55 protein-coding genes and 2 tRNA genes (1 of these 57 cut by a window edge) are annotated in these 56,650 nt (G+C 57.8%); 30 read left to right on the top strand and 27 right to left on the bottom strand.

Features of this window, described 5'->3' with window-relative positions; translation table 11 throughout:
- Positions 1–897: the 3' portion of a sigma-54-dependent transcriptional regulator gene (locus ACTG2W_RS08785; RefSeq protein WP_005348258.1), read on the top strand. Its footprint begins 510 nt before the window's first position; the window shows 897 of its 1,407 coding nt (coding positions 511–1,407); its start codon lies beyond the left edge, outside the window; it ends in the stop codon at positions 895–897.
- 54 nt (positions 898–951) lie between these two features.
- Here the strand turns inward: ACTG2W_RS08785 and ACTG2W_RS08780 are convergent, their stop codons facing one another.
- From ACTG2W_RS08780 to ACTG2W_RS08770, 3 genes are all read right to left on the bottom strand, one after another.
- A complete protein-coding gene (locus ACTG2W_RS08780; RefSeq protein WP_106842306.1) occupies positions 952–1,821 on the bottom strand; it encodes a tetratricopeptide repeat protein in 870 nt (289 codons plus the stop codon).
- Between the two features lie 112 nt (positions 1,822–1,933).
- Entirely contained in the window at positions 1,934–2,269 is a 336-nt protein-coding gene (locus ACTG2W_RS08775) for a hypothetical protein (RefSeq protein ID WP_005335280.1), read from the bottom strand.
- Between the two features lie 143 nt (positions 2,270–2,412).
- Entirely contained in the window at positions 2,413–2,757 is a 345-nt protein-coding gene (locus ACTG2W_RS08770) for a DUF2956 domain-containing protein (RefSeq protein WP_106842307.1), read from the bottom strand.
- Positions 2,758–3,024: 267 nt separating this feature from the next.
- On the opposite strand from ACTG2W_RS08770, the gene ushA reads away from it, so the two are divergent.
- Positions 3,025–4,761, top strand: coding sequence for a bifunctional UDP-sugar hydrolase/5'-nucleotidase UshA (gene ushA / locus ACTG2W_RS08765; RefSeq protein WP_106842308.1), 1,737 nt, complete (start codon positions 3,025–3,027; stop codon positions 4,759–4,761).
- A 283-nt stretch (positions 4,762–5,044) separates the two neighbouring features.
- Here the strand turns inward: ushA and dxs are convergent, their stop codons facing one another.
- From dxs to xseB, 3 genes are read right to left on the bottom strand one after another with little or no spacing between them, the layout of a single operon-like run.
- Positions 5,045–6,913: a 1-deoxy-D-xylulose-5-phosphate synthase gene (gene dxs, locus ACTG2W_RS08760; RefSeq protein WP_106842309.1), complete on the bottom strand. Its 1,869-nt coding sequence runs from the start codon at positions 6,911–6,913 to the stop codon at positions 5,045–5,047.
- A gap of 21 nt (positions 6,914–6,934) precedes the next feature.
- On the bottom strand, positions 6,935–7,825 hold the full coding sequence (gene ispA / locus ACTG2W_RS08755; protein ID WP_106842310.1) for a (2E,6E)-farnesyl diphosphate synthase: 891 nt from the start codon (positions 7,823–7,825) through the stop codon (positions 6,935–6,937).
- Positions 7,826–8,077: an exodeoxyribonuclease VII small subunit gene (gene xseB / locus ACTG2W_RS08750; protein ID WP_005338838.1), complete on the bottom strand. Its 252-nt coding sequence runs from the start codon at positions 8,075–8,077 to the stop codon at positions 7,826–7,828.
- Positions 8,078–8,288: 211 nt separating this feature from the next.
- Between xseB and pomA the strand changes: the two genes are divergently transcribed.
- From pomA to greA, 3 genes are all read left to right on the top strand, one after another.
- The gene (gene pomA / locus ACTG2W_RS08745) at positions 8,289–9,047 is read left to right on the top strand and encodes a flagellar motor protein PomA (protein ID WP_005349525.1); all 759 of its coding nucleotides are present in this window, start codon (positions 8,289–8,291) and stop codon (positions 9,045–9,047) included.
- Positions 9,048–9,055: 8 nt separating this feature from the next.
- The gene (locus tag ACTG2W_RS08740) at positions 9,056–9,949 is read left to right on the top strand and encodes a flagellar motor protein MotB (RefSeq protein WP_005349528.1); all 894 of its coding nucleotides are present in this window, start codon (positions 9,056–9,058) and stop codon (positions 9,947–9,949) included.
- 156 nt (positions 9,950–10,105) lie between these two features.
- The gene (greA, locus tag ACTG2W_RS08735; protein ID WP_005338833.1) at positions 10,106–10,582 is read left to right on the top strand and encodes a transcription elongation factor GreA; all 477 of its coding nucleotides are present in this window, start codon (positions 10,106–10,108) and stop codon (positions 10,580–10,582) included.
- Positions 10,583–10,658: 76 nt separating this feature from the next.
- Here the strand turns inward: greA and ACTG2W_RS08730 are convergent, their stop codons facing one another.
- The gene (locus ACTG2W_RS08730; RefSeq protein WP_106842311.1) at positions 10,659–11,240 is read right to left on the bottom strand and encodes a PilZ domain-containing protein; all 582 of its coding nucleotides are present in this window, start codon (positions 11,238–11,240) and stop codon (positions 10,659–10,661) included.
- Between the two features lie 103 nt (positions 11,241–11,343).
- Positions 11,344–11,640 (bottom strand): ribosome assembly RNA-binding protein YhbY, encoded by a 297-nt coding sequence (yhbY, locus tag ACTG2W_RS08725; protein ID WP_005338829.1) that lies wholly within the window; start codon positions 11,638–11,640, stop codon positions 11,344–11,346.
- Between the two features lie 97 nt (positions 11,641–11,737).
- Here yhbY and rlmE point away from each other — a divergent pair, with 97 nt between their 5' ends.
- The 15 genes from rlmE (at position 11,738) to pnp (ending at position 27,127) form a co-directional block, all read left to right on the top strand.
- Positions 11,738–12,367, top strand: a complete 630-nt coding sequence (rlmE, locus tag ACTG2W_RS08720) for a 23S rRNA (uridine(2552)-2'-O)-methyltransferase RlmE (protein ID WP_005338828.1) — start codon at positions 11,738–11,740, stop codon at positions 12,365–12,367.
- A gap of 45 nt (positions 12,368–12,412) precedes the next feature.
- Positions 12,413–14,359, top strand: coding sequence for an ATP-dependent zinc metalloprotease FtsH (gene ftsH / locus ACTG2W_RS08715; RefSeq protein ID WP_005343537.1), 1,947 nt, complete (start codon positions 12,413–12,415; stop codon positions 14,357–14,359).
- 59 nt (positions 14,360–14,418) lie between these two features.
- Positions 14,419–15,354, top strand: a complete 936-nt coding sequence (gene folP / locus ACTG2W_RS08710; protein ID WP_440016169.1) for a dihydropteroate synthase — start codon at positions 14,419–14,421, stop codon at positions 15,352–15,354.
- The gene (gene glmM, locus ACTG2W_RS08705; protein ID WP_005338823.1) at positions 15,279–16,613 is read left to right on the top strand and encodes a phosphoglucosamine mutase; all 1,335 of its coding nucleotides are present in this window, start codon (positions 15,279–15,281) and stop codon (positions 16,611–16,613) included. The genes folP and glmM overlap by 76 nt, the downstream gene beginning before the upstream one ends.
- A 131-nt stretch (positions 16,614–16,744) precedes the next feature.
- Complete coding sequence (tpiA, locus tag ACTG2W_RS08700) at positions 16,745–17,509, top strand: triose-phosphate isomerase (RefSeq protein WP_043822828.1); 765 nt, start codon at positions 16,745–16,747, stop codon at positions 17,507–17,509.
- The gene (gene secG / locus ACTG2W_RS08695) at positions 17,510–17,836 is read left to right on the top strand and encodes a preprotein translocase subunit SecG (protein ID WP_106842314.1); all 327 of its coding nucleotides are present in this window, start codon (positions 17,510–17,512) and stop codon (positions 17,834–17,836) included. It begins immediately after the preceding gene.
- A gap of 7 nt (positions 17,837–17,843) precedes the next feature.
- Positions 17,844–17,928, top strand: a tRNA-Leu gene (locus tag ACTG2W_RS08690).
- Positions 17,929–18,020: 92 nt separating this feature from the next.
- Positions 18,021–18,097 (top strand) — tRNA-Met (locus tag ACTG2W_RS08685).
- A 166-nt stretch (positions 18,098–18,263) separates the two neighbouring features.
- Positions 18,264–18,722: a ribosome maturation factor RimP gene (gene rimP / locus ACTG2W_RS08680; RefSeq protein ID WP_005338809.1), complete on the top strand. Its 459-nt coding sequence runs from the start codon at positions 18,264–18,266 to the stop codon at positions 18,720–18,722.
- 14 nt (positions 18,723–18,736) lie between these two features.
- Complete coding sequence (gene nusA / locus ACTG2W_RS08675) at positions 18,737–20,239, top strand: transcription termination factor NusA (protein ID WP_005338808.1); 1,503 nt, start codon at positions 18,737–18,739, stop codon at positions 20,237–20,239.
- A 20-nt stretch (positions 20,240–20,259) separates the two neighbouring features.
- On the top strand, positions 20,260–22,953 hold the full coding sequence (infB, locus tag ACTG2W_RS08670) for a translation initiation factor IF-2 (protein WP_005338806.1): 2,694 nt from the start codon (positions 20,260–20,262) through the stop codon (positions 22,951–22,953).
- A 55-nt stretch (positions 22,954–23,008) separates the two neighbouring features.
- Complete coding sequence (rbfA, locus tag ACTG2W_RS08665) at positions 23,009–23,446, top strand: 30S ribosome-binding factor RbfA (protein ID WP_042060105.1); 438 nt, start codon at positions 23,009–23,011, stop codon at positions 23,444–23,446.
- A gap of 1 nt (position 23,447) precedes the next feature.
- Complete coding sequence (gene truB / locus ACTG2W_RS08660; RefSeq protein ID WP_106842315.1) at positions 23,448–24,398, top strand: tRNA pseudouridine(55) synthase TruB; 951 nt, start codon at positions 23,448–23,450, stop codon at positions 24,396–24,398.
- A gap of 144 nt (positions 24,399–24,542) precedes the next feature.
- The gene (gene rpsO, locus ACTG2W_RS08655) at positions 24,543–24,812 is read left to right on the top strand and encodes a 30S ribosomal protein S15 (RefSeq protein ID WP_005338797.1); all 270 of its coding nucleotides are present in this window, start codon (positions 24,543–24,545) and stop codon (positions 24,810–24,812) included.
- A 167-nt stretch (positions 24,813–24,979) separates the two neighbouring features.
- Positions 24,980–27,127, top strand: coding sequence for a polyribonucleotide nucleotidyltransferase (pnp, locus tag ACTG2W_RS08650; RefSeq protein ID WP_042080647.1), 2,148 nt, complete (start codon positions 24,980–24,982; stop codon positions 27,125–27,127).
- A gap of 98 nt (positions 27,128–27,225) precedes the next feature.
- Here pnp and ACTG2W_RS08645 read toward each other — a convergent pair whose 3' ends face one another.
- The 11 genes from ACTG2W_RS08645 to ACTG2W_RS08595 all read right to left on the bottom strand — a co-directional run bounded on the left by ACTG2W_RS08645 (position 27,226) and on the right by ACTG2W_RS08595 (position 39,461).
- Positions 27,226–28,284, bottom strand: a complete 1,059-nt coding sequence (locus tag ACTG2W_RS08645; RefSeq protein ID WP_005338795.1) for a protein-glutamate methylesterase/protein-glutamine glutaminase — start codon at positions 28,282–28,284, stop codon at positions 27,226–27,228.
- Entirely contained in the window at positions 28,281–28,772 is a 492-nt protein-coding gene (gene cheD, locus ACTG2W_RS08640; RefSeq protein ID WP_005349556.1) for a chemoreceptor glutamine deamidase CheD, read from the bottom strand. Before cheD ends, ACTG2W_RS08645 begins: the two co-directional genes overlap by 4 nt.
- 3 nt (positions 28,773–28,775) lie before the next feature.
- Entirely contained in the window at positions 28,776–29,579 is an 804-nt protein-coding gene (locus ACTG2W_RS08635) for a CheR family methyltransferase (protein ID WP_005349557.1), read from the bottom strand.
- 57 nt (positions 29,580–29,636) lie between these two features.
- Entirely contained in the window at positions 29,637–31,391 is a 1,755-nt protein-coding gene (locus ACTG2W_RS08630; RefSeq protein ID WP_106842316.1) for a methyl-accepting chemotaxis protein, read from the bottom strand.
- Between the two features lie 43 nt (positions 31,392–31,434).
- Complete coding sequence (locus tag ACTG2W_RS08625; RefSeq protein ID WP_042080654.1) at positions 31,435–32,004, bottom strand: chemotaxis protein CheW; 570 nt, start codon at positions 32,002–32,004, stop codon at positions 31,435–31,437.
- A 12-nt stretch (positions 32,005–32,016) separates the two neighbouring features.
- Positions 32,017–33,942 carry a HAMP domain-containing methyl-accepting chemotaxis protein gene (locus ACTG2W_RS08620; protein WP_106842317.1) on the bottom strand — a complete coding sequence of 642 codons (1,926 nt, stop codon included), beginning with the start codon at positions 33,940–33,942 and terminating at the stop codon, positions 32,017–32,019.
- A gap of 10 nt (positions 33,943–33,952) precedes the next feature.
- On the bottom strand, positions 33,953–36,163 hold the full coding sequence (locus tag ACTG2W_RS08615) for a chemotaxis protein CheA (RefSeq protein WP_106842318.1): 2,211 nt from the start codon (positions 36,161–36,163) through the stop codon (positions 33,953–33,955).
- A 22-nt stretch (positions 36,164–36,185) separates the two neighbouring features.
- Complete coding sequence (locus tag ACTG2W_RS08610) at positions 36,186–36,512, bottom strand: STAS domain-containing protein (RefSeq protein WP_005358513.1); 327 nt, start codon at positions 36,510–36,512, stop codon at positions 36,186–36,188.
- A 13-nt stretch (positions 36,513–36,525) separates the two neighbouring features.
- The gene (locus tag ACTG2W_RS08605; RefSeq protein WP_005338778.1) at positions 36,526–36,894 is read right to left on the bottom strand and encodes a response regulator; all 369 of its coding nucleotides are present in this window, start codon (positions 36,892–36,894) and stop codon (positions 36,526–36,528) included.
- A 9-nt stretch (positions 36,895–36,903) separates the two neighbouring features.
- On the bottom strand, positions 36,904–38,118 hold the full coding sequence (locus ACTG2W_RS08600; RefSeq protein WP_106842319.1) for a methyl-accepting chemotaxis protein: 1,215 nt from the start codon (positions 38,116–38,118) through the stop codon (positions 36,904–36,906).
- Between the two features lie 254 nt (positions 38,119–38,372).
- A complete protein-coding gene (locus tag ACTG2W_RS08595; protein ID WP_021230362.1) occupies positions 38,373–39,461 on the bottom strand; it encodes a ketoacyl-ACP synthase III in 1,089 nt (362 codons plus the stop codon).
- A gap of 227 nt (positions 39,462–39,688) precedes the next feature.
- On the opposite strand from ACTG2W_RS08595, the gene ACTG2W_RS08590 reads away from it, so the two are divergent.
- From ACTG2W_RS08590 to ACTG2W_RS08580, 3 genes are all read left to right on the top strand, one after another.
- Entirely contained in the window at positions 39,689–40,630 is a 942-nt protein-coding gene (locus ACTG2W_RS08590) for a LysR family transcriptional regulator (protein WP_106842321.1), read from the top strand.
- A gap of 127 nt (positions 40,631–40,757) precedes the next feature.
- Positions 40,758–41,366 (top strand): LysE family translocator, encoded by a 609-nt coding sequence (locus tag ACTG2W_RS08585; protein WP_106842322.1) that lies wholly within the window; start codon positions 40,758–40,760, stop codon positions 41,364–41,366.
- A gap of 97 nt (positions 41,367–41,463) precedes the next feature.
- A complete protein-coding gene (locus ACTG2W_RS08580; protein ID WP_106842323.1) occupies positions 41,464–43,323 on the top strand; it encodes a peptidase U32 family protein in 1,860 nt (619 codons plus the stop codon).
- Positions 43,324–43,389: 66 nt separating this feature from the next.
- Here the strand turns inward: ACTG2W_RS08580 and ACTG2W_RS08575 are convergent, their stop codons facing one another.
- Entirely contained in the window at positions 43,390–43,863 is a 474-nt protein-coding gene (locus ACTG2W_RS08575; protein WP_106842324.1) for a methylated-DNA--[protein]-cysteine S-methyltransferase, read from the bottom strand.
- Positions 43,860–45,404, bottom strand: a complete 1,545-nt coding sequence (locus ACTG2W_RS08570) for an AlkA N-terminal domain-containing protein (protein ID WP_106842575.1) — start codon at positions 45,402–45,404, stop codon at positions 43,860–43,862. Before ACTG2W_RS08570 ends, ACTG2W_RS08575 begins: the two co-directional genes overlap by 4 nt.
- 401 nt (positions 45,405–45,805) lie before the next feature.
- On the opposite strand from ACTG2W_RS08570, the gene ACTG2W_RS08565 reads away from it, so the two are divergent.
- From ACTG2W_RS08565 to ACTG2W_RS08540, 6 genes are all read left to right on the top strand, one after another.
- Entirely contained in the window at positions 45,806–46,195 is a 390-nt protein-coding gene (locus ACTG2W_RS08565) for a type IV pilin protein (RefSeq protein WP_106842325.1), read from the top strand.
- A gap of 1 nt (position 46,196) precedes the next feature.
- On the top strand, positions 46,197–46,616 hold the full coding sequence (locus ACTG2W_RS08560; protein WP_106842326.1) for a GspH/FimT family pseudopilin: 420 nt from the start codon (positions 46,197–46,199) through the stop codon (positions 46,614–46,616).
- On the top strand, positions 46,613–47,005 hold the full coding sequence (locus ACTG2W_RS08555) for a type IV pilus modification PilV family protein (RefSeq protein WP_120414906.1): 393 nt from the start codon (positions 46,613–46,615) through the stop codon (positions 47,003–47,005). Before ACTG2W_RS08560 ends, ACTG2W_RS08555 begins: the two co-directional genes overlap by 4 nt.
- A complete protein-coding gene (locus ACTG2W_RS08550) occupies positions 46,999–47,472 on the top strand; it encodes a PilW family protein (protein WP_235656972.1) in 474 nt (157 codons plus the stop codon). Before ACTG2W_RS08555 ends, ACTG2W_RS08550 begins: the two co-directional genes overlap by 7 nt.
- An 82-nt stretch (positions 47,473–47,554) precedes the next feature.
- A complete protein-coding gene (locus ACTG2W_RS08545) occupies positions 47,555–49,186 on the top strand; it encodes a DUF7305 domain-containing protein (protein WP_106842328.1) in 1,632 nt (543 codons plus the stop codon).
- Positions 49,187–49,280: 94 nt separating this feature from the next.
- Complete coding sequence (locus ACTG2W_RS08540; protein WP_106842329.1) at positions 49,281–49,682, top strand: VOC family protein; 402 nt, start codon at positions 49,281–49,283, stop codon at positions 49,680–49,682.
- A 115-nt stretch (positions 49,683–49,797) separates the two neighbouring features.
- Here the strand turns inward: ACTG2W_RS08540 and ACTG2W_RS08535 are convergent, their stop codons facing one another.
- The 4 genes from ACTG2W_RS08535 to ACTG2W_RS08520 all read right to left on the bottom strand — a co-directional run bounded on the left by ACTG2W_RS08535 (position 49,798) and on the right by ACTG2W_RS08520 (position 53,388).
- Positions 49,798–51,276 carry a carboxypeptidase M32 gene (locus tag ACTG2W_RS08535; RefSeq protein WP_106842330.1) on the bottom strand — a complete coding sequence of 493 codons (1,479 nt, stop codon included), beginning with the start codon at positions 51,274–51,276 and terminating at the stop codon, positions 49,798–49,800.
- Between the two features lie 139 nt (positions 51,277–51,415).
- Positions 51,416–51,997 (bottom strand): DNA endonuclease SmrA, encoded by a 582-nt coding sequence (gene smrA, locus ACTG2W_RS08530; RefSeq protein WP_005338734.1) that lies wholly within the window; start codon positions 51,995–51,997, stop codon positions 51,416–51,418.
- 187 nt (positions 51,998–52,184) lie between these two features.
- Positions 52,185–52,364 carry a DUF3149 domain-containing protein gene (locus tag ACTG2W_RS08525; RefSeq protein WP_005338733.1) on the bottom strand — a complete coding sequence of 60 codons (180 nt, stop codon included), beginning with the start codon at positions 52,362–52,364 and terminating at the stop codon, positions 52,185–52,187.
- A gap of 136 nt (positions 52,365–52,500) precedes the next feature.
- The gene (locus ACTG2W_RS08520; RefSeq protein WP_106842331.1) at positions 52,501–53,388 is read right to left on the bottom strand and encodes a TraB/GumN family protein; all 888 of its coding nucleotides are present in this window, start codon (positions 53,386–53,388) and stop codon (positions 52,501–52,503) included.
- Between the two features lie 88 nt (positions 53,389–53,476).
- Here ACTG2W_RS08520 and ACTG2W_RS08515 point away from each other — a divergent pair, with 88 nt between their 5' ends.
- Positions 53,477–53,809, top strand: a complete 333-nt coding sequence (locus ACTG2W_RS08515) for a DUF1904 family protein (RefSeq protein ID WP_106842332.1) — start codon at positions 53,477–53,479, stop codon at positions 53,807–53,809.
- A gap of 91 nt (positions 53,810–53,900) precedes the next feature.
- On the opposite strand, the gene ACTG2W_RS08510 is transcribed toward ACTG2W_RS08515, so the two are convergent.
- Both ACTG2W_RS08510 and ACTG2W_RS08505 read right to left on the bottom strand, forming a co-directional pair.
- Positions 53,901–54,728: an SDR family oxidoreductase gene (locus tag ACTG2W_RS08510; RefSeq protein WP_005338730.1), complete on the bottom strand. Its 828-nt coding sequence runs from the start codon at positions 54,726–54,728 to the stop codon at positions 53,901–53,903.
- A gap of 141 nt (positions 54,729–54,869) precedes the next feature.
- The gene (locus ACTG2W_RS08505) at positions 54,870–56,276 is read right to left on the bottom strand and encodes an OprD family outer membrane porin (protein ID WP_040068554.1); all 1,407 of its coding nucleotides are present in this window, start codon (positions 56,274–56,276) and stop codon (positions 54,870–54,872) included.
- Positions 56,277–56,650 lie beyond the last annotated feature (374 nt).

Raw genomic sequence — 56,650 nt, 5'->3', positions numbered from 1 at the left:
ATCACTGGCGAGAGCGGCACCGGCAAAGAGGTGTGTGCCGAGGCGATTCACCAGTGCAGTCCCCGCAGCGAACAGCCCTTTATCGCCCTCAACTGCGCCGCCATTCCCCACGATTTGATGGAGAGCGAGATCTTCGGTCATGTGAAGGGCTCTTTTACCGGTGCGCAGGGGGATCGCAAGGGGGCGGCCAGTCTGGCTGATGGTGGCACCCTGTTTCTCGACGAGATCTGCGAGATGGACCTGGATCTGCAGAGCAAGTTGCTGCGCTTTATCCAGACCGGCACAGTGCAGCGAGTCGGCAGCGGCAAGCTCGAGACGGTGGATGTGCGCTTTATCTGCGCCACCAACCGGGATCCGCTGGTGGAGGTGAAAGCGGGCCGTTTTCGCGAGGATCTCTACTATCGGCTCCACGTCATTCCCCTCACCCTGCCGCCGCTGCGGGAGCGGGGCGAGGATATCCTGCTGCTGGCGCGTACCCTGTTGCAGAGCTACGCCAAGGAGGAGAACAAACGCTTCAAGGATTTTGATGTCGAGGCGGCGCGAGTGCTGCTCGACTACCCCTGGCCTGGCAACGTACGCGAGCTGCAAAACGTGGTGCGCAATATCGTGGTGCTCAACGACAAGGAGCTGGTGAGCCCGGATATTCTGCCGCCACCGCTCAATGGGGTTCGTCCCCAGCTGCCGGCTGCGATTGCGGCAGCGGTGGCATCGGCTCCGGCCGCCACCGGGGTGGCCAACGGGCCAATTCGTCCGCTCTGGCTGGTGGAGAAAGAGGTGATCGAACAGGCCATCGCCAGCTGTGATGGCAATATTCCCAAGGCGGCGGCCCTGCTCGAGATCAGCCCCTCCACCATTTACCGTAAAAAGCAGGGGTGGGAAGAGTCCAATCGGGCCTGAACCATTTTGCCAGCAGAAAGGGCGGCTAGTGTGCCGCCCTTGCTATTTTGGGGATCAGAGTTTGGCGAGGCGCTTGAGGCGGGCCAGTCGCTCCCCCTCGTTGGCGCTGAACCAGCGGTCCTGCGACAACAGAAACCAGGCGCGGGAGAAGTATTCCGCGGCCAGCGGATCGTCGAGTACCAAGGCATTCTCCCCCAGCTCCTCGAACAGATAACCATCCTCTGGTTCGCCAGCCTCGGCCATATCGGCCTTGAGCTGGTGCAGCTCTGCCAGCGCCTGCTGGTGCTGACCCTGGGCCCGGGTCAGGCGAGCCAGACTCCAGCGAGCGATAAACGCCTTGGCCGGCTGGTTATGTTGTAGATGCCAGGCCAGACACTTCTGCTGCTGGATTTTCGCCTCCTCAAAGCGGCCCAATTCGAACAGGGTCCAGCCCTGATTGTTGTAAAGGGGGGCCAGCCAGCCGCGCACCTTCTCGTCACTGCTGCGTTCCGCCAGCTCCATCGCCAGTTGATGCCAGCGGCTCTGCTCTTCCAGTTGTGCGGCGATGGCGATCATGTGAGCGGCGTCGATGGCGAGATAGGTCTCCTTCTCCTTGAGTCCCCACTGCCAGGCTTGTTCAAACAGCGGTTTGGCGCTGGCTTTGTCGCCCGCCGAGTTAAAGGTGCGGCCTCGTTCCAGCAGGGCCCGGATCCGTGCTCTGGGGGTTGTGTCGGTGAGGCGAGGCTCTATCTCGTCGAGCAGCTGATGGGCTTCGGCAAACTGGCGCTGCAGTGAATGGGTGCGGGCAATTTGGGCCAGCAACTCCAGTTCGAGTTGCAGGTCGGCTGCGGCACGCGCTTCGGGAAGAAGGGTGTGAAAACGCAGGGCGCTGGCGGCGGGATCCTGATAATCCCACAACGTCATGAAATCGGGCGGATTGTCCATTTGGCCTCCTTGCTGGTTATCCTGTCACCAAGATGCCTGCAGGCCATTGTTTGTACAAGGGGCGCCCATCACAGAGCGCCCCTTGAGCCATGCTAACGGTTGTGCCAGCCGATCAGTAGACCATGGCCAAGCTCATCAGCATCAGGCCGAGGGCGGCAAAGGCCCCCTCCTTGATGGCGAGCCTTGGCACCAGCGCCTTGGGCAGGGCTGGAAACAGGCTCAGGGCAAAGCCAAGGCCCGGCATCAACCAGTGGAATGCCGGATCGCGCAGGGTGGGATCGGCGGCTCCATTGATGATGATCAGCAAAATAAACAGGGTGAAGGCGGGGAGGATAAACCAGCGTACCCCACCGGCGGCGACCGCCCGCAGCGGCGAAATGCGATAGAGCAGCATGGTCACAAGGAACAGAACAAAAGGGGCCAGCAGATAGAGCGGAGCGGGGTTCATAACATCTTTCCTGAAAACTGAGCGTCAAAAAACAGGGAGTCCGGTGCAAGAGGCGCGGGATTTAATCACTCTTCGCAGGTAATCACCAGCAGCTCGGGTCCGGGCTGTGAAGAGGATCCCGGATAAAGGTTTGCTAGCACGTCTTAGTGCAACCAGAACCAGGCTGTAGCAAATCCTAGCCAGCTCAGCACCAGCAAGATCCAGGGCAGGGGATGCTGATGGCTTACTTCAACCAGCTCCAGCTGATCGTCTTGCTCTTCGGTTTGTGGCGCCGCCTGTGGCTGCCTGGCTTTGGCCTGCAATTTTTTCTGGCGGCTCGCTTCGCGGGCCCGCGCCTTCATCTGTTTCTTGTATTCGTCGATGCCTTTCTGGATCCCTTGCGCGATAAGCTGGGTCTGTTCCTTGGTCTGCCCCGGCTTCTGGTTGGCACGGGCAATTTTCATCGCCTCCTGCTGGGTCTCGGGGGAAATCTTGTCGTACTTGGCCATCAAATCATCTCCTCGGGCATGGCTGGCTGGGGAGTATGCCATAAAGGCGCGTCCGGGTGGCGCCTCCTTGGTGCGGGATGGGGCAAGTGAGTGACCACTCAACAAAAAACCTGATAAATCAGCAGGAAGCCGGATGTTGGGCCGAAGATCACAATTAGCAGAATTTGTGAGTCATCGATGAAAAATGGTCATCTGTTGTTTGTTATATTGGCGCCCGACCCGCTGGACAGGGTTGATAAATAACAAAACAATCAAGGTGATATGGAAATGAATAATAACTTTATCAAAGGCGGCGTGGCACTGGCCGTGCTTGCTGCACTGACTGGCTGTAATACCTCGAGCAATGACACCGTTGCACCCTGCACCGAAAATGTCTGCAAACTAACCATACTGCACACCAACGATACCCACGGCCGTTTCTGGCACAACGTCGATGGTGAATATGGCATGGCTGCCCAGAAGACCCTGGTCGAGCAGCTGCGTGCGGATGCCAAGGCGGCTGGCAGCGACGTACTGGTTCTCTCCGGTGGTGATGTGAATACCGGGGTGCCGGAGTCCGATCTGCAGGATGCCGAACCTGATTTCATCGGCATGAACAGCATTCGCTATGATGCCATGGCGGTGGGTAACCACGAATTCGACAACCCCCTCAGCGTGCTGGAGAAGCAGCGCAAGTGGGCCCAGTTCCCCATGCTCTCGGCCAACATCTATGACAAGGCGAGCGGAAAACACTACTTTGACCCCTACAAGGTGTTCAAGCTGGAGAGCGGTCTCAAGGTTGCCGTACTGGGCCTGACCACCGAGGATACCGCGCAGCTGGTTGATCCCAACAACGTGCAGACCCTGGAGTTCCGCGATCCGACCAGCGAGGCGGCCAAACTGGGGCAACAGATCCGCAGTAATAAGGAAGCGAACCTGGTCTTCGCCATCACCCACATGGGCCACTATGCCGATGGTCAGCATGGTAGCAATGCGCCGGGTGATGTAGAGATGGCTCGTGCACTGCCGGCGGGTACTCTGGATGCCATCATTGGTGGCCACTCCCAGAATCCGGTCTGTATGGAGCCGGGTACCGCCAACAAGTACGCCAATTTCAAACCGGGTGATAACTGCCTGCCAGATCAGCAAAACGGCACCTGGATCATGCAGGCCCACGAGTGGGGCAAGTATGTGGGTCGCGCCCAGTTTGACTACCAGAATGGCAAGTTGACCCTGACCAGCTATGAACTCATTCCGGTCAATCTGGCCAAGCGTGATGCGGCAAATAACAACAGCGCGATTAAAGATGCCAATGGTAACGTTCAGTTTATCCAAGATGAAATTATCAAAGACCCCGAACTTTATTCCACCTTACAAGTATTCCAGGAGAAGGGAGAGGCCGAGTTAGGTGTAAAAATTGCCTCCACCGATGGCCTCCTGCTGGGGGAGCGTAAAAATGTTCGCTATATGCAAACCAACTTGGGACGGCTTATTACGACAGCCACTGCCGAAAAACTGGGTGCCGATTTTGGCATCGTGAACTCGGGTGGTGTGCGTGCGTCCATACAGACAGGCGATATTACCTACCGCGATGTGCTCACCGTGCACCCCTTCGGCAACACGGTTAACAAGGCAACCATGAAAGGTGCCGAGCTGGTCGCTTACCTTGGTAAGGTCGCGACCTTGACCAGCGGCGGCTATCCCCAATTTGGCGGCATCAACATGGAAGTCAATTGTGGCGCCAAGAGCGTTACCATTGCCTCCATAGATGGCAAGGCCTTCGATGCTAATGCAACCTACAGCTTTGCCATCCCGAGCTTCAGTGCGGCGGGTGGCGACAAGTATCCTGTCATCAACACCATCAATGCTGGCCTGGTCGATGCGGGTGTAGTGAAAGAGTATCTGGAAGCCAAGCAGAACGTCCATGTCGCTGACTACCAGCCTGCGGGTGAAGTGACTTTCATTAACAACACGGTCAACCCGGCCAACACCAACAACTGTGGTAAGGACCCCATGGGTAACTGATAATCGTTGAAGCAAAAAAGGGCCAAGGCCCTGTCTCTTATACAAAAATCCCCAAGCATCGCTTGGGGATTTTTTGCATCGGTTCTTTCTCATGAGTTCGGCATTGTTTTTTGTGCCGATAGCCCCTTTAGGGCGATTTGTTGCCGGAACCAAGGACGTGACGTTAGCTCACGCAGGGTGAAGGTAAGGCCAAAGTAGTAGCGAGTGAAAAAACCAATAAAACAATGCCAGTCAGGTTTAATTGGCTGGCATGTGGGGTATGGGCTTTTTGTTTAGTCGTTGTTCAGGCCCGCAGCCAGCTTTCGATGCTGCGCTGGATGCCTGCATCGTCCAGACCGAGCAGGGCATAGATCTCCTGCTGGGTGCCCTGTTCGACGAAGCGGTCCGGCAGGCCGAGGTTGAGCACCGGCTTGCACTGCTTGCTGTGCATCAGCAGTTCGTTCACCGCCGAACCGGCGCCGCCCATGATCGCGTTGTCTTCGATGGTGACAAACTGATCGTGGCTGGCTGCCAGCGACAGCACCAGTGCCTCATCCATCGGTTTGACAAAGCGCATGTCCACCAGGGTGGCATCCAGCGCTTCGGCGGCCGCTTTGGCGTGGTGCAGAAGGGTGCCAAACGCCAGAATAGCGGTGCCTTTGCCTTCTCGCAGGATACGCCCCTTGCCAAGCTCCAGCGCCTGCATCTCTGATGAGATGGGGGCATCGCTCAGGCTGCTGCCGCGTGGGTAACGCACTGCGGCAGGGCCCTGATGGAGATAGCCGGTATAGAGCATCTGGCGGCACTCATTCTCATCAGATGGCGTCATCACTACCATGTTGGGCACGGTGCGCAGGAAGCTGATGTCGAACGCCCCCTGATGGGTCGGGCCATCGGCGCCCACCAGACCGGCCCGGTCGATGGCGAACAGCACCGGCAGATCTTGCAGCGCTACGTCGTGGATCACCTGATCGTAGGCGCGTTGCAGGAAGCTCGAATAGATGGCGACCACCGGCTTCTTGTCGGCGATGGCAAGACCGGCGGCGAAAGTGACCGCATGTTGCTCGGCAATCGCCACGTCGAAGTAGCGATCCGGATATTGTTGGCTGAATTTCACCAGCCCCGAGCCTTCACGCATGGCGGGGGTGATGCCGACCAGCTTTTCGTCTTTGGCGGCCATGTCGCACAGCCACTGGCCAAAGATGGCGGAGAAGGTGGGTTTGGCGCTGCTCGCCTTGGGCAGGGAGCAATCGTCAGGATTGAACTTGGGCACGGCGTGATAACCGATGGGGTCTTTCTCAGCCGGCTCGTAACCCTTGCCCTTCTTGGTCTTGACGTGCAGCAGCTGAGGCCCCTTGAGGTTGCGCATGTTGCGCAGGGTCTCGACCAGTGCCTCGATATCGTGACCGTCGATGGGGCCGATATAGTTGAAGCCGAACTCCTCGAACAGGGTGCCGGGCACCACCATCCCCTTGAGGTGCTCTTCGGCCCGCTTGGCCAGCTCCTTGACCGGCGGTAGCCCCGCCAGCACCTTCTTGCCGCCTTCGCGGATGGTGGTGTAGAGCTTGCCGGACATGACCCGGGCCAGATGGTTGTTCAGCGCCCCGACATTCTCGGAGATGGACATCTCGTTGTCGTTGAGGATCACCAGCATGTCTTTATGGACATCGCCGGCGTGGTTGAGCGCTTCAAAGGCCATCCCTGCGGTAATGGCACCGTCACCGATCACCGCCACCACCTTGCGACCCAGCCCTTCACTCTCGGCGGCGACCGCCATACCGAGCGCCGCACCGATGGAGGTGCTGGAGTGGCCGACGGAGAGGACGTCGTACTCGCTCTCGCCGCGCCAGGGGAAGGGGTGCAGGCCATCCTTCTGCCGGATTGTGTGGATCTGGTCACGGCGCCCGGTCAGGATCTTGTGGGGATAGGCTTGATGACCCACATCCCAGATCAGCCGATCGAACGGGGTGTTGTAGACGTAGTGCAGGGCGACGGTCAGTTCGACCGTGCCGAGACCGGAGGCAAAGTGCCCGCTGGAGCGGCTGACTGAGCGCAGCAGATATTCGCGCAGCTCGTTGCACAGCACCGGCAGCCGATCTTTGGGCAAGGAACGCAGCTCGACCGGAGTGTCCGCGAGGGCCAGGTTGGGGAAATTGCTAATATCAACGCTCATATTGTTACTGTTATCCAGCGTTTAGTGGGTTCGCTCGATGATGTAATCGGCAAACGCTTCCAGAATGTCGGTATTGTAGGGCAAGGATTGCAGGGCTGTTAAGGCTTTCCCATGCAGTTCGCGAGCCAGCTCACGGGCATTTTCGAGTCCGAGCAAGGCCGGATAGGTACTTTTCTCCAGCGCCAGGTCAGAACCTTGTGGCTTGCCCAAGGTGGCGGTATCACCTGTGATGTCGAGGATGTCATCCTGCACCTGAAAGGCGAGGCCAATCGCAGCGGCGTAGGTTTGCAGGGCAGCCAGCGTGGCGTTATCAACATCGGCTTTGCACAGAGCGCCGAGCGCCACGGCACATTCAATCAGCGCACCGGTCTTGTGGCGGTGTACCTGCTCCAGTTCGGCAAGCGTGATCTGGCGCCCTTCGGCCTGCAGATCCAGCGCCTGACCGCCACACATACCCAGATAGCCGGAGGCGCGGGCGAGGGTACTCAGCATCCGCACCCGGTTGGCCATCAAGGAGTCGGGCATGGGGTGATCGGACAGAATGGAGAACGCCAGGGTCTGCAGCGCATCACCGGCCAGAATGGCGGTTCCTTCGTCAAACGCCTTGTGAACGGTTGGCTGACCACGACGCAGGTCGTCGTTATCCATGGCGGGCAGGTCATCGTGCAGCAGGGAGTAGGCGTGGATGCACTCCACGGCAGCCGCGGGGCCATCCAGCAGTTCGCTCTTGACGCCCAGCATCTCGCCGACCGCGTAGACCAGAAACGGGCGAACCCGCTTGCCGCCAAGCAGCAGGCCATAACTCATGGCATCGCGCAGGCGCGGCGCCATGGCGGGCAAGGATTCAAGTTGTGCTGACAGACAGTCGTCAATACGCTGACGATGCAGACGGGAAAAATGGTCCAGCGCCACTCACTCCTCTCCTTGTTCTGGCTGGAAGGGGGCGAGCTGGTCACTGCCATCGGCTTGACTGAGCAGGATCTGGATCTTCTGTTCGGCCAGTTCCAGCTTCTGCTGACCGGCCCGTACCAGATGAACGCCCTGCTCGAACTGCTTGAGTGCCTCTTCCAGGGGTAGGGAACCTTGTTCCAGCTGATGAACGATGGTTTCCAGCTCTTCCAGAGTGGCATCAAAACTCAGACGGTCGATTTTTTTACTGGCCATGTCCATCCTCGGGGATTGAAAAAAACGGCTTATATTAACATCGACCGTCCACAGGGGGGAGGCAGAAAAGCATTGCCCCCTCAAACTCTCGCTAAACTGGCCGATAATGAGCCATCATTCTCAGTGGATGCATGCTTGCCGCTAGGGTCGCAATAGCAGAAAATTCAACAAACTATAATTAGGCATAAGAACCGGTGACAGGAGTAGGGACGTGGATCTAGGCAGTCTGATAGGGATAGTGCTGGGTTTCGGGGTGGTAGTGTACGGCATGCTGCTGGGTGGCCCCATGAGCATGTATGTGGATATGCCATCGGTCTACATCACTGTATTGGGCTCAATCTTCATTGCCATGATGAAGTTCAACCTTGGCCAGTTCCTGATGGCATTCAAGGTGGCGGGCAAAGCCTTTATGTACAAGGGCGACAAGCTTGAAGACCTGATTACCAAAGCCGTTGAACTGGCTGACGCGGCTCGCAAAGGGGGCTTTTTGGCGCTGGAGGCCGCAGAGATCCCCAATGCATTTATGAAAAAAGGGATCGATATGCTGGTGGATGGTCACGATGCCGAAGTGGTGCGTGCCGTAATGGAAAAGGATATCGACCTGACAGCCGAGCGCCATGTCATTGCCATCAAGGTCTTCCGTACCCTTGGGGATCTGGGCCCTGCTATGGGGATGATAGGTACGTTGGTGGGTCTGGTGGCCATGCTGGCCAACATGAGTGACCCCAAGTCGATCGGGCCGGCGATGGCGGTGGCCTTGCTTACCACCCTGTACGGTGCGATAGAGGCCAACATGTTGGCTATCCCGATTGCCGACAAGCTGGAGCTGCGCAGCGGGGAGGAGAAGCTCAGTCGTACCCTGATCCTTGATGCCATTATGGGGATTCAGGATGGCCAGAACCCGCGGGTGATCCAGTCCATGCTGCAAAACTATCTGAACCAGTCCAAACGTAATACCGGCACCGAATAGGGGGCGTTATGTCTGATTGCAAGTGCCCGCCACCAGGGCTCCCTGGTTACATGGGAACCTTTGCCGACCTGATGTCGCTGCTGATGTGCTTCTTCGTGCTGTTGCTCTCCTTTGCCGAGATGGATGTGCAGAAGTTCAAGCAGATAGCCGGTTCCATGGACAAGGCATTCGGGGTACAGAACATCCTTGAGGTGAAAGATATTCCCAAGGGGACCTCGGTGATTGCCCAGGAGTTCAGGCCCGGTCGCCCTGAGCCCACGCCAATTGATACCGTGATGCAGCAGACCATCGATCTGACCCAGACCGAACTGGAGTTTCTGCCCGGCGAGTCGGATCAGGCCGGTGGTCAGGACAAGAGTGATGGCAAACAGACGGGGGGCGATACCGCGCAGGATGCGAAGAAGGCGCAAGAACAGTCCAATACCCTGGCCAAAGCCCTCGCCGAGCAGATGAAAGATCAGATCCAGGATGGCGCCATCGAAATTGAGGCGCTGGGCCAGCAGATCATCATCCGGATCAGGGAAAAAGCGTCGTTCCCCGCCGGTTCGGCATTTCTGCAGCCACAGTTCTGGCCGGTCATTCGCAAGGTAGCGACCCTGCTCAAGGATGTGCCGGGTGAAATCACCATCTCCGGTCACACCGACAACGTGGCGACCGAAGATGAGCTGTTCCAGTCCAACTGGGAGCTGTCGTCGCAACGGGCGGTGGCGGTGGCGCACCAGATGCTGAAGGTCCCCGGTTTTGATCAGGGGCGACTGGTTGTGCAGGGGATGGCGGACTCCCAACCATTGGTGCCCAATACCACCCCGGAAAATCGTCGGATGAACCGGCGGGTGGAGATCGCCATCATGCAGGGCAAACCGACCGTTTCGGCCCCCATTTCCGTACCGGAAGGGAAGTAAGCGAAGGGAATGCCGATGACGCAAGTGGGATCTGCATCAGGGGGCTGACGTGGATTTTGTGTTGGCTTCATATTAAGATGCCTCATCCGAACCGATTGCTGCGGCCTCCTTGCAGATGGCCGCAGTTTCTATTTTCAAGCAACCCAGGTTTCGACTATGAATCATACTCCGATGACTGTTCGCGGCGCTGAGAAGCTGCGCGAAGAGCTCGATTATCTCAAGACCGAGCTTCGTCCCCAGATTATCGAAGCGATTGCCGATGCCCGTGAGCACGGTGATCTGAAGGAAAACGCCGAATACCATGCCGCTCGCGAGCAGCAGGGGTTCTGTGAAGGCCGCATTCAGGAGATTGAAGCCAAGCTCTCCAATGCGCAGGTAATCGATGTCACCAAGATGACCAACAACGGCCGCGTTATTTTTGGCGCGACGGTGACTCTGCTCAAGAGCGAGACAGAGGAAGAGGTGGTTTACCGCATCGTGGGTGATGATGAGGCTGATATCAAACAGAACCTCATCTCTGTCAACTCCCCCATTGCCCGCGCCCTGATTGGCAAGGAAGTGGACGATGTCGCAATCGTCAAGACGCCGGGCGGTGATGTGGAATACGAAGTGCTGGAAGTTGCTTATATCTAAGCGAATGCTACAGACAATAAAACAGGGGGGCTTGCGCTCCCCTGTTTGTCTTTATCTATGTGATTATTGATAAAAATCAGGACAGATACGCCTCGGTAAAGGCGTCCTGATGGCGCTGAAACAACCAGTGTCGCAGCCGTTCGATGTTGTTTTCGCTCATCTGAAAGCTCAGTGCCCAGGTGGCATGGTCGGCATTGGCTTTGATGCGCCTTACCAGTCGTCCCTGCAGTGGAAGAGGGTCCTCTTGCTCGATGCAGAGCTTGCCGTTGATGGGGGTATCGGCCACCATGTCGATTGGCAAATTTTCCACGATGAGGCCGTTGAGGGAGAGGCTGAGTACCTGAAACAGGCCCAGTTCGCTGCATAGCTTGGCTTTTTGGGTGAGACGCCAGGCGCGCGGTTGGGCAAACCCCAGCTCCCTGATGACCGGTGCAGATAAGCGGGGCTCGACGAAGCCATCTTCCCCTTGGGTAAAGCTCAGGGGAAAACGCAGCTGATGGCCAGCGAAGCGGGCTTCGAGTACAAGGTGTTCGGCTTTTTGCAGCAAGCCAAGCATGGGGGCATCGAGGTGACCACTCAGAACATGGGTGTCCTGATTGCTCCCCAAGTCCCGCAGCATGGCCAGCTCATCGTCGGTCAGAATAGGATGGTGAGCCATAATGCGTGTCCGGAAGTATTCATCGCAGGTTAAGGGCTTTGCGACTACTTTGGCAAGCGACTCGGGAAGAAGTGGAATAAGGAAAGAGCGATGCTCTTTCCTTTTACTTGCGGGGCAGCTGGATTTTGGGTTCGTTGGCTTGACGATAAATGGTCAGCACATGACCCATGCTTTGCACCTTGATTGAACCGGTTTCACGGACGATAGCATCCATAACCAGTTGTTTCATTTCGCGATCTTCAGAGGCAACCTTAACCTTGATCAGCTCGTGATGGTTCAGTGCCAGATCGATCTCGGCCAGTACACCTTCGGTCAGACCATGCTGACCCAGCAGGACGACAGGCTTGAGGCTATGGGCAAGGCCCTTGAGGTACTGTTTCTGTTTATTGTTGAGAATCATCGCAATTTCTTCATAAGTCAGGGTTGAAAGGGGCGTATTCTACCCCCACTTAGCCCTTAATACTAATAACCCTTGTGGTTTTTTAAAGTCGATTATCATGACCCAGAAAAAACGTTCCCCCAGTTCAACTCGCTGGTTAAAAGAACATTTCGACGATCAATACGTCAAAAAAGCCCAGAAAATGGGCCTGCGTTCTCGTGCTGTTTTCAAGATTGACGAGATCCAGGGCAAGGATCGCTTGCTGAAACATGGCATGACCGTAGTGGATTTGGGAGCAGCCCCAGGTGGTTGGTCCCAGTTCGCGGTTGAACAGGTTGGTGATTCGGGTCGCGTCATCGCATGTGACATTTTGCCGATGGATCCCATTGCCGGTGTCGATTTCCTGCAAGGGGACTTTCGGGAGGAAACTGTACTCGGCGCTTTGCTGGAACGAGTGGGTCCCGACAAGGTCGATGTCGTGATGTCTGATATGGCGCCCAACATGAGCGGTACCCAGCAGGTGGATCAGGCTCGCGCCATGTATCTAGTCGAGCTGGCACTGGACATGTGCAATCAGGTATTGCGTAGTGACGGCAGTTTCGTGGTGAAGGTGTTTCAGGGAGAGGGCTTTGATGCCTATCTCAATGAAATTCGTAAACTTTTCTCCGCTGTCAAAATTCGTAAACCAGACTCATCCCGCGCCAGATCACGGGAAGTCTACATTGTGGCTACCGGTTTTAAACTGTAGTACCCTAACCTTCATCGTTAACTGTCAGTCTGCGAGGTTACTGATTTGAGTGACATGGCGAAAAACTTAATCCTGTGGCTGGTCATCGCCGTCGTTTTGATGTCGGTGTTCAATAGCTTCAGCCCCAGCGATACCACCAGTCGCCAGCTGGACTATTCCAGCTTCGTTAAAGAGGTGACCCAAGAGCAGATCCGTGAAGTGCGGATGGACGGTAAGGTCATTAATGGCGTCAAGCGTACTGGTGAACGATTCACCACCATCATCCCTGCGCCGGATCCCCAGCTGCTCAACGACATGCTCAATCACAATGTCAAAGTGATGGGCGAGAAGCCGGAAGAGCCGTCTCTGTTGACCTCTATCTTCATCTCCTGGTTCCCGATGCTGCTGCTGATCGGTGTCTGGGTCTTCTTCATGCGTCAGATGCAGGGCGGCGGTGGCAAAGGTGCCATGTCGTTTGGCAAGAGCAAGGCTCGCCTGATGAGCGAAGATCAGATCAAGACCACCTTTGCTGATGTTGCAGGTTGCGATGAAGCCAAGGAAGAGGTGAAGGAGCTGGTCGACTATCTGCGCGACCCGAGCAAATTCCAGAAACTGGGCGGCAAGATCCCGACCGGTGTGCTGCTGGTTGGTCCTCCCGGTACCGGTAAGACCTTGCTGGCCAAGGCCATTGCGGGCGAGGCCAAGGTGCCGTTCTTCACCATCTCAGGTTCCGATTTCGTGGAGATGTTCGTCGGTGTCGGTGCCTCCCGGGTGCGTGACATGTTCGAACAGGCCAAGAAATCCTCCCCCTGCATCATCTTCATCGATGAAATTGATGCGGTCGGTCGCCAGCGTGGCGCCGGTCTGGGTGGTGGTCACGATGAACGTGAGCAGACTCTTAACCAGATGCTGGTCGAGATGGATGGTTTTGAAGGCAATGAAGGCATCATCGTCATCGCAGCCACCAACCGTCCTGACGTACTGGATCCGGCACTGCTGCGTCCGGGCCGTTTCGACCGTCAGGTTGTGGTCGGTCTGCCGGATGTCCGTGGTCGCGAGCAGATCCTGAAAGTGCACATGCGCAAAGTTCCGTTGGCGGATGACGTCAATCCGGCGCTGATTGCCCGTGGCACCCCCGGTTTCTCCGGGGCGGATTTGGCCAACCTGGTCAACGAGGCAGCCCTCTTCTCTGCTCGTGAGAGCCGCCGAGTGGTCTCCATGGCCGAGTTCGAGAAGGCCAAGGACAAGATCATGATGGGTGCGGAACGCCGCTCCATGGTGATGAAAGAGTCCGAGAAAGAGATGACTGCATATCATGAAGCCGGTCACGCCATCATTGGTCGTCTGGTTCCGGATCATGACCCGGTTTACAAGGTCTCCATCATTCCGCGCGGTCGTGCGCTGGGGGTGACCATGTATCTGCCGGAGCAGGATCGCTGGAGCCACTCCAAGCAGCATCTGGAGTCGATGATCTCCAGCCTGTATGGCGGTCGTCTGGCAGAAGAGCTGATCTATGGTGCCGAGAAGGTATCGACCGGTGCGTCCAACGATATCGAGCGGGCGACCGACATTGCACGCAAGATGGTGACCCAGTGGGGTATGTCCGAGCGTCTCGGCCCGATGCTCTACGCTGAAGAAGATGGCGAGGTGTTCCTCGGTCGCAGCATGGCCAAGGCCAAGCACATGTCCGACGATACCGCTCGCGTTATCGATGCCGAGGTCAAGCAGGTCATCGACCGCAACTACGCCCGTTCCAAGCAGATCCTGCTGGATAACATGGACGTGTTGCACAGCATGAAAGATGCGCTGATGAAGTACGAGACCATCGACGCCAAACAGATCGATGATCTGATGGCGCGTCGCGAGGTACGTGCTCCGAGCAACTGGCATGACGAGCACGGTGATACCCCGCAAGGTGGTTCCACCGTGGCTGCCGAGGCCAAGCCTGCCGATGAGGCTGCACCGGTGGCGGATGTCACTATCGACAAAGCCAACGATGCTCCGGCCAAATAATTGTGACTCTCCAAACCCCGGGCTTGCCCGGGGTTTTTCTTTATCAGATGGACGTGAAAATGCAGTTAACCAGCAAGGGGCTCAGCCTCTCCCTCGATCGTCCCCATGTGATGGGGATCCTCAATGTGACGCCCGACTCCTTCTCCGATGGCGGTAATTTCAACCAGTTTGAACGGGCAATGGCCCATGCGCGCCAGATGGTCTCTGACGGTGCGACCCTCATCGACATCGGTGGCGAGTCAACCCGCCCTGGTGCGCCCGATGTGAACGAGCAGGAGGAGCTGGACAGGGTCATTCCTGTTGTGGAGCAGATGGTTCGTGAGCTGGATGTGATGATCTCCCTCGATACCTCCAAAGCGGCTGTGATGCGGGAGGGTTGCAAGGCGGGTGCCCATCTGATCAACGATGTGCGGGCGCTGCAAGAGCCTGGAGCGCTGCAGGCCGCGGCCGAAGCGCGGGTTCTGGTCTGTCTGATGCATATGCAGGGGCAGCCGAGAACCATGCAAGTCGAGCCGCACTATGACGACCTGATCGGGGAGGTACGCGCCTTCTTTGATGAGCGTATTGCGGCTTGTCTGGCGGTCGGGATCCGTCGTGAAGAGCTGTTGCTGGATCCGGGATATGGCTTTGGCAAAACCCTTGCACACAACTATCAGCTGTTGGCGGCTCAAAAGGAACTGCTTGATTATGGCTTGCCGCTATTGGTGGGGATGTCGCGAAAGTCTATGATAGGCAACCTGCTGGGCCGTCCGGTGGATGAGCGTCTGGCGGGCAGTCTGGCATGCGCCCTTATCGGCATGCAGCATGGGGCCCGCATCATCAGGGTACATGATGTACGGGAGACCATGGACGCATTGCGCGTCGGTTGGCTGGCAATGACGGGACAAGATTTTATTTCCGATAATAAAGAGAACAGACAATGGCAAGAAAGTATTTCGGTACCGATGGTGTGCGCGGCAAGGTTGGCGAATACCCGATCACCCCTGATTTTGTAATGAAATTAGGTTGGGCTGCCGGCAAGGTGCTCTCCAAGAAGGGCACCAAAAAGGTGCTGATTGGCAAAGATACCCGCATCTCCGGTTACATGCTGGAATCCGCGCTGGAAGCGGGGCTCTCTGCGGCAGGCCTCAAGGCCATTCTGATGGGGCCCATGCCCACGCCGGCGGTTGCCTACCTGACTCGCACTTTCCGTGCCGAAGCTGGTATCGTCATCAGCGCTTCCCACAATCCCTTCTACGACAACGGCATCAAGTTCTTCTCCGCCGACGGCACCAAGCTGCCCGATGATGTCGAGCTGGCTATCGAAGCCGAGCTGGATCACGAGCTCAAGTGTGTCGAGTCGGCCGAACTTGGCAAAGCGGTGCGCATTGATGATGCTGCCGGTCGCTATATCGAATTTTGCAAGAGCACCTTCCCCTCCCACATGAATCTGGATGGGGTGAAAATGGTGGTCGACTGTGGCCACGGCGCCACTTACCACATTGCGCCGTCGGTTTTCCGCGAGCTGGGCGCTGAAGTGATCACCATGGGCTGTGCCCCGGATGGTCTCAATATCAACGATGGTGTCGGTTCGACTGCGCCTGACGCTCTGGTTGCCAAGGTACTGGAGTGCAAGGCCGATCTGGGGGTTGCCTTTGATGGTGATGGTGACCGTCTGATCATGGTCGACCATACCGGCTATCTCATCGACGGTGATGAAGTGCTCTATATCATCGCGCGCGATGCCCTGCGCAATGGTCGCCTCAAAGGCGGTGTCGTCGGCACCCTGATGGCCAACATGGGTCTGGAGCTGGCGCTGCAAACCCTGGGTATTCCGTTTGCCCGTGCCAAGGTGGGTGACCGCTATGTGCTGGAGATGATGGAAGAGAAGGGCTGGCGCATCGGTGGCGAGAACTCCGGCCACATCATCTGTCTGGATCAAACCACTACGGGTGATGGCATCGTGGCTGCCTTGCAGGTACTTACCGCCATGCGCAGTGCCGAGATGCCGCTTGCCAAGCTGCGCTCCGGCATGAGCAAGTTCCCGCAGGTGCTGGTGAATGTTCGTTTTGCCGAAGGCAAGGATCCGCTGGCCGCTGATGCTGTCATGGCTGAGGTTGCCAAGGTGGAACAGGAGCTGGCTGGCCGTGGTCGCGTTCTGTTGCGCAAATCAGGTACCGAACCGCTGATCCGGGTCATGGTCGAAGGGGAGCATGAACAGCAGGTGCGTGATATGGCTCAGCGCATCGCCAAGCAGGTTGAATCGGCGTTTTAATGAACAACCAGGGCGGCTTTTTAGCCGCCCTGGTTGTATCTTGTTCAAACGATTCAAAAATTTAAAAATAGCACTTGTCAGCTGAGCATCCTCTGGATATTATCAGCCCCGCTTTCGCAAGGGAGTTGCCGATGGGACATCGCAAGCCGTTTGTAGCAGCCAACTGGAAGTTGCACGGTAGTAGGTCGCAGTTAGAGCAGTTTACGAGTCAGTGCCTAAACGGCGTTGACGGAAAAGTAGATGTGGTTCTCTGTCCTTCCCATGTGCATCTCGACTTTAGCGCTTCACTGCTCAATGAGCAGAAAGTAATAAAGTTGGGGGCTCAGAATGTGAGTCAGCACGCGACCGGCGCTTACACTGGAGAAATCTCGTGTCAGATGCTGGTTGAGGCAGGGTGTCGTTACGTATTGGTAGGGCACTCCGAGCGCAGGCGTCTCTTTGGTGAGACCAGTTTTATCGTCGCAGAGAAGTTTGCGGCAGCCAGAGCGGCAGGCTTGATTCCCATCCTCTGTTTAGGTGAATCAGGTGCGGCGAGGCAGGCGAGAAGAGCCTTCGAGGTGATCGCTGAAGAGCTGGATATCGTCATAGAGAAAAATGGCGCGATGGCTTTCGATAATGCTATCATCGCCTACGAGCCGATTTGGGCTGTAGGTACAGGTAAATGCGCCACACCCGAGCAGGCACAAGAGGTTCATTCCTTTATACGCGGTCGCTTGGCGGAGGATACTCCGGTAATAGGTGAGAAAGTTAGAATCATCTATGGTGGGAGCGTAACGCCGAGCAACGCGAGAGATTTGTTTGCACAGCCCGACATTGATGGCGGACTGATTGGCGGAGCAAGCCTCGATAGCGATGCGTTTTTAGGAATTGTTGAAGCGGCAAAGGGTGCAAGTTAAATGTACGAGATTCTTTTAGTCGTTTATCTGCTGGTTTCACTGGCTCTGATTGGTCTGGTGATGATTCAGCAAGGTAAAGGGGCTGACATGGGCGCCTCCTTCGGCGCAGGGGCATCGAACACAGTATTCGGCTCCGGTGGTTCAGGCAGTTTCCTGACCCGAACAACAGCAATTTTGGCTACTCTGTTTTTCGTTATCAGCCTAGTGCTCGGATCTATGTCCAGCAACAAGGTCAAGCAGGGTAGTGAGTGGGAAAATCTGCAACAAACCCAACAGGTTGAGCAGACCAAAGTGCCAGTGAAGAAAGATACTGACGTTCCCGAGTAAGAGTTTTGCCGTGGTGGTGGAATTGGTAGACACGCTATCTTGAGGGGGTAGTGCTCTAGGGTGTGCGGGTTCGAGTCCCGCCCACGGCACCAATTAAGCAGTGAGCTCGGGAAACCGAGTGTATTATAGCCAGTCAGTCTTGTATCGCGAGAGTGAAGTGGCTATAATCTCGCACGATTTCGGACGCGGGGTGGAGCAGCATGGTAGCTCGTCGGGCTCATAACCCGAAGGTCGTCGGTTCAAATCCGGCCCCCGCAACCAAATTTCACGCATTTCCTACGCTCAGGAAGGCGGTCGCTGCGAGGCGACAATCAGGGTAAAGCGCCAAGCCCCGATTTGACATCGGGGCTTTTTGTTATGTGCAATTTACTCTGAATCGATATCTATCTGGGCTTTATGCCCTTTTTTTGTTTTTCGGAGGGTGACTTTGGCTACGTTGGAACAACGTTTGACCGATCTGCTCGAGGCTCCGGTCGTTGCCTTGGGTTTTGAACTTTGGGGTATTGAGTTTATCCGTGCGGGTAAACACTCCACCTTGCGTGTCTATATCGACGGCGAGCAGGGTGTGACTGTCGAGAACTGTGCTGAGGTCAGCCATCAGGTTGGCGCCATCATGGACGTCGAAGATCCCATCACCGAGGAGTACTACCTCGAGGTGTCCTCCCCAGGCCTGGATCGTCCCCTGTTCAAGGTTGCCCATTTCGAAAAATACGTTGGCCAAGAGGCGGCGGTAACGCTTCGGATGGCAACAAACAACCGCCGCAAGTTCAAAGGCGTAATCAAAGCTGTGCAAGGCGACATGATCACCCTGACAGTAGATGGTAAGGACGACGTGTTGGCTTTCACCAATATCCAAAAAGCGAACATAGTGCCGAACTTTGGTTAACGAGGCTATCGGATATGAATAAAGAGATTTTGCTGGTCGTTGACGCAGTATCCAACGAGAAAGCGGTACCCCGCGAGAAGATCTTCCAGGCTCTGGAAACCGCGCTGGCGACTGCGACCAAGAAGAAATATGAAGGCGAGATTGAAGTTCGGGTCGAAATCGATCGCAAGACCGGTGACTACGACACTTATCGCCGCTGGGTAGTCATTGCGGATCAAGCCGCGATGGAGAACCCCTATGCTGAAATCACCCTGGAAGCGGCGCAGATTGATCAGCCGGAGATCCAGATCGGTGAGTATGTCGAAGACCAGATCGACTCTGTGACCTTCGACCGTATCACTACCCAGACCGCCAAGCAGGTTATCGTGCAGAAAGTGCGCGAAGCCGAGCGTTCACAAGTAGTTGATCAGTTTAAAGATAAAGAAGGCACCATCATCAGTGGTGTGGTCAAGAAGAGTAACCGCGACAACGTCATCCTGGATCTGGGCAGCAATGCTGAAGCCGTGATCTTCCGTGATGACATGCTGCCGCGTGAAACCTTCCGCCCGGGTGACCGTGTCCGTGGCCTGCTGTATGCAGTGCGTCCGGAAGCCCGTGGTTCCCAGCTGTTTGTCAGCCGTTCCAGCCCGGACTTCCTGAAAGAGCTGTTCCGTATCGAAGTACCGGAGATCGGTGAAGAGATGATCGAAATCATGGGCGCTGCCCGTGATCCGGGTTCCCGCGCCAAGATCGCGGTGAAGACCAATGATCGTCGTATCGACCCGATCGGTGCCTGTATCGGTATGCGCGGTGCCCGTGTGCAAGCTGTCTCCGCCGAGCTGAGCGGTGAGCGTGCCGACATCGTGCTGTACGATGACAACCCGGCCCAGTACGTGATCAATGCCATGGCACCTGCCGATGTGGCCTCCATCATCGTTGATGAAGACAACCACACCATGGATATCGCCGTGGAAGCTGCCAACCTGGCTCAGGCTATCGGTCGCAATGGTCAGAACGTGCGTCTGGCCTCCCAGCTGACCGGTTGGGAGCTGAACGTGATGACCGTTGAGGACATGCGTGCCAAGCACCAGGCCGAAAACGACCGCATCATGAACCTGTTCACCAGCACCCTGGACATCGACGACGATTTCGCCGGTCTGCTGATGGAAGAGGGCTTCTCTACCCTGGAAGAGATCGCCTTTGTACCGGTCAACGAGCTGCTGGCTATCGACGGTCTGGATGAAGACATGGTCGAAGAGCTGCGCAAGCGCGCCAAAGATGCCCTGACTACCAAGGCACTGGCCAAAGAAGAGTCTTTCGATGGCGTTGAGCCGTCCGAAGAGCTGCTCAATCTGAACGGTCTGAGCCGCGAACTGGCTTACGCTCTGGCGGGCCGTGGCGTGGGCACCCTGGAAGATTTGGCTGAGCAAGGTATCGATGACCTTGCTGATATTGAAGGGCTGACTGCCGAGAAGGCAGGTGAGCTCATTATGGCTGCTCGCAATATCTGTTGGTTCGGAGAAGAGCAGTCCGAGTAAGATCAAACGGAGGAAAATGAATGGCAGAAGTATCAGTCAAACAACTTGCCACTGACATCGACACACCGGTTGATCGTCTTCTCCAGCAGTTTGTCGATGCCGGTATCAGCAAGAGCAAGGCCGACGACATGGTCAGCGAGTCTGAGAAACAGGCTCTGCTGGCACACCTGAAGAAACAGCATGGAGGTGACGAGGTCGCCGCTCCTGCCCGCATGACCTTGCAGCGCAAGACCAAGAGCACCATCAGTGTTCAGGGGACTGGCGGCAAGAACAAGGAAGTGCAGGTAGAAGTGCGCAAGTCTCGCACCTATGTAAGACGCTCGGCGCTGGAAGATGAACAGCGTCAGGCGGAAGCCGAGGAAACAGCGCGTTTGGAAGCAGAAGAAAAAGCTCGTCGCGAGGCCGAAGAGAAGGCTCGCCTCGAAGCTGAAGAGAAGGCTCGCCGTGAGGCTGAGCAAGCTCGTCGTGAAGCTGAGGAAAAGGCGCGGATCGAGGCACAATCAAAGGCTCGACAGGCTTCACAGCCCGCCAAAGCAGCCAGTAGCACAGCTCAGCAAGAGGCAGAAAAGATGGCCAAGCGCGAAGCAGAAGAACTGAAGCGCCAACAGGAACAAACAGCTTTGAAAAAAGCTGAAGAACTCGCCGCGAAGAAAGCCGAAGAGGCTCGTCTCATGGCGGAACAGAACGCAGCCCGCTGGGCTGAAGAAGAGGCCGCACGCGCCAAAGAGAGCAGCGACTACCATCTGACCACCAACAAGCATGCGCAAGCCGCAGAAGACGAGTTGGATCGGAAAGAAGAGACCAGCCGCCGCACTGCCGCAGCAGCCAAGGCACCGAAGAAAGCCGGTCGTCGTGAAGATGATCGCGACTCTCGCAACCCGCGTGCCCGTAAAGGCAAGCGCGGCAAGGTCGCCATGCCGAACGCCATGAAGCACGGCTTCAACAAGCCGGCTGCCGTGGTGAACCGCGACGTCGTCATCGGCGAGACCATCACTGTGGCCGAGCTGGCCAACAAGATGGCCGTGAAGGGCGTTGAAGTCATCAAGGTGATGATGAAGATGGGTGCCATGGCCACCATCAACCAGGTGATCGACCAGGAGACCGCTCAGCTGGTCGCCGAGGAGATGGGTCACAAGGTTGTGTTGCGTCGTGAGAACGAGCTAGAAGAGGCGGTGCTGTCCGATCGTGACGAGACCTCCGAAGCCAAGCCGCGTGCACCGGTCGTTACCATCATGGGTCACGTTGACCACGGTAAGACCTCGCTGCTCGACTACATTCGTAAAGCCAAGGTTGCTGCTGGCGAAGCCGGTGGTATTACCCAGCATATCGGTGCTTACCACGTCCAGACCGACAGTGGCATGATCACCTTCCTGGATACCCCGGGTCACGCGGCGTTTACCTCCATGCGTGCTCGTGGTGCCAAGGCGACCGATATCGTTGTTCTGGTTGTTGCAGCTGACGACGGCGTGATGCCGCAAACCATCGAAGCTATCCAGCACGCCAAGGCTGCCGGTGTGCCGCTGGTTGTTGCGGTCAACAAGATCGACAAGCCGGAAGCGGATCCGGATCGCGTCAAGACCGAACTGGCCCGTTACAACGTCATGTCCGAAGATTGGGGTGGAGACTGCCAGTTCGTGCACGTATCCGCCAAGTCTGGCGAAGGCATCGACGACCTGCTGGAAGCCATCCTGATCCAGGCCGAAGTACTGGAGCTGAAAGCGGTGGTTGATGGCATGGCCAACGGCGTCGTGATCGAATCCTTCCTGGATAAAGGTCGTGGTCCGGTTGCTACCGTACTGGTACAAGAAGGTACTCTGCGTCAGGGCGACATCGTTCTGTGTGGTCTCGAGTACGGCCGTGTTCGCGCCATGCGTGACGAACTGGGTCGCGAGATCAAGGAAGCGGGGCCGTCCCTGCCGGTGGAAATCCTGGGTCTCTCCGGTGTTCCCTCTGCCGGTGACGAAGCCACCGTTGTCCGTGACGAGAAGAAAGCCCGTGAAGTGGCGCTCTATCGTCAGGGCAAGTTCCGCGAAGTCAAGCTGGCTCGCCAGCAGAAGGCCAAGCTGGAAAACATGTTCGCCAACATGACCGAGGGCGAAGTGTCCGAAGTGAACGTGGTGATCAAGGCCGACGTACAAGGTTCTGTGGAAGCGATCTGCGATGCGCTGGTCAAACTCTCCACCGACGAAGTGAAGGTGAAGATCGTGGGTTCCGGCGTAGGTGGTATCACCGAAACCGACGCGACCCTGGCTGCTGCTTCCAGCGCCATCCTGGTTGGTTTCAACGTCCGTGCCGACGCATCTGCGCGCAAGGTCATCGAATCCGAGAGCCTGGATCTGCGTTACTACTCCGTCATCTATGACCTGATCGACGAAGTGAAGCAGGCCATGAGCGGCAAGCTGGCCCCTGAGTATCGTCAGGAAATCATCGGTCTGGCTGAAGTGCGTAGTGTCTTCAAGTCTCCGAAGTTCGGCGCCGTTGCCGGCTGTATGGTTACCGAAGGTGTGGTCAAGCGTTCCAACCGTATCCGCGTTCTGCGTGACAACGTGGTTATCTATGAAGGCGAGCTGGAATCCCTGCGCCGCTTCAAGGATGACGTCAACGAAGTTCGCAACGGCTACGAGTGTGGTATCGCGGTCAAGAACTACAACGACGTGCGTGAAGGCGACCAGATCGAAGTTTACGAGACTGTTGAAATCCAACGGACTCTGTAAGCCGAGAGTTAGACAAAATAGGGGGCCGCGGCCCCCTTTTATCGCAGGATAGAATATGGCCAGAGAATTCAGCCGGACCCGTCGGGTCGGACAGCAGATCCAGCGTGAAATTGCGCTGATCCTGCAGCGCGAGGTGAAAGACCCGCGCATCGGCATGGTGACCGTTTCCGATGTGGAAGTGTCCCGTGACCTCAACTATGCCAAAATTTACGTCACCTTCTTGCAGCTGGAAAATGATGCCGAGCGCATCAAGGAAGGCTTGCTGGGTCTGACCGAAGCAGCCGGATATATCCGTAGTCTGCTGGGCAGTGCCATGCGTCTGCGCGTGGTGCCCGAGCTGCGTTTCTACTACGACCAGACCCTGGTCGAGGGGATGCGTCTCTCCAACCTGGTGACCAACACTGTGCGTGAAGACAAGCGCCGCATGGCCGAATCCGGCCGTGACGAAGAAGCTGAATCCGCACCGGATGACACGACTGAGGATAAAGCCTGAGATGACCCGAAGACGTCGTTTCAAGGGCCGTGATGTGCACGGCATTCTGCTGCTGGACAAGCCGACCGGCCTGACCTCCAACGATGTGTTGCAGAAGGTCAAGCGCATCTACAATGCCGCCAAGGCCGGTCACACCGGCGCACTGGATCCGCTGGCGACCGGCATGCTGCCGATCTGCCTTGGCGAGGCCACCAAGTTCTCCCAGTATCTGCTGGAAGCGGACAAACGCTATGAGGTGACCGCCAAACTGGGCGAGCGCACCAACACCAGCGACTCCGATGGTGAGGTGGTCTCCACCCGTCCGGTGAACGTGGCTGTCGGTACCCTGATCGAGGCGCTGGACCAGTTCCGCGGCCCCATCATGCAGGTGCCCTCCATGTACTCCGCGCTCAAGCACAACGGCCGTCCGCTCTACGAATATGCCCGCGAAGGCATCGAGATTGAGCGTGAAGCCCGTCCCATCACCGTATTCGAGCTCAAACTGCTGAGCTTCGAAGGTGATGACGTGCGCCTTGAAGTGCACTGCAGCAAAGGCACCTACATCCGCTCTCTGGTCGATGATCTGGGTGAAGTGCTGGGCTGTGGTGCCCACGTGACTCAGTTGCGCCGTACCCAGGTGGCCAGCTATCCGTATGAACGGATGCTGACTCTGGAGCAACTCGAGTGCATCTTCGAGCAGGCCAAGGCCGAGAGCATCCCGCCGCGCGAGCAGCTGGATCCGCTGTTGCTGCCGATGGATACCGCCGTAGCAAGCTTGCCCGAGGTGAACATGCTGGCGGTTGTGGCTGCCTATGTGAATCAGGGCCAGGCCGTGCAGGTGGCAGGTGCGCCGCAAAGCGGTCAGGTTCGCATGACGGTCGGCCCGGAGCGCGAGTTCATCGGGGTTGGCGAGATTGATGATGATGGCCGCGTCGCCCCCAAGCGACTGGTGCGTTATCACGACGAGGAGTGATCCTCAGGCGGTATCAGCACGTCTTTCCCGTTTCGCCTCTTTATCGTTGCGAAAAGGGGCGGGGACGATTATGATACCGCCCTCATTTCACGGCTGAATTAGAGATTGGCTGTGAACCTTTAAACACTCTACTGGAGTATTACCATGTCTCTAAATGCTGAGATCAAAGCTCAAATCGTTGCTGACAACGCTCGTTGCGCCAACGACACCGGTTCCCCCGAAGTGCAAGTTGCCCTGCTGACTGCCCAGATCAACCATCTGCAAGGTCACTTCAAAGAGCACTCCAAGGACCACCACGGTCGTCGCGGTCTGCTGCGCATGGTTTCCCAGCGTCGTAAGCTGCTGGACTACCTGAAGCGTAAAGATTCCGAGCGTTATGCTGCTCTGATCGCCAAGCTGGGTCTGCGTCGTTAATCGACCATCAGATTTCGCGAAAAAGGGGAACCGTCAGGTTCCCCTTTTTTATTGCTCTTCAAGCCGTTGCCTGCCTCACAGAATTCGCGTCGCCGCTTACCTTTTGCATCGAATCAAGTATACTTGTGCGCGAATTTAAAGAGCCAAATTGTAAAAAGGAAATTCACGTGAATCCTATTGTTAAGTCATTCCAGTACGGTCAACACACCGTCACACTGGAAACCGGTGTGATGGCCCGTCAAGCCACTGCGGCCGTTATGGTCAGCATGGACGATACCTGCGTATTTGTGACTGTTGTAGGCAAGAAAGAGGCCGATCACGGCCGTGATTTCTTCCCGCTGACCGTCAACTACCAGGAGCGTACCTATGCTGCTGGTCGTATCCCGGGTGGTTTCTTCCGTCGTGAAGGCCGTCCGAGCGAAGGCGAGACCCTCATCTCCCGTCTGATCGACCGTCCTATTCGTCCGCTGTTCCCGGAAGGCTTCCTCAATGAGGTTCAGGTCGTTGCGACCGTAATGTCCGTGAATCCGGCCGTATCCCCCGACATCGTTGCCATGATCGGTGCCTCTGCCGCACTGGCCATCTCCGGTATCCCGTTTGGCGGCCCGATCGGTGCTGCTCGCGTGGGTTACATGAACGGTCAGTATGTGCTGAACCCGACCACCACCGAACTGCCGCAGAGCGATCTGGATCTGGTAGTTGCCGGTACTGCCAATGCCGTGCTGATGGTTGAGTCCGAAGCGGCCATCCTTTCCGAAGAGGTAATGCTGGGTGCCGTGGTATACGGTCACGAGCAGATGCAGACCGTGATCAATGCGATCAACGAGTTTGCCGCTGCCGTCGGCACCAAGCCGTGGGACTGGACTCCGCCTGCCGTCAACGAAGCGCTGAAAGCCAAGGTTGCCGAGCTGGCGAGCGCCGAACTGGGTGAAGCCTACCGCATCACCGAGAAGGCTGTTCGTTACGAAACCATCGCGGCCATCAAGGGTCGTGTGGTTGAGCAAGTTATCGCTTCCGGTGTGGAAGAAGATGCCAAGAAGATCGGCGAAGAGTTCCACAGCCTGGAAAGCCGCATCGTTCGTGGTCGCGTAGTACGTGGTGAGCCGCGTATCGATGGTCGCGATCCGGAAATGATCCGCGCCCTGAGCGTAGGTACCGGTATTCTGCCCCGTGCCCACGGTTCTGCCCTGTTCACCCGTGGTGAAACTCAGGCCATCGTGGTCGCCACTCTGGGGACCGAGCGTGATGCCCAGAACATCGACGAGCTGACCGGCAACCGTGCCGATCGCTTCATGCTGCACTACAACTTCCCGCCATACTGTGTCGGTGAGACCGGCATGATGGGTAGCCCGAAGCGTCGTGAAATCGGTCACGGCCGTCTGGCCAAGCGCGGCGTTGCTGCCGTGATGCCGAGCGCCGCCGAGTTCCCGTACGTGGTGCGCGTGGTCTCTGAAATTACCGAATCCAACGGCTCCTCCTCCATGGCGTCTGTCTGTGGTTCCTCTCTGGCGCTGATGGATGCCGGTGTGCCGATCAAGGCCTCCGTTGCCGGTATCGCCATGGGTCTGGTGAAGGAAGAAGAAGGTTTCGTCGTGCTGTCCGACATTCTGGGTGACGAAGATCATCTGGGCGACATGGACTTCAAAGTAGCCGGTACCACCGAAGGTGTGACCGCGCTGCAGATGGACATCAAGATCGAAGGCATCACCAAAGAGATCATGGAGATTGCGCTGAAGCAAGCTCGTGGCGCTCGTCTGCACATCCTGAAAGTGATGGATGAAGCTATCCAGGCTCCCCGTGCCCAGATCTCCGATTTCGCACCGCGTATCCACACCATCAAGATCAATCCTGAGAAGATCAAGGACGTGATCGGTAAGGGTGGTTCCGTGATCCGTGCGCTGACCGAAGAGACCGGCACCAACATCGAGCTGGATGATGACGGTACTGTACGTATCTCCGCCGTGGCCAACGAAGCCGCCATGGAAGCGATCCGTCGCATCGAAGCCATCACCGCCGAGATCGAAGTGAACCGCATCTATGAAGGTAAAGTTGTCCGTCTGGCCGATTTCGGTGCATTCGTCAACATCCTGCCGGGCAAAGATGGTCTGGTACACATCTCCCAGATCACCGACGCTCGCGTGCAGAACGTGGCTGACCACCTGACCATCGGTGACGTAGTCAAGGTGAAGGTACTGGAAGTGGACCGTCAGGGCCGCGTACGTCTCTCCATCAAGGAAGCGAATGCCCCGACCGAAGCAACTGCACCTGCTGCTGACGCAGCTCCGGCCGCTGAAGAAGCGCCTGCTGCAGAGTAATCTGCTCGCCTGATACCGGATTGGTTCCGGTTGATGTAAAAAGTCCGGCTCCCCTTGGGGAGCCGGACTTTTTTATGGTCAAAACGCGCGATAAGGGATTACTTGCCGAGGATGGCGTATTGCATCTCTTGCAAGGGGAGCACATGGCGGGCAGCTCCCAGCTTGATCGCCTCCTTGGGCATGCCGAAGACCACGCAGGAGGCCTCATCCTGGGCATAGGTGTTGGCACCCGCATCCAGCATTTCGCGCAATCCCCGGGCACCATCATCCCCCATGCCGGTCATGATGATGCCGGTGGCATTCTTGCCGGCATATTTGGCGACGGAGCGAAACAGCACATCCACCGAGGGGCGATGACGGTTGATAAGCGGCCCGTCGACCACCTCGACGTGATAGTAGGCCCCGCTGCGCTTGAGCAGCATATGCTTGCCGCCGGGGGCAATCAGCGCCAGCCCCGGGATCACCCGGTCATTGTTCCTCGCCTCCCGTACTTCTATCTGGCAGACCCCGTTCAGGCGTTCGGCAAACATGGCGGTAAATTTTTCCGGCATGTGCTGCACGATGACAATGCCGGGGCTGACTCGGGGCAAGGCTGTCAGCACGGCTTCCAGCGCCTGGGTGCCGCCGGTCGAGGTGCCGATGGCGATGAGCCGTTCGGTGGTTTGTGCCATGGCGTGCTGGTTGGGCGCCAGCATGGCATCCGCGTTGAGCTTGGTGCTGACTGGTACAGAGGAGGGCTTGCCCACGCGCTTGAGGTTGGCCTGGGCCGCGGCACGTACCGCCATGGCCAGGTCGTGGGCAGATTCTTGCAGAAAGCTTTTTATCCCCATGGTCGGCTTGGTGATGATGTCCACCGCGCCAGCAGCCATTGCCTGCAAGGTGGTCTCGGCCCCCTTTTCGGTGAGGGAGGAGCAGATCACCACCGGGGTTGGATGCTCTGCCATGATCTTGGTGAGAAAGGTGATGCCATCCATACGGGGCATCTCCACATCGAGCACGATGACGTCAGGCCACTCTTTCTTCAGTTTTTCCTGTGCAAACAGGGGGTCCGATGCTGTGGCTATCACCCGGATATCGGGTTCCTGCTCCAGCACCGCTTGCAATACCTGTCTGACCACGGCGGAATCATCCACCAGCATGACCCGGATCTGCTTCATTCTCGCGACTCCCGTTGATGTGGCAGACGATGATGGCGGAGCCAGACACTGCCGTTGCTGAGCTCAAAGAGCAAGCTTCGGTGGCCGCTATGGCCAAGATGATGAGCCTTGATATCAAGGCCAAGGTGTCGGGTCAGCTGCCAGGCTGCCTGAATATTTTTGGCGGCGACATTGTTGTCGCTCTGTGCGTATTGAGGCTCGGTAAACATGTTGCCACCCCCGAACAACTTGGCCTCATATTCATGGATGGGGGCGGGATAGTGACTGGCCGCTTGCAGCAGCAAGGCGAGGGCCTCATCGGCATAGCGCCCATCCAGCTTGGTAGAGGGATTGCGCCGACTTGGCAGCATGTAGTGACACATTCCTCCCTGTTTCTGCTCCGGATGCCACAAGGTGATGGCAATACAGGAGCCCAGTACGGTTCTGACCACCACATCCTCCTTGCCAAAAAAGAGCTCTCCCGGTTGCAGGATCACCTCCCGAGTCATGACTTATCTCTTCTGATAGATGGAAGGCGAGACAAGCTGCAGGCCGTGGTGCAGGCCATGCAGGCTCTCGGCGTGGCTCACCAGCAGGTAGCCACCGGGTTTGAGTCTGGGTACCAGCCGCTGCAATACTTGCCCTTTGGTCTCCTTGTTGAAGTAGATCATCACGTTTCTGATGAAGATGACGTCAAACATGCCGATGTCCGGCAGATCCTGATTGAGGTTGATCTGCATGAATTGCACCTTGTCCCGCAACTTGCGATCGATGATGAAGATGCCCTCCTGCAGGCCCACACCCTTGAGGCAATATTTCATCAAAAAGGGCAGTGGAATATTTTGCGCCCGTTCGATGGGGTAGCGTCCGCTCATCGCCTGCTCCAGCACTCGGGACGAGATATCGGAGGCCAGGATCTCCCAGTTGAAGGTGCTGCGTTTTTCCGCGAGGGTCATGGCCAGACTGTAGGGCTCCTCGCCGGATGAGCTGGCAGCGCTCCAGACCCGCAGCGATTGCTCGGGCGGGAGCGCTGAGACTATCTCCCGCGTCAGAAACTCGAAGTGTTTGGGCTCTCTGAAAAAGTAGGTTTCGTTGGTGGTAAGGAGATCAAGCGCCAACTGCAGTTCACTGCTGCGATCGTTCATGATGAGCTGGAAGTAGTCGTCATAACTATCCAGCTCATAGTGGCAGAGGCGTTTCGCCAGGCGGCTGGCCACCAGCGCCTTCTTGGCTGGAGACAGCTCTATCCCCGCCGTTTGATGAAGCCAGCGTTGGAAACGGGAGAACTCATCATCATGCAGCTGGGTTTGATACAAAAAACAGTCCCTCTACCTGTGTTGTCGGAGATGGGAGAGGCAACGCCTCTCCCGTGACTAGAACCGGACAAAATCGCTATCGCCCGTGGGGCGTTGGACTGTGGCGGCTCGTTCCCGACTGTTGGCATTGCTCTCGTTCATAAAGCGACCTCGGGTATTGGGGTGAAGATGCGAGGTGGCTGCTTTACCTTCTTTGGCATGGGCCTCCAGGGTAAAGAACTCCATGGCCAGCTGTAGCTGTTCCGCCTGGCTGCTCATCTCTTCTGCCGTGGCAGCCAGCTCTTCGCTGCAAGAGGCGTTCTGCTGGGTAACCTGACTCAGCTGGTTCATGGCCTGATTGATCTGGCTGACACCTGTGGATTGCTCAACCGAAGCGGCACTGATCTCCTGCACCAGATCCGAGGTCTTGTTGATTGAAGGAACCATCTGATCCAGCAAACGACCTGCTTTTTCTGCCATCTCGACACTGCTGGAGGCCAGCTCACCAATCTCCTGTGCTGCCACCTGGCTGCGTTCGGCCAGTTTGCGCACCTCCGCCGCCACTACAGCAAAGCCTTTGCCGTGATCGCCAGCCCGCGCCGCTTCGATAGCTGCGTTGAGTGCCAACAGATTGGTCTGGTAGGCGATGTCATCGATGATGCCAATCCGTCTGGCGATCTGCTTCATGGCATCCACTGTTAGTTTGACCGCTTCTCCTCCCTCTACGGCCTCTTTGGCTGCCTTGCTGGCCATGCCATCGGTGACCTGGGCATTGTCGGTATTCTGGTTGATGCTGGCGCTCATCTGTTCGATGGAGGCGCTGGTCTCCTCCATGCTGGAGGCCTGTTCACTGCTGGATTGGCTGATCGACTGGGCGGTCGCGCTTACCTGCTCGGCGGCACTGGAGAGGTTGTCAGAGGCGCCGCGCACTTCGGTGACGATGTTGGTGAGCGAAGCGATGGTCTTGTTGAGCGCATCCTTGGTGGTGCCAAACACGCCGGGGTAGTCCGCCTCAATCTGTTGGGTCAGGTCACCTTTTGCCAGACATTGCACGACCCGGATGACGTCGTTGAGGGTGCTGTCGATCACTTCGGCAATCTGGTTGATCCCTTCTCCCATCGCCTGAAAGAAGCCGCTCTTGCCAGCAAGTTCCATCCTGCGGTGCAGCTCGCCATTGATCACGGCCTGCACAATGTCGGACATCTCTTTCTCTATCATTACCTCCTTGGTTCTGTCGGCCCATTCGACCACGGATCCCAACCGTTCTCCGGTATCGTTGAAGACCGGATTGGCGATCAGGGAGAAGGTGCGCCCCCCCAGCTGGATCTGGGTACGGTAGGTGCTGTTGAGTTTGGCCAGCATGGCGCGCTGATGGCCGGGATTTTTATGAAAGCTGTCGATGTTGGCGCCCATCAGCTGATTGGCGTTGAAGCTGTATAGCTCTTTCTTGATGTCGGTCTCAGCCTGATTGAGCATGCCGGTCACTGCCTCATTCATATAGATAATGTCGAGGTTGGTATCGGCAATCATCACGTTGGTGCTGGCGCAGTCGAGTGCTTTGCGAACCAGCTGGTTCTCATGGAGCAACATCTGATTCTTTTTAATGTCGTTGCGGCTCTGTTCCAGCTTGTCGCTGAGCAAGGTGACCACCTCGTTGATGGCATGTCCTACTTCACGAAAGGGACTGTCCATACCGGAAAGATCGAGTGGTGCTGGAACCTGCTCTGCCAGGACTGCGTGTTGCAGCTGGCCGATTGCGTCGAGTAGCTGGGTCCGCTGCCTCACTTCGGTGGCATTGTCTCCGAAGAGTTTTCCTAAGAGTGATTGGGTCATGAGCGTTTCCTTATGCTGCATGTCGTGGAGTATGGAGGCCTTTTCAGGAGGGTTGCAGGTTGCCTTGTGGCAACCTTGCCTGTGGCTGGGCCAGTTCGTTGAGTTGAGCCATCTCATCGAGTGACAACACTTTCCCGGTATCGATGAGGATGACGAATTTGCCGTTGACTTTGCCCATGCCGCTGATGAAATCGGCCCGGATGCGGGCACCAAAACTGGGTGGGGGCTCGATATCTGCTTGTGGGATACCCAGTACTTCCGATACGGAATCCACCACAACGCCAATATCCTGACCTACAGGTTCATCGCCCTGCGGGGCCACCCCCTCAATAATGACGATGCAACTGCGGCGAGTAATGACCGAAGGTGCATTGCCAAAGCGGGCATTCAAGTCTACGACCGACACTACCGCTCCTCTGAGGTTGATTACGCCGCGAATAAAACCCGGCATCATCGGAACCGGAGTGATATTGCCGTATTCGATGATCTCTTTGACCCCCAGAATATTGATGGCGAACATCTCGTTGTTGATCAGAAATGTCAGGTACTGGGCATCGCCACTGCTCTCGTCAGCGGCCGCTGATGGCACCGTGATGTCGGTGGATGTATGCATGGTCGCCTCCGGTTAAAAGCGGACAAAATCCGCGTCATCAATGGAATGGGATGATGGTTGATTGGGCTGGCTGGCCCGTTGTGGAGGGGCGATGAAACTGCCTCTGGGAGGCATGCCCTTGTGGCCGGTTTCATGGGGCCTGGTGTTGAGCTGCGCACTTTTCTCCAGAGCAAAAAAGGCCATGGTTTGCTGCAGTTCGCTGGCTTGTGAACTCATCTCTTCGGCCGTGGCAGCCAACTCCTCGCTGCTGGCTGCATTCTGCTGTGTCACCTGATTAAGCTGGTTCATGGCCAGACTGATCTGGTTGGCTGCACTGGCCTGTTCGCCTGAGGCGGCATTGATCTCTTGTACCAGGTCAGAGGTCTTGCGAATGGAGGGGACGATCCTCTCCAGCAGGTTGCCAGCCCGCTCTGCCTTGCTGACGCTGTCGGAGGAGAGCTCACCAATCTCCTGCGCAGCGATCTGGCTGCGCTCTGCCAGTTTTCTCACCTCGGCAGCAACCACTGCGAAGCCTTTGCCATGCTCTCCGGCGCGAGCCGCCTCGATGGCGGCGTTGAGGGCAAGCAGGTTGGTCTGGTAGGCAATGTCGTCGATGATGCTGACTTTCTTGGCGATTTGCTGCATGGCGGTCACCGTCTGTTGAACGGATTGGCCCCCTTCGGTGGCCTCCAGTACCGAGTTGCTGGCCATGCTGTCGGTGATCTTGGCGTTCTCGGTGTTCTGATTGATGCTGGCGCTCATCTGCTCGATAGAGGCGCTGGTCTCTTCAACGCTGGCCGCTTGCTCGCTGGTGGCTTGGCTCAATGCCTGCGCCGTGTTGCTCACCTGATTGGAGGCATTGGTCAGGTTGTCGGCGGCGTTGCGTACCTCTTCGATGATATTGGTCAGCGCAGTGATGGTCCGGTTTAGGCCGTCTTTGGTCTGGCCAAAAATTCCTGGATAGGGCTCATCGATCCGTTGGGTCAGGTCACCCTTGGAGAGCGCGGTGGCAATGCGCATCACATCTTCCAGGCTGGTATCTGTCACATGGGAGAGGCGATTCAGCAGCTCGGATACCCGCTTGATATATCCTTGACGATCCTCCAGCGCAATCTTGTGGCTGAAGTCGCCCTGTTCGACAGCGGCGGTGACCAGCGTTTCGATATCCGTGATCAAGGCCCCCAGTTTCTTGACCATGTTATCCATCGCCATCAAGAGCTGACCCGCTTCATCGTTGGAGTCTATCTGGATCGATACATCCAGATTGCCATCGGCCAGACTATTGGCCACGCGCAGAGCCTGTTCGATGGGGGTGATGATGCTTTTGATCAGCAGGGTGCCAAACCAGGCTGCGAGTGCAATGCCGACCGCGATAACCACCGCCATGGTTATCAGCATCACGTCATACCAGGATTGCGCTGCGGTATATTCCGACTTGGCCACATTGAGCTGCAGGTTGACCAGCTCGGTGATTTTGTTGCCTATCGGGTCGATGGAGCCATAGAGGGCACCGTCAAAAGTGTTCAGCATGCCAGTAATCATGCCGTGCTGGGTGGCGAGGTATTTCTCCAGCTTGCCAATATCGGTATCGGCCGCGTTGAACAGGGTTGTCGCCTCGGCTGACAAACGCTGTTCATCTGGTGTGAGAGTGGTGGACTGGTAGTGATGCCACTCGTTTTTGATTGTCTGCTGGGCCTGTTGTATCTGCTTCAAAGCCTCTTCTGCCGGGATCAGCCCCGCATTGGCCTTGTTGAGGTTGTCGATGATCGAGACGGCATAGCTGTCGGAGATAGTCTTCAGCTGCTTGAGGGGAACCACCCTGTCGTTGTAAACGCGCTGCAACCCGGTATTGCTGCTCTGCATGTTGTATAACCCGAGGCTGCCAACGGCCAGCAGCAGCAGGCAGAGCATGCAGAGCAGTACGATAAGACGCAATTTGATGGTGGAATTTTTTAACATGATGGTCCCCTCAGTTGATGCTGGATTGAGGCAGGTTGCGCGACACTGTCAACCTGTTGAGCTGACAGGATTCCTGAGTGATTGCGTGCTGGATCAGCGAAGGAATGTCGAGGATCAGGGCGACCTCTCCCCCCCCCAGAATGGTTGAACCACTAATGCCCTGCAGGCGCTGGAACAATTTCCCCAACGGTTTGATGACGGTCTGGAATTCTCCCAGCAGTTCATCCACCACCAGTCCGGATTTTTTGCCTGCATGGCTGACCACGACAATGTTCTCGCGCCTCCCTTTGCTGCCATTGGTATCGAAGTAGTGTTGCAGGCGGATAAAGGGCAGCACCTCGCCACGCAAATTGATGTAATTGCGACCCTGGGTATCGGACAGTGCACTCTGGGTCAATTCAACGCACTCGATCACCATATCGAGGGGAATGACGTAGTGGGTGTCGCAGACTCGCACCAAGAAGCCGTCGATGATGGCAAGGGTAAGCGGCAGGCGGATCTGCACACGGGTTCCTTTTCCCGGGATGCTGTCCAGATCGACCGTGCCGCGCAGGGCAGTGATGTTGCGTTTGACGACATCCATGCCCACCCCACGACCGGAGAGGTTGGTTATCGCCTCGGCGGTAGAGAACCCCGGCTCGAAGATCAGGTTGTATATCTCCTGATCCGTCAACGTGGTGGTTGGGCTGATCAGACCGCGCTCGATGGCTTTTTGCTGGATCCTGGCTTTGTTGAGACCAGCTCCATCATCCCGAATTTCGATGACGATACTGTTGGAGTCGTGATAGGCATTGAGATTCAGGGTGCCACGGGGGGGTTTGCCTGCCAGCAGTCGTTGCTCTGCCGATTCGATGCCGTGATCCATCGAGTTTCTGACCAGATGCATCAGCGGATCGCCGATTTTCTCTACCACCGACTTGTCCAGTTCGGTCTCGGCTCCGGAGATTACAAGAGTGATATCCTTGTTCAGTTCCTGACTGACATCGCGCACCACCCGCTGGAAGCGGTTGAAGGTATCGCCGATAGGTACCATGCGCAGGCGCAGTGCACTGTCGCGGATCTCTTCCACCAGCATGGCAATGACCGAGGTGGCTTCCTGCAGCTGGCTTTCGCGGGTGCGTTGGGCCAGCAGATTGGCTCCTGAACTGGCGACTACCAACTCCCCGACCAGATTGATTAGATCGTCCAGCTTGTCGGCATGCACCCTGACGTAACGGCCCTCTTTGCTCTTGCTCTCTTTGGTCTGGTTCTGTTTTTTCAGGGCGGCATCGACGACGGCTTCGTTGACGGCACCCTGCGCAATCAGGATTTCTCCGAGTTTGGGCGCTTGTTCTGCCGGGGTCGCTTGTTGTGCCTGCAGACCGCTTGCTAACTCCTCTGCGGTCAGGGCGCCGGTGTTGACCAGCAACTGGCCCAGCATGGCGCTATCTTCCGGCAGTGACTCGATCAGGTTGATGAACTCGGCGATCTTGCTGTGGGGTGGCAAGATGGTGATCTGGCAGTCATCTCTGACAAATTCAAAGACATCGCTGATGGCTGCCTTATCTGCCTGCGAGTCGAAGTCTATCTCGTAGCCGAGGTAGCAATTCTCCGGATCGAACTGCTCCCAATCCGGTAACGCCTGATGGATGGTCTCCACCGAGCATATGGTTCCGAGGGTGCCGAGATAGCGCAGAAATGCGGCCGGATCCATGCCATTGCGCAGCACATCGGGGCCAAAACGCAGGGAGATATGCCACAGGGAGGCGGAGCTGGTAATTCCTCCCTCTTTTTCGATCTTGGGTTCCGGCGTATGCACAGTATCTGGCAGCGTGGCATGGGGGACGCACTGATGACGGGTGAGGGTGAGCCTCAGCCGTTCATCCTGGTTGGCATCGCCCTCGCTTAACGTGCTGCCCTGTTCTGCAACGACACTGATGAGCGTCTGGATATGGTCACAGCTCTCCAGCAGATCCTTGATCAGAGGAGAGGTGACGGTGAGCTGCTGATTGCGTATCTGGTCTAATAGATCCTCGACGATATGGGTAAACCCGACGATTGGTTGCAGACCAAACAGGCCAGCCGACCCCTTGATGGTATGAGCAGCACGGAAGATGGCACCAATCAGCTCGCTATTGTCAGGGTCAGATTCCAGTGATAGAAGGGCTGACTCCATCTCTTCAAGCAACTCGCGTGCCTCGGCGATATAGGTTTGTAAAGCCTGATCAAGATCGATGCTCACGGTGACTCCTTGTCATGGTGGCTCAGGGCCGTTCGCCATGGGTGATGAGGGTGGGGTCGCCAAAAAAGGCCGAGAGCTGGCAGAGCTCCAGCAGTTCAAGCACAACATGGCTGTGCCAGACCAGCGCCAGGGAGGAGCCTTGCTGCAGAGCGGTTTTCTTCGCTGCCAGCAGCAATTGCAGCCCGGCGCTGTCTATCTCGGATACCGCCGCCAGATTCAGCTCCAGTTCGTTCCCCTGATGTAATAAGGGTGAGAGAGCATCTTTCAGCTCGCTGACTGTATAAATGGTGATCTCATCCGGCATGGTCACCACTACCTTGTTGTCGAGTAGCTCACTCTGTAGTTGCATGATGCGCTCCGGATCACGGCATGATGAGCTTGGCGACTGCGGCCAGCATCTGTTCGGGCTGGAAGGGTTTGACCACCCAAGCTTTGGCTCCTGCGGCTTGTCCCTCCTGCTTCTTGCTGTCCTGAGACTCGGTGGTCAGCATGATGACAGGGGTAAATTTGTAGTTGGCCAGCTTTTTGGCCTCTTTGACAAAGGTGATGCCATCCATGTTCGGCATGTTGACGTCACTGATGATCAGGTTGATCTTCTTGCCATCAAGTTTGTTGAGCGCATCTTTGCCGTCAGAGGCTTCCATGACCTCATAACCGGCTCCCTTGAGGGTCATGCCTACGACTTGGCGAATAGTTGCCGAGTCATCCACGATCAGGATCGTTTTGCCCATATCTCTCTCCTAGAAAAATGTGATGTCGGCGCTGCTTGGTTGCGCGTTGACAGAACGGGTGGTGCGACCATGGTGAATATTGCGCTGTTCGTCGGTGGCGTATGAGAGCTCCATCTCTGCCAGCCAGCGATTGGCATCGATCTGGATTGGCCCTGTCGCATTGCTGCTCTGCTCCGAAGCAACCAGATGGCTGGAGAGGCTCTCCATGTTTTGTCTGACGTGGCTGAGAATCTGGCTGACCCTGTCTTGAAATTGCAGCGAGACAATGACGCTGGAGATTTCGCGATGGATATCGGTGCTCTCGTTTTGCAGCAGGGAGGCGGATTCCGCCAGGCTGTCAGTGGCATGGCGAAAACGGGCCAGTACCTGTTCGATTGTCTGCTCCGAATTGAGCGCCGAGGCGTGATCCCGTGCGGCAGCATTTTCGGCAATCTGGAAGGCGCGGCCGATAGCAGTATTGATGGTGTCTACCTTGTCGGTCATCTTCTGGGCGGTTTCGCTGGAGAGGCGGGAGAGGTTGCGCACTTCATCAGCGACCACAGCAAAGCCACGGCCTGCTTCCCCTGCACGAGCCGCTTCAATGGCGGCGTTGAGGGCCAGCAGGTTGGTCTGGGAGGCGATTTTGGCCACATCCATGGCCATGGTGTTGAGCTCTATGGTGTAGGTGGTCAGGCTTTTTATCTCACCCAGCATGGCGTCCCGATTGGCCTGGGCGGAGTGCAGGATGGCCACTACCTCATTGAGTTGCTGCTGGCTCTCGCTCAAGACTCCTGCCATGCCACCGGAATTGGCATCACCCAGTTCTCCGGCTGCCAGATGAGAAGCATTGACTGCTTCCTCCAGCTTGTTGGCCAAGCCGCTGAAGCGTTGAGTCAGGTCAATCATCGCGGCTTCGGTTTGTTGACGAGAGCTTTCAATTTGCTGGGACCAGATGGGGAGTGCCTTCTCGCACACCTGTTCGAGCCCGATGATGGAGTGGGCGAGAGGATCGGTTGCGACGGTTTGTTCCTCTCCGGCACGATGTCGGTGTGTGTGCTGGTGGAAGTGACTCGATGTCCAGAGCGCGGCTGCAATGGCAACCAGCACATTGAGCAGCAGATAGAGAGGTGACAGCGCATCGGCAAGCTGCAGCAACAGGCAGCTCAGCAGAGCAAGCCCGATGCAGCAAATCCAGCAAACCGGTTCCCAAAGCGGTGTGTTCACGCCACTTTTGTGTTGTGCCATACGTAGCTTATCCCTGTGCAATTATTTGGTAAGAGGTAAAGGCGCAGGACCGAAACAGTCATGGTGCCCCTTGACGCTCTTTTCTTTATTTATAGTTGGCACAATAAGGTTAGCGGAAAAAAATTAATTGGCTGCAAATCGGAGTTGTTTGTATCAGCGATTGCCGTATCAAGCGGCTTGCGAGGTGGGGGGGCAGAGCTAGGTGGGGATGAAAAGGAGAGAAGGAGCCTGAGGATTCAGGCTCCTGATGAGGATCACGCCTCGTTGGCGTGAGCCTTCTGGCAACCTTCCACGGCGTGGGCAATCAGTTCCAGCGCGCTCTTGTCACACGGGGGCAGTTCGGCATCGCACGCCTTGATAGGGGTGACGCGATCGCCCCACTTGATGATGGCGGCCCCCCAGGTCAGGCCGGCACCGAAAGCGGCGGTCAGCAGATAGGAGTTCGGCTTGACGCGGCCCTGCTCCAGCGCTTCGCAAAGGGCGATGGGCACAGTGGCGGCGGAGGTGTTGCCATAGTTTTCGATGTTGACCATCACCTTCTCCATCGGCGCATTCATCCGTTTGGCGAGGGTCTCGATGATGCGGATATTGGCCTGATGGGGAACGATCAGGTCGACCTGCTCCGGCGCAATACCGGCCTGTGCTAGCACAGTGCTGGTGGCTTCCCCCATGCCGCGCACGGCGCGTTTGAAGATCTCCGGACCTTCGAAGTTGAAGGTGAACAGCCCATCGATATCGGCAAAACGCACCCGATCGGTACCGAAGTTTGGTACGTGCAGGATCTCACGCGCTTCGCTGTCACAGCCCAGCTTGTTGGCGATCAGGCCACACTCCTGCTCGCTCGCCTCGATTACCACGGCACCGGCACCATCGCCAAACAGCACGGCGGTATCGCGGCGCGCCCAGTCCAGCAGGTAGGTGAGGCGCTCGGCGCCGATCACCAGCACCTTCTTCATCATGCCGGTCTGCACCAGCGAGGTGGCGACGGAGAGGGAATAGACGAAACCGGTGCAGGCCGCGTTGAGGTCAAACACGGCCGCATTGACGGCGCCCAGCTTCTTCTGCACCGCAGAGGCGGCACTTGGTAGCAGGTTGTCCGGGGTGGCGGTGGCCAGGATGATGCCATCGAGATCGCTCGCTTCCAGACCTGCGCAGGCCAGCGCGCGGCGACCGGCCAGGGTGGCGAGATCCGAGGTGCTGACATGGGAGATCCGGCGGGCCTTGATGCCGGTGCGCGGATAGATCCACTCGTCTGACGTATCCATGATGGTGCTGAGGTCATCGTTGGTCAGCACGGAGGGAGGCAGGCATTTGCCCCAGCCGGTGATATTGGCGTATTTCATCTTGTTACCGCTTCTTAAAGTGGAGCGCCCCGCGGGCGGAAAATCGTGCAATTATGCCGCACGAGACAACCACTGTCATCTTGTGGTCATGGTTATGTGTTGGGCAAGTGGCTGCGCCATCTGGCCGCAAAGGGTCGCAACGTGCAGAACATGGCTGGAAATTTTGCTTAAAACACGAGACTCGTCTGCCCTAAGATAGGCGTTTCGCCACCGATGAGGGTATCTCTTTGCTCAGAGCCAATCTCAACCTGCTGCCCACCCTCAAGGTGCTGCTGGAGACCCGCAATATCAGCCGAGCCGCCGAGCTGCTGCACCTGAGTCAGCCCTCCATCAGCAAGCAGCTTGCCCAGTTGCGCAGCGAGTTTGACGACGAGCTGCTGGTGCGGGAGGGGCAACGCTGGCTGCTGACGCCACGGGCCGAAGCGCTGGCCGCCCAGCTTGCGGATTCTCTCGGTGCGCTGGAGCGGCTCTACGAGGCGCCCGGGTTTGACCCGAGCCGCTGCGAGCGGGTATTTCGGCTCGCCTCTTCTGATTATGTTGCCCAGCATATTCTGCCAGATATCTGCGCCGCGCTCGCCAAAGAGGCGCCGTTGGCGGCGCTGGAGTACAGCCTGTGGGACAAGCGCCAGTTGCCGTTGTTGTGGCAGTCCGAGCTAGATCTGGTCTCCACCATCACCGAGCAGGTACCGGATCAGATCCGTGGTCTGCATCAGGGGGAAGATCGGCTGGCTGTGTTGATGGGACGTCATCACCCGCTAGCGGGCAAGGCGCTGAGTCTCGATGACTATCTCGCCTGGCCTCACCTGCAGGTTAGCGGGGGAGGCGACAAAGACAGTCCGGTTGAGCAGGTGTTGGCGCCGCAGGGACTGCGTCGGCGCTGGTTTGCCCGAGTCCCATTCTTCCAGGCCGCAGTGGAGGTGTTGCTGCGTACGGATTGTCTGATGACAACCCCGGCCCATATCGCCTGGCAGCTCTCCTGCGGCCATGAGCTCACCTTTGTCGATCTGCCATTTGCTACCCGCGACCAGCAGTATCATCTGCTGTGGCATCAGCGCCACCATCAGGATCCGGCCCACCGCTGGTTTCGCGAGCTGGCCTACCCATTCCTGCGGGATCACCTGCAACGTACCGTCGGCGAGAGTCGCAAGCAGCTCGATCTCGGTGGTTAGCCCTAGTCAGTTGTGTGGCGCTATAGCCATGGGTTATGGGTTCTATTCATAACTTTCACTACTGGCATAATGGCTCAGCCCGTACCCTGAGTGCAGGTCATTATATCGAGCGCAAAAGAGGAAAAGCATGGAACTGACGAGTTGGCTGGCACTGGCCTCAATCTGCGTGATGGGGGCCATCAGCCCGGGGCCGAGTCTGGCGCTGATCATTCGCAACACGGTGCAGGGCGGGCAGGGGCACGGCGTCGCCACCGCGCTCGGCCACGGTCTCGGGGTTGGTATCTATGCGCTGGTCACGGCGCTCGGCCTCTCCATCCTGATCACCCAGACCCCTATCCTGTTTGATCTGATCCGCTACGGCGGCGCCGCATTTCTTGCCTGGCTCGGGGTGAAAGCCCTGCTGGCAAAACCAACCAGTGACGAAGGGAATGAAGAGGTGCATCAACTGCGCGGTCGGCAGGGGGCCTTTGAAGGTTTTATGGTGGCCTTCCTTAACCCCCAGCTGGCGGTGTTCTTCATCGCTCTGTTCAGCCAGTTTGTGCGGGCCGATACCGGCTGGAGCGAAGGGGGCATCATGATGCTCACCGCTGGCGGGATCGATGCCGTCTGGTACGTGCTGGTGGCGCTGGTGCTCTCTCGTGGTCCCGTACTGGCGTGGCTCAAAGCCAAATCCTTTGTGATCGATAAGGTGAGTGGCTTGGTGCTGCTGGGACTGGCACTCAAGGTGGTTATCTAATCCTGCATTTTGTGGATACCTTAAGCGGGATCAAGGCATGCGGGTGGTGAATGGGCTAGAGTAGCGCCCATTTGCTGTCCGCCCTGATCCCGAGACCATGCACCAGAACAAGCACCCGTTAAGTAACAACAACCGGTTGGAGCTGCTGGCTCCGGCCAAGAACCTCGCCTACGGCATCGAAGCCATCAACCATGGTGCCGATGCCGTCTACATGGGGGGGCCGGCCTTTGGCGCCCGCAGTGCGGCGGGCAACTCCATCGAGGATATCGAGGCGCTGGCGCGCCACGCCCACCGTTTCGGCGCCCAGGTCTTTGTCGCCTTCAACACCCTGCTGCACGATCATGAGCTGGAGCAGGCCCGGCGGCTGACCCACCAAATCTATGAAGCAGGAGCAGATGCGCTCATCGTGCAGGATATGGGGCTGCTGGCGCTGGATTTGCCACCCATCGCGCTTCATGCCAGTACCCAGACCGACAACCGCACGCCGGAGAAGGTGAAGTTTCTGCAGGATGTGGGTTTCTCTCAGGTGGTGCTGGCGCGCGAACTGTCTCTTGCGCAGATCCGCGAGATCAGCGCGGCGACCAATGTGCAGCTGGAGTTCTTTATCCACGGCGCGCTCTGTGTCTCCTACAGCGGCCAGTGCAATATCAGCCATGCCCGTACCGGCCGCAGCGCCAACCGTGGCGAGTGTGCCCAGCTCTGCCGTCTGCCCTGCTCGCTGCAAAAGCCGGACGGTGAAGTGCTGGTGGCCGACAGCCACCTGCTGTCGCTCAAGGATATGGATCAGACAGACAACCTGGAGGCCTTGATCGAGGCGGGGATCCGCTCCTTCAAGATTGAAGGGCGACTCAAGGGGCTCGACTACGTCAAAAACGTTACCGCCTGGTATCGCCAGAAGCTGGACGCCATTCTCGATAGTCGCTCCGATCTGGTGGCTGCCTCTGCTGGCCGTTGCAGCTACAGCTTCACGCCTGACCCCAAAAAGAGCTTCAACCGCGGCAGCACAGACTACTTCCTCCATGGCCGTCATCAGGGTATCGACTCCACCAAAAGCCCGAAATATGTGGGTGAACCGCTGGGACGTGTCACCAGGGTGACCCGTGACGGTATCGAGATCGATGGCAAACCGGTCACCCTCAACAACGGCGACGGGTTGGGCTTCTTTAAGCCGAACAACGAGCTGGTGGGGATGCGTCTCAACAAGGTCGAAGGTAAGCAGTTACTCCTGTCAGAACGCATGCCGGGGCTAAAGGTGGGGACCGAAATCTACCGCAACCACGATCAGGCATTCAGCAAGATGCTGGAGAAGGCGAGCGCGGATCGCCGCATCCGGGTCGATATGGTGCTGGCAGAGTGCGATGAGGGCGTGAGCCTCACGCTCACCGACGAGCAGGGCATCAGTGCCGCAGTGGTCTTGCCTTGCGACAAACAGCCTGCCGACAATCCGGAGCGGGCGCTGCAACAAACACGGGATCAACTTGGCAAACTTGGCAATACCCTGTTTGTGGCGCGCAAGATTGAGTTGGTAGTAACGAGGCCGCTATTCATCGCCGCATCACAGCTCAACGGCTTGCGCCGGGATGGCATCGCTGCGCTGGAGGCGGCGCGGGTGGCCAGCTACCAGCGTCCCGAGCGACGCATCGCCCTGCGGGATATCAACTATCCCCAGCACCGTCTCTCCTACCTTGGCAACGTGCTGAACAGCGCGGCTGAAAAGTTCTTCCATGAGCACGGGGTGGAGCGCATTGCCCCCGCCTATGAAGCGAACAAGGAGGAGCGGGAAGTGGTGCTGATGATCACCAAGCACTGCATCCGCTACAGCCAGAACCTCTGCCCGAACGAGGTGCCCGGTCTCAAGGCCGAGCCACTGGAACTCAAGATGGGTAAAGATACCTTCCGCCTGCGTTTTGACTGTAACCGCTGCGAAATGCATGTGATGGGCAGCCTGAAACGCTGATCAATGAGCCCCTTTCTCCATCCGGAAAGGGGCAATTTTTATCGCAGGTTCTCTGCCTACCCTCCTTTAATTGCCCCTCTCCAGCGCCAGCAGCGTTTTTTTAATCTCCAATCCCCCCGCATAGCCGGTCAGGCTGCCGTTTTGGCCGATCACCCGATGGCAGGGGACGATGATCGAGAGCGGATTGCGGCCATTCGCCGCGCCCACTGCCCGCACCGCATCGGGTTTGCCGATGGCGCGGGCAATATCGCTATAGCTGCGGGTCTCGCCATAGGGGATGTCGCACAGCGCTTGCCATACCGCCTGCTGAAAGGCGGTGCCACGGGCGGCAAGGGGCAGGGAGAAGCGCTGCAAGCGACCGGCAAAATAGGCGTCAAATTCGGCGAGGAAGGGAGCCAGTGCTCTGTGATCTTGCTGCCAGCCACTCATATCGGGCAGTGCCCGCAGGCCCGCCACAAAGTCCACGTGCACCAGACCAGATTCATTGATGGCGACCAGCAGATCGCCGCAGCGGGTCGGCAGGATATCGTAGCGGATCACGGGGTTATCTCCTGTTGTTGGCTATCCTGCTGGTTTTCGTTGCCAGTGGCACGGAGTAGCAAATCGGGCGCTTCACTCATGGCATGCCACAGCCAGCTGGCCGCATAGCTGCGCCACGGCTGCCATGCTGCGCTTTGCGCCAACACCTCTTTTACCGGCAGCTTGGTGCCGCCGCCGAGTGCCTTTTGCAGCACCAGATCGGAAGCGGGGAAGGCATCGGTATCCAGCCCACAGCGCAGCCGCCAGTAAGCGACCGTCCAGGGGCCTATGCCCGGTAGCGCCAGCAACTGCTCGTCACTGGCTGTCGTGAGGGTCAGTTCGCCACTGGCCAGCGCCTGAGCCACTCCGCGCAGGGTGCGAATGCGGCTGCCGGGCATGCCGATACCGTCGAGATCGAGTTCGCACAACTGGGCGGGGGTCGGTAGTTGCGCCACCCCGAATTGCGCCTCGGTACGGGCTACCAGTCGCCCGAGTATGGTGATGGCTCCCTTGACCGAGACCTGCTGGCCGACGATGGCGCGCAGCATCACCTCGTATTCGTCCCAGCCTCCCGGCAGCCGTACGCCGGGCCAGCGCGCCTGCAAACGGGCGAGCAGCGGATCCTGACCGAGCAGATCACCGATCCGCTGCATATCGGCATCGAGATCCCACATTCGGCGCACCCGATAGAGCAGATCGGGCAGCGCTGCGAGCGGCAGATCATGGACTGTGAGCTGCAGGCTATGCCCCTTGCCTTGCGCGATACGCACCAGCGCGACCTGATCGCCGACCCGGTAGCGCCGCTCATACACCTCGCCATCTACCCGCTCCAGCCCGGGGATCGCCCGCAGCCGATAGAACGCCAGCATGGCCGCCACGTCATATGGGGGGCGGTAGGGCAGTTGCAGCGTCAGGGTTGCGCCGCGGGGCTGCGCACTTATGTGCTCTGGCGCGTCATCGTGCAGCTCCTGCTGGCGCAGGGAGCGCGGGGCCAGCCCGTAGGCGTTGAGCCAGGCGTCATTGAAGCGGCGGATGCTGGCAAAGCCAGCGGCAAACGCGATGTCGGTGATGGGCAGCCCGGTTTCGGTCAGCAGCCGTTTCGCGAGCAGCAGGCGGCGCGTCTGCTCCACCTGTTTTGGTGAGGCACCGAGATGTTGCTCGAACTGGCGGCGTAGCGTGCGCTCACTGATACCGCTCTCCGCCGCCAGTTCGGCGAGCGTGCTGTCTGCCAGCTCGCCGCGATCGATACGCGCCAGCAGACGAGCCAGTTCAACCGGCAGATCGCCACGGGCGGCGGGGGCCAGCTCAGGGCGGCAGCGCAGGCAGGGTCGTAGCCCATACTGCTCGGCGGCCGCGGCGCTTTGGAAGTAGCGCACATTGTGTTCGTGCGGTGGCCGTGCCGGGCAGACCGGCCGGCAGTAGATGCCGGTCGAGAGCACGCCGGTAAAGAAGCGGCCATCGAAGCGAGCGTCGCGGGCGAGCCGTGCGGCGTGACACTGCTCACGGCTGAGGGTGTTGCTCACCTCATTCGGTGACGACTCTGTGCTGGGCTTTGCATTCATGGTGTTGGCGGCTTTGCTGGAATAGATGGCAAGAGAGTAAGGGGGCTCGGGGGCCATGACTAGCCAGAAACGGACAGGGATAGCAAAAATTGGCGAAAGGTTTTTTTACTCTTTCGTTGCACGGTTGGGTTTCACTCTTCGCTCCGTTGTTGTCCATGTATCGCGGCTCGACAGAAGGGGGCATAACGGATGTCGATTGGCCTAGCTTTATTTGCTTAGCGAGATTAGTGGCGGTGAAAACTGCTTAAAAATTAATAACAGATCACATAATTATCTTTTTTACATTGAGTGTGGCGATTTAGTGTTGTTCAATCGAGTCAGTTAATTTTTGATGATTATTAAGTCATCGCATTTGCGGCCCAGGGCCGACCAATAACAACAACACTTGCCAAGGATGATAAGTGAACGACTGTAAGGCATGGCGCCATTGCCGGGGCTTTAGTCTGATCGAGTTGTTGATCGCCATGACGGTTGTCAGCATTCTCGCGGCCATCGCGTTGCCAGCGTATCAGGGTTATCTGCAACAGGGACGTCGTTACGAAGCGCAACAGCAATTGCTGGAGCAGGCGCTCGCCCTCGAACGTATCTATACCCAACAGGGCCGTTATCCCGACACGTTTGCCACCCCTTCCAACACGGATTTCTACCAGTTCAGCTACAGCCAGCAAGATGCTGGCGACTACCTGCTCAAAGCCATTCCAACGACGCGTCAACAGGATGAGTGCGGCATACTGACCCTCGATCAGACCGGTTATCGCGCGGCCAATCGCCATGACTGCTGGGGATCATAAGATGAATGTGCGCGGATTTACTCTGATTGAGTTGATGATCACGGTCGGCATCGCCGCCATCTTGCTATTGGTCGGGTTGCCCTCCATGAGTCAGCGCCTCGCGGCCGAACGGCTCGATCGCAGCGCGACCGAGCTCGCGTCTGCCTATCGCTTTGCCCGCAGTGAAGCGGTCAAGCTGACCCTGCCGGTGGTGCTGCAAGGCACCGATAACGGTGGCTGGGAGGTGATGGCCGACAGCAAGTTGCTGCGTCAGGCGGCAGCACCTGCTGGCGGTGTGGTGATCAAGCCGTTTGACCCCATCCAGATCGCGCCAACCGGCAGCAGCAGCCACGCCGAGATCATTCTGGCCAATCGCCTTGGTGAGCAGCGGGTGCTCTGCGTGGCCCCGAGCGGCCAGTTGCTGCAAGGGAGCTGCTCATGAGGCACGCCGCACTTGCCCGCCAGCAGGGCTTCAATCTGGTGGAGATCATGGTTTCCATGGTGTTGGCGGTGATGGTGTTTCTCGGTCTCGCCAAGGGGCAGGTGGTCTCGTTGCAGCAGGCGCATTACAGCTTGCAGAGCACGCTGGCCACGATCGAGGCGAGCAACAGCGTGGAGCAGATCTGGAGTTCGCTGTGCGAAGTGCAGCGCAAGCCCGAGCGGTTCACCCAGGCCGATTTTCTTGCCCGCTTCACCCTGCACGAGGGTCACCGGCTGGTGCTACCGAACCGTTATAGCGACAACTTTGTGGTCGCTATCGAGTGGCAGGATGAGCGGGTCTCCGGCGCCAAGCGGGTGGAGCTGAACGCAGGATTTCCGCCTTTATGCTGAGCGTCCCCTCACGGCAACGAGGCGTCAGTCTCGTCGAGCTGATGATCTCCATGGTGCTCGGTCTGATGCTGATGCTGGCGATTTTTGCCGGTTATGTCCCGATCAAGAGCACGGTCGAGCAGAGCAAGGCGTTGGAGCAGGCGAACGAAGTGCTGCGCTTTGCCACTCTCACCTTTACCAACAGCATCAAGCAGGCGGATCAGCTGATAGCCGTGACCCCTGATCGCCTGACGCTTGCCTTCAAGGTAGAGGGGGGCAGTCAGGTGCTCCCTGCCTTGGCAACCAAAAAACCGCCGATTTTACCGAGCAGTACCGCTTCACGCCGCCGGTACTCAGTTGCGATGACGGAGATGGCCCGCGCCTGTTGCTGGCCCATCTTCAGGATCTTGAATTCGGCCAGCAGGGTGCACTGGTCAATATCCGCATCTTGCCCGAAGGGCTGCCGAGCTATCTGGCACCGGGAGTAGAGGTGCAGGTGGCCCGCCGCAAGGCGGTCTGGGCGGCAGCGTTGGCCACATCCGGTGCCAACGCCACAGCAGGGGGAGCGGGATGAACAAGGGATTGCAGGGGCAGCGGGGAGCCGTACTGCTGGTGGTGTTGGTGGTGAGCCTACTGTCGAGTCTGCTGGTGTTTACCAGCATTCAGGAGAACCAGTTGCAGACTCGCCTGAGCGGCAATTTTCACAAGAAGATCAATGCGCAGCTCAGTGCCGAGCAGGGGATGAACGAGAGTTATCGCGCCCTGCATCAGGCGCTTGGCGCCGAACCGCGGATAGAGTGGGCTCAACTGGTGCAGAAGGTGCCAAGCAATGGCGAAGGAGCCATGGCGGGCAGCCGCTTCAGCATCGATCAGCTGGATGCCTCCGCCGGCAGCAAGTTGGCGTTGCAGAGCCATGGCCGCTATTTGGAGGGCAATGCCAGCCTCAACGCGCTGTTTGCCCTCAAGCGCGAGCCCGGCAATCTCATCTTTCAGGATTCGGTGGTGGCGTGTGAAGGGCTGAGCCTCTCCGGTAGCGGTTTTATCGACAGCTACGACTCGCGCAAGGGGGCGTACAAGGAGTCTGTTTCCGGGACTCTTAATCAGGGGCAAAACGCCAAGGTGGCGACCGTCAGCGACAAGGCCAATGTAGTGCTCGCCGGGCACTCCCCCATCTGGGGTGATGTGCGGGCGACCGGCTCGGTGACCTTGAACGGCTCTTCACCTGTTGCGGGTAATGTACTTGCTGGCGGCGATATCACCATTTCTCCCTCTGATGGGGTCGTCAGGGTTGAGGGAAGCGTGAACGGGAGTGGAAATTTTGCCTTGCAAGGAGGGCATATTGCCGGAGCTGTTGCGATCAATGGTGATGTCTCTATGGGTCATGGCACAAGCATTGCTGGCGACAAGTTGAACTATGGTGGGAAGGGGGCATTCCTTGATGCCAAGCATCAGAAGTATCTGGATCCCCAATACCGCACTCATCCCAAGCTGCCCCCGGTAGCCGGGCAGGTGTGTGACCCGCTCAATGTGGCCGCGTTGCCCAAATCGTTCCCCCCTGCAACGCTGCCCATCAATGGCCCCCTGACGCTGGGCGCCACCCAGCAGATGGTGCTGACCACAGATCCCGCCACCGGCTCGGTCACCAGCAGCAACCAGCACAAGCCCGGGCTACCGCACCCCGGCAAGGGGGATCTGTTTGGCAAGGAGCAGACCATTTATCAGCTCGACAGCCTCAATATGGGGGCCGATGCCAGTCTCACCATCAAGGGGGATGTGGTGCTGCTGATCGACAAGGATTTCACCATGACTGGCAGCAACAAGTTGACGGTGAGCGAGGGGAGCAGCCTGACCCTGATCGTCAGCGGCAAGGTCGATCTCGGGGCCGGTGCCGAGGTGACGGCAGCCAAACAGGGGCTGACCGCTGGCGGTACGCCCGCTATCTCCATCTATTCCGCGTATAGCGGCAAGGATGGGATCAAGCTGTCGGGCAATACCCCGCTCTATGCCGCCCTCTATGCCCCGCTGACCGAGATGAAGATCAGCGGAAGTGGCGGTTTGTACGGGGCGGTGCGTGCAAAACACTTGACCGAGAGCGGTGCGGGCGGGGTGCACTATGACGAGGCGCTGGGCATGGCGGATATGGGCGAAGATCAGGGGCCGCCGCCGACACTGGCGCTGCGGCAGTGGCACTTTGTGCAGTGAGGCTGGCGAGCGGCTAAAAAGGATCGAACGGGGCGCGCAATTGTGAGAAGGTGGAGATCTGTCCACCCAGCCGTTCACTGTTGAGGAGAGCTCCATGCCAGGCCCCGCTCGCGCCGGTGCCCTGATCTATGCCAAGGATCCGGGCCTGCTGACCCACTTTTACCGTACCTTGCTGCAGATGGTGGTCTGCAGTCAGGATGAGCAGCTGGTGGTGCTGGAAAACAGCGATATCCAGCTGCTGATCCACGCCATTCCTGAGCCTTATGCCGGGCAAGTCGTTATCAAGCGGCCGCCGGCACTGCGGGAAGAGGGGGCCATCAAGCTGTTCTTCACCGTCTCCAGCCTCGCTTGGGCAGAAGCGAAGGCGGCGGATCTCGGCGGCGGTTTGTTGTCACAGCAGTGGACGGGGCCCGGCTTTGTGGTGCGCAACGCCTTCGACCCTGAGGGCAATATCCTGCAACTGCGCGAGTTGCTGGGTTCCCCTGATCCTCTCTGAATTTTCTCTTTTTACAGCATGGTGGCGGCGTGCTGTGCCATGCACCGCCATAAAAACGGGGCCCTGTAGTGGTCAACTAAAAAGGGCCCCGTTCTGCGTTAGCTTACTGCGCTCATTACTTCAGGTAGCGCTGTTCCAGATGCTGGCGCAGCCAGTGCGGGTTGAGCGCTTCACCGGTGGCGCGGCGCACCAGCTCGTCGGTACTGTGCCGGCTCCCCTGTGACCAGATGTTGCGTCCGAGCCAGCCGAAGATCTCCGGCAGGCGGCCCGCCGCGATCACCTCACCCATGCTGCCCAGCTCTTTCTCGAGGGCAAAGCGCAGCTGGGCGGCATACATGGCGCCCAGGGTGTAGCTCGGGAAGTAGCCAAACGAGCCGTCGGTCCAGTGAATATCCTGCATGCAGCCATTGCGGTAGTTGCCCTTGGTGGAGAGCCCCAGCCACTGCTGCATCTTGGCATCCCACAGCTCGGGGATGTCGGCCACCTCGATCTTCCCTTCCACCAGATCGCGCTCCAGCTCGTAGCGCAGGATAACGTGGGCCGGATAGGTCACCTCGTCCGCATCGACCCGGATAAAGCCCGGCTCGACCCGGCTGTAGAGCTTGGCCAGATTGTCCGGCGCAAACGCCGCCTGCTCGCCGAAGTGGTGACGAATGCGTGGTGCCAGCAGCGCGAGGAAGGCCGGATGATGCCCCAGCTGCATCTCGCAAAACAGGCTCTGACTCTCGTGGATCGCCATGGAGCGCGCTTCGGCCACCGGCTGACCCAGCAGATGGCGCGGCAGCCCCTGTTCGTAACGGGCGTGGCCGGTCTCGTGCACTATGCCCATCAGGCTGGAGACAAACTCCTGCTCGTTATAGCGTGTTGTGATCCGCACGTCGGTCGGCACGCCGCCACAGAAGGGGTGACTGCTCACATCGAGGCGACCGTGTGCGAAATCAAAGCCGAGCAGCCCCATTACCTCCTGACCGAGCGCCTGCTGGGTGGGGATGGGGAAGGGGCCTTGCGGCAGCAGCAGGGCATCGCCCTTTTGTTGTTCACTCACGGTCTGGATAAGAGCCGGCAGCCAGCTGGCGAGATCGCCGAAGATCTGATCGAGCCGTGCGCTGGTCATGCCCGGCTCATAGAGGGCCAGCATGGCGTCGTAGGGGCGCACGCCAAGCGCATCGGCTCGCAGTTGCGCCACTTCACGGGAGAGTTTCACCACCTCCTCGAGATTGGGAGCAAAACCGGCCCAGTCGTTGTTCTTGCGCTGGCTGCGCCAGGCGTGCTCGCACTTGCTGCCAGCGAGCGACAGCGCTTCGACCAGCTCACCGGGCAGCAGGCTGGCATCTTGCCACTGGCGCTTGATTTCGCCGAGGTTGGCGCGTTGTACTTCATCCAGCGGCTCACTCTCGGCCTTGGCAATCCAGTCGCCCAGCTCGGGAGCGGTACGCTTCTGGTGGATTAGCAGACCGAGTTCGGCCATCGCTTCGGCGCGGGCATCGTTGCCCCCTTCCGGCATCATGGCCGCCTGATCCCAGCCGCAGATGGCGGCGAGGTGGCTAAAGCGGTGGATCTGCTGCTGATGTTGTTCAAGCTTTTGATATGACATGGGATTGTCCTTGTTATCGTCCCTGATGGTATGCCGCCCCGTACCTGGCATGATCGGGGCCGTTCGATGCTAACACCGCCGCTGTATAGTTGACCACCTTCATGCAGGCGGGCCAAAGGCGTGGGGGGCGAAACGCGGATTAGCCGAGCCGCTTCTGGTGCCGTTCGCGGTTTTCCGCTTTTTTGCGTTCGCTTTTGCGCAGCAGCACATAGAGCGCGCCGCTGCCGCCGTGGCGACGCTCTGCGCTGTGGATCGCCATGACGGCGGGCAGTTGCGGCAACCAGGCGCTCACATAGCTTTTCAGCAGGGCGCGCGGGGTGCTGCGCTCCCCCTTGCCGTGCAGGATCAGCAGGCAGCGGATATCCCGGACTTCACAATCCGCAATGAACTGCACCAGCGTCTGGCGCGCTTCGTTGAGGGTTTTCTGGTGCAAGTCCAGGCTGGCCTGTAGCTCGTATTTGCCGAGCCGCAGCTTCTTGTAGACCCCCTCCTGCACCCCATCGCGTTTGAAGCCGACGATTTCGTGCGGATCGCGCATCTCGATGGCCTCCATGGTGAGGTGGTCGAGGGCGAGTTGTTCGGCGGTGGCAGCCTGACGGCGAGCGAGCTGCGCCTCGGTGGGGGCGGATTTGGCCGCATGGGGATGGATGTTGTCGCTGCGAATGGGCCGCACGTCGGCCACTTCATTCATAAATAGCGAGAGTTCGTCGTTATGAGACACGGCAGGCTCCCCATAAGAAAAAGTGGGGGCCATTATAACGGTCGTAACCGGCACAGAAAACGGGGAAAGGGGGAGGGGATAAGGGGCACCCGGCATGGACGCTGGTGCAGCCTGGCCCGGGAAGCACAGTCGCGAACCATAAAACAGCACAGGCGGTCAGTGTGAACTGCCGCCTGTGGTCAGAGGATTACTTGCCCTCTTTGGGCTGTTGAGAATGGGGTTGCTGTGAATGAGGCGGTTGCGAGTGCATCACCTTGTAGATGAAGTAGGCCGCGTAAGAGCTGATCAGCAAGAAGGTGCCGATAATCACCAGCATCGACATCAATCCCACGCTGTTGCCAAACATCAGGTCCAGCCAAAAGTCCATTTTATTGCTCCTGTCACCCGGTTGATGACAGGTATGATAAATACCTCTTTGCCCCGTCCGGGATGATCCCGATCAACTCCCTTGCAGGTTGTTTAATAACCAGTGTGTTCTGTGATCATTCTCACTGGACTCCTTGCTACCGAGCCTGCACAGGGCCCGGTGTGGTGAGCGGGGTAATGCGCCACCCTTGCTGCTCCAGCAACGCCAGCAACCCCTGTTCGCCGTAAAGGTGCAGGGCGCCTACCACGATAAAGCTCTCGTTGGGCAGGGCGGACCATTTCTTCAGCCAGTTGTGGTTGCGCTCGGCCAGCAGAGTCTGCTCCATCCAGCTCTGTAGCGCGGGCGGGGCCATCTCCTCCTTGAGCAGATTGATCAGCGTCGCCTCATCCCCCTGCTGCCACGCCTTCATCACGGCGGCGAAACCACTCTCCAGCATCGGTAGCTCATCCAGGGTGCTGGCGAGCATCAGGGTCTGGTTGTCACCCACGCTGGCCAGATAACCGAGCTGCTCCAGCAGGGTTTCAAAACCCACTACCGGTTTGCCCTCTTTGGCGGCCCGGACGGCAAAGTGCTGGTCTATCCCGAGTTCACTCTTGAAGTCGGAGCGGGCCATGGCGGCCTGGGTCAGGGTAATGGCGGCAAACCAGGGGCGCAGGGTGGCGAGGGTAGCCTCGTCGATGCCATAGCGGGCGCCCGCCATCAGGGTGCGTTGATAGAGCTCGGCAGGCAGATGATCCTTGAGCGGTTTGCCATCCACCAGTTGGGTGAGGGAGCCGGTCTGTTGCCACTGATCCGGCGTGATGCTGTTCATGTCCACCTCCATCACCAGTGCGCGACTCTGCAGCCAGGCACGCTCCACCGGCTCGGGCAGAGGATAGAGGGAAGGCTTGCCCGCATGGATGGAGCCCAGCAGCCAGTGTTGTTGGTTGCCCTTGCTCACCCGATAGAAGGCGGGATCGGCAAAGGCGTGCAGCGGTAGCAGCAGGCAGAGCAGGAAGGCAAAGAGGGGGCGATGAAATCTCATGGGGCTCCTTAATGTGCGCCGGGTGACTTCTCTTGCTGACAATAACCCCTATGATAAGTCCTCATTTCAGATAACCAAGAGGTTTGCCATGCCCCATCTTCGTTTTCGCGCCGTGACGCTCGATACCCTGCAACAGGTGAGTGGCCCGCTGCTGGCCGAGCTTTGCGAGCTGACTGGCGGCAAGCCGGAGTTTGTCACCATGGAGCGGGTGGAGAGCTGCTGGATCCGCTACGGTGAGCCTGAGGTGGGTTTTCCGTTTGTCGAGCTGCACTGGTTCGAGCGGCCACAAGAGATGCAGGACGCCGCCGCACGCCTTATCACGCGCCATTTGAAACGGGTGCTGGGGGAGCAGACCTATGTGGTGGTGCAGGTGATCCCTCTGGTCAAGAGTGCCTACTACAGCAATGGCGAGCACTATTGAAGAGAGGGACAAACCAGGTCGGCGGGACGGGTGACGTCGCTACCCGGCTAACGCCACTTGGGCGGCAGGATGCTTATCGTCAATCACGGGATCAGGCCGATTTGGCCAGCAGTTTATCGAGCCAGCGAGTGGGCAATACCCGTCGTAAGAAGGCAAACAGCCGGGTTGGAGTGGTCACCGGATAGCGCGCTTTGGGATGGGCGTGGGTCAGCGCATGGAGCAGCGGCGGGATGCAGGCTTCGCTTGGGAGGGTAAAGCCGCTGGTGGCCCCCTCTTTTTCCAGCCGCGTCAGGGTCTGGCGGTAGGCCGACTGATGACGGCTCTGGGCCGGATCGATGTGCCGCAAGAAGGCGCTGCGGGCATTGGCACGAAAACGGGTATCGATGGGGCCCGGTTCAATCAGGCTGATATATACCCCGCTACCCGCCAGTTCGAGGCGCAGGGTATCGCTATAGCCTTCCAGCGCAAATTTGCTGGCGTTGTAGGCGCCGCGATACTTCATGGCAACCAGTCCCAGAACCGAGCTGTTCTGCACTATCCGCCCCTCTTTGGCCTCCAGCATCGGCGGCAGCACCTGACGGATCAGATGGTGCCAGCCAAACAGGTTGGTATTGAATTGTTCCCTAAGCGCCTCGGTGGGCAGATCTTCCAGCGCCCCGGGTTGGCCATAAGCGCCATTGTTGAACAGGCCATAGAGGCGTCCGCCCGCCAGATGGAGCGCCGCACTGGCACCCAGCTCGATGGAAGCAGGGTCCGCCAGATCCAGCTGTACCGCCAGCAATCCCTGTTGCTGCAAACGGGCCACATCTTCCGCCTTGCGTGCCGAGGCGATCACGGTAAAACCGTGCTGCCCCAGCGCCTGTGCGGCGGCGAGGCCAATACCGCTGGAACAACCGGTGATCAGAACAAAACGGGGCATGATGGCGTCCTTGTGACTGCTGACAAAAGCGTGTGGGTAGGTGAGCGGGTAAAATTCTTATCCGGCTCGCATGTTAGCTTGCCAACCGGCAAAAAGAAAACCGGGCCAAGTGGCCCGGTTTGCTGACATCGTATTGCCTGATTACATGATGGTAAACGGAGCAATTATGTGGAACTTGACGTCACGCTCGGAGGTAAACATGTTGGGATAAGCCCAGCTACCCAGTTCATCTTGCTTGTTGTTATAGTCGGTGAAGTGCAGTTTGAACAGGGTGCCTTTCAACTTGCCATCTTGTACGGTGTACATGACATCGAAGTTGGCAGCCCACTCTTCCCCATTTTTCAGACCTGTAGTGGGATTCTCAGCATCCCAACCATAGGCACCGGATACACCAACTGCCCAGCCTGGCGCGCCTACAAGATCATCCAGAGAACGTGTTACGCCGGCGAACAATGCCTTCTCGTTGTGGTTGTTCCAGTCAGAGCGGGAATCCCACCAAATTTCGTTGGCGCCTTGAGAGTTTGCGTAACCTGTAGTCAAGCGAGGCAGGTAGTTACCTAAAGCCCCTTCCGCTTTGGTCCACAGCCCTTCCAAGCGGAAGCCATATTGGGCATAGTTCCATGCAGCAGTCAAAGCTTGCTGCCATGCCAGCCCATCGTAGTCATTGTTTTCGGTTTCAGAGCCGTAGAATTGATAACTGGTAGAGAGGCCGCCTAGCACGTCAAACTTGTGAGCCAGTTTGAAGTGGTAGCTGTCCATATAGCCTTCGGACTGACCGAAGGAACCAGTCACGGCAGTGCCATTTTCGAAGGTATAACGAGCAGCTAAACCGTGGATATAGTCGATGCTGTTTTCATCGCTAAATGCTGAACTGCCCGCATACATAGTCTTTTTAGAGAAACCAGCAGTCTCTTTAAACCACGGTGCTTTGTATTCATCGGCAATTGCGTAAGTAAGGTAGAGACCGCCAAAGTTGCCTTCGACTTGGCCACCACGATAGGTACCTGGTTGATAGGACCAGTTAACACCGATCACACCGGGAACGTAAAGCTGGGTATAACCACCTTTTGCGGTGACGCCAGTGTTACCAAAATTGAACTTAAGCGCGGCATTAGACAAGCTAAATCCATTTTCGGATAAATTATCCATTTTTTCGCCCCATTGTCTGCCAATGAAGCTGAACTCGTTTTCTTCGTTAACACCATTACTTTCATCGATGGAGAGATCGTAGGCACCAAATCCACCCAGATCCAGACCGATAAAGTTCCACGCATAACCCGAGTTAAAGTTCAGTGCGGCTTGAGCGGTACCATGGCTAAGATTGGAATGATATTTTCCATCGCCAGTAGCGCCACCTTGGATGCGCTGACGATCACGCTGGAAGTAGAACAGACCGCCGGTCAGTTTGGAGTCTTTAACGAAGGTTTCATAGGACTGGCCGTATTCCGGGCTCATCATGTCCTGAGCTGCCAACGCCATACCGGGGGCGACCAGAGCGGCTACCACAGCGGCACTCAAAGCGGCGCGCTTGAAGATCACTTTTTCCATTTTTATTGCTCCTGATTTTATGGACTTAGCTTTTTTTCCGGCAGTTGGCATCGGGCCTACCGCTCGGTATTGGCATTGCAATCAAAACCCCGAAGGGCAAAAAATCTTGTCTTGGCTACCTGCAAACCCGGATGTCTTGGCACATCTGTAGTTGGCAGTCCTGATCATCACATGTTGTTTTTTTATGTTCCGATTCTTGGCTATCGGACAACCCCAAGAGTACGTTCGCGGTGCGAAATATCAATGAAAAGTTCCCTCAACGTTTCAAAAGTATGACCGAGTGCAAATAATCATGGGCAAGGTCGTAAACAGCCTCATGGCAGGTATCACGGTGATGAGAGCGTTTTCTTGAGGCTGCGGCCAGCGCCAGTGCG

Source organism: Aeromonas sp. 96A, assembly GCF_051919165.1.
Lineage (GTDB): Bacteria > Pseudomonadota > Gammaproteobacteria > Enterobacterales > Aeromonadaceae > Aeromonas > Aeromonas veronii.
This window is presented reverse-complemented; position numbering and strand designations above follow the sequence as displayed.

Bases quoted from the DNA above. Each gene is read 5' to 3' on its own strand.
- ACTG2W_RS08780 (WP_106842306.1), bottom strand. From the start codon at position 1,821: ATGGACAATCCGCCCGATTTCATGACGTTGTGGGATTATCAGGATCCC.
- ACTG2W_RS08775 (WP_005335280.1), bottom strand. From the start codon at position 2,269: ATGAACCCCGCTCCGCTCTATCTGCTGGCCCCTTTTGTTCTGTTCCTT.
- ACTG2W_RS08770 (WP_106842307.1), bottom strand. From the start codon at position 2,757: ATGGCCAAGTACGACAAGATTTCCCCCGAGACCCAGCAGGAGGCGATG.
- ushA (WP_106842308.1), top strand. From the start codon at position 3,025: ATGAATAATAACTTTATCAAAGGCGGCGTGGCACTGGCCGTGCTTGCT.
- dxs (WP_106842309.1), bottom strand. From the start codon at position 6,913: ATGAGCGTTGATATTAGCAATTTCCCCAACCTGGCCCTCGCGGACACT.
- xseB (WP_005338838.1), bottom strand. From the start codon at position 8,077: ATGGCCAGTAAAAAAATCGACCGTCTGAGTTTTGATGCCACTCTGGAA.
- ACTG2W_RS08740 (WP_005349528.1), top strand. From the start codon at position 9,056: ATGTCTGATTGCAAGTGCCCGCCACCAGGGCTCCCTGGTTACATGGGA.
- greA (WP_005338833.1), top strand. From the start codon at position 10,106: ATGAATCATACTCCGATGACTGTTCGCGGCGCTGAGAAGCTGCGCGAA.
- ACTG2W_RS08730 (WP_106842311.1), bottom strand. From the start codon at position 11,240: ATGGCTCACCATCCTATTCTGACCGACGATGAGCTGGCCATGCTGCGG.
- yhbY (WP_005338829.1), bottom strand. From the start codon at position 11,640: ATGATTCTCAACAATAAACAGAAACAGTACCTCAAGGGCCTTGCCCAT.
- rlmE (WP_005338828.1), top strand. From the start codon at position 11,738: ATGACCCAGAAAAAACGTTCCCCCAGTTCAACTCGCTGGTTAAAAGAA.
- folP (WP_440016169.1), top strand. From the start codon at position 14,419: ATGCAGTTAACCAGCAAGGGGCTCAGCCTCTCCCTCGATCGTCCCCAT.
- glmM (WP_005338823.1), top strand. From the start codon at position 15,279: ATGGCAAGAAAGTATTTCGGTACCGATGGTGTGCGCGGCAAGGTTGGC.
- tpiA (WP_043822828.1), top strand. From the start codon at position 16,745: ATGGGACATCGCAAGCCGTTTGTAGCAGCCAACTGGAAGTTGCACGGT.
- secG (WP_106842314.1), top strand. From the start codon at position 17,510: ATGTACGAGATTCTTTTAGTCGTTTATCTGCTGGTTTCACTGGCTCTG.
- nusA (WP_005338808.1), top strand. From the start codon at position 18,737: ATGAATAAAGAGATTTTGCTGGTCGTTGACGCAGTATCCAACGAGAAA.
- infB (WP_005338806.1), top strand. From the start codon at position 20,260: ATGGCAGAAGTATCAGTCAAACAACTTGCCACTGACATCGACACACCG.
- rbfA (WP_042060105.1), top strand. From the start codon at position 23,009: ATGGCCAGAGAATTCAGCCGGACCCGTCGGGTCGGACAGCAGATCCAG.
- truB (WP_106842315.1), top strand. From the start codon at position 23,448: ATGACCCGAAGACGTCGTTTCAAGGGCCGTGATGTGCACGGCATTCTG.
- rpsO (WP_005338797.1), top strand. From the start codon at position 24,543: ATGTCTCTAAATGCTGAGATCAAAGCTCAAATCGTTGCTGACAACGCT.
- ACTG2W_RS08645 (WP_005338795.1), bottom strand. From the start codon at position 28,284: ATGAAGCAGATCCGGGTCATGCTGGTGGATGATTCCGCCGTGGTCAGA.
- cheD (WP_005349556.1), bottom strand. From the start codon at position 28,772: ATGACTCGGGAGGTGATCCTGCAACCGGGAGAGCTCTTTTTTGGCAAG.
- ACTG2W_RS08630 (WP_106842316.1), bottom strand. From the start codon at position 31,391: ATGACCCAATCACTCTTAGGAAAACTCTTCGGAGACAATGCCACCGAA.
- ACTG2W_RS08625 (WP_042080654.1), bottom strand. From the start codon at position 32,004: ATGCATACATCCACCGACATCACGGTGCCATCAGCGGCCGCTGACGAG.
- ACTG2W_RS08620 (WP_106842317.1), bottom strand. From the start codon at position 33,942: ATGTTAAAAAATTCCACCATCAAATTGCGTCTTATCGTACTGCTCTGC.
- ACTG2W_RS08610 (WP_005358513.1), bottom strand. From the start codon at position 36,512: ATGCAACTACAGAGTGAGCTACTCGACAACAAGGTAGTGGTGACCATG.
- ACTG2W_RS08605 (WP_005338778.1), bottom strand. From the start codon at position 36,894: ATGGGCAAAACGATCCTGATCGTGGATGACTCGGCAACTATTCGCCAA.
- ACTG2W_RS08600 (WP_106842319.1), bottom strand. From the start codon at position 38,118: ATGGCACAACACAAAAGTGGCGTGAACACACCGCTTTGGGAACCGGTT.
- ACTG2W_RS08595 (WP_021230362.1), bottom strand. From the start codon at position 39,461: ATGAAATACGCCAATATCACCGGCTGGGGCAAATGCCTGCCTCCCTCC.
- ACTG2W_RS08585 (WP_106842322.1), top strand. From the start codon at position 40,758: ATGGAACTGACGAGTTGGCTGGCACTGGCCTCAATCTGCGTGATGGGG.
- ACTG2W_RS08580 (WP_106842323.1), top strand. From the start codon at position 41,464: ATGCACCAGAACAAGCACCCGTTAAGTAACAACAACCGGTTGGAGCTG.
- ACTG2W_RS08570 (WP_106842575.1), bottom strand. From the start codon at position 45,404: ATGAATGCAAAGCCCAGCACAGAGTCGTCACCGAATGAGGTGAGCAAC.
- ACTG2W_RS08560 (WP_106842326.1), top strand. From the start codon at position 46,197: ATGAATGTGCGCGGATTTACTCTGATTGAGTTGATGATCACGGTCGGC.
- ACTG2W_RS08555 (WP_120414906.1), top strand. From the start codon at position 46,613: ATGAGGCACGCCGCACTTGCCCGCCAGCAGGGCTTCAATCTGGTGGAG.
- ACTG2W_RS08550 (WP_235656972.1), top strand. From the start codon at position 46,999: ATGCTGAGCGTCCCCTCACGGCAACGAGGCGTCAGTCTCGTCGAGCTG.
- ACTG2W_RS08545 (WP_106842328.1), top strand. From the start codon at position 47,555: ATGAACAAGGGATTGCAGGGGCAGCGGGGAGCCGTACTGCTGGTGGTG.
- ACTG2W_RS08540 (WP_106842329.1), top strand. From the start codon at position 49,281: ATGCCAGGCCCCGCTCGCGCCGGTGCCCTGATCTATGCCAAGGATCCG.
- ACTG2W_RS08535 (WP_106842330.1), bottom strand. From the start codon at position 51,276: ATGTCATATCAAAAGCTTGAACAACATCAGCAGCAGATCCACCGCTTT.
- ACTG2W_RS08525 (WP_005338733.1), bottom strand. From the start codon at position 52,364: ATGGACTTTTGGCTGGACCTGATGTTTGGCAACAGCGTGGGATTGATG.
- ACTG2W_RS08520 (WP_106842331.1), bottom strand. From the start codon at position 53,388: ATGAGATTTCATCGCCCCCTCTTTGCCTTCCTGCTCTGCCTGCTGCTA.
- ACTG2W_RS08515 (WP_106842332.1), top strand. From the start codon at position 53,477: ATGCCCCATCTTCGTTTTCGCGCCGTGACGCTCGATACCCTGCAACAG.
- ACTG2W_RS08510 (WP_005338730.1), bottom strand. From the start codon at position 54,728: ATGCCCCGTTTTGTTCTGATCACCGGTTGTTCCAGCGGTATTGGCCTC.
- ACTG2W_RS08505 (WP_040068554.1), bottom strand. From the start codon at position 56,276: ATGGAAAAAGTGATCTTCAAGCGCGCCGCTTTGAGTGCCGCTGTGGTA.